Genomic DNA, 54,787 nt, shown 5'->3' with positions numbered 1-54,787 from the left:
GATAGAGCAACTCGACTTGTTCGCGCGCACTGAAGTCTGATCAGATCCCCCGGGGATGCGGGCGTCACGATGACAGCCCGGATGCACGTGCACGCCGTTCCGCGTGCCGCCGGGACGGGAATTGATGAAGGTACGGATCAGCAGCCCCCGAAACCCAGGCCCATTTGCGCTTACGGCAAGGGCCGATCCGCTCGCACGGCGCTGCCGCTGCGACTCCTCGCGTTCCCGACCGAGCGGTCCCGTGCGGCCTTTCAGCGGCGGGAGACGTCGTGTTGTTCTGACAAGAGCCAATGCTCCGCCTGCCAGCCGAAGTGTCTTGTAGTGGCATTTTGATCACGCGACGTATGGAACCATCCTCTCCACCGCGCATGGACGCGCTGGCAGTCCATGTCACCTATGCGGAAACAGGCAAGAAGCATACCATTATAGAATGTAACCGATGCCATCAGCGCATCCATCTCAAAGCATTTTTGACACTTATTGTCTCATGAGCACGAATACTTTACACTATTTCTATAATTATTAAACGCAAATTCTTACTTGCGTCCCATATTTTTCGAGATCTAATCTACTTCACTTCATATCGCTTAGCGCCGTTGGGCACGATCACCGATGACTCACTGCGGCGAACAACGGCGTTGTTTCTATTCTTGCGGAAAATCGAGCAGCTGAAAATGCGTAGACTTGCGTACGTCGATAGCAGTGCCTGTGGTGGATTTAATCGTCGGCGGTTGATCGCGACCGCACTGCGCCGCTCGACCCTCGGCCTCGCGGCATTGGGAGCCTCGGTCTCACACCACGCCCTCGCTCAGAGTCTGGCCACCAACGACCCCGCGAGTTGGCGTACGCCGGAGTACCGAGCGGACTGGGGACTGGAAGCGATGCACGCGGCCGATGCCTACGCGGCCGGCTATACCGGCCTAGGCGTCACCGTCGGGGTGGTCGATTCCGGTGTCTACCGCGCCCACCCGGAATTCGCCGATGGACGCGTCAAGCCACTCACGATCACCGGGACATTCGGTTCAGACGGATATTACTACGCGGACTGGGCTGGACGACCGAGCAATCTGTCTCCGCAGCCGAGCTTCTTTAAAATAGGCGATTCTTATGCCGTCCCTGGCATATACAATCCCGTCTTCAATGACCCGCACGGGACGCATGTGACAGGGACGATCGCGGCCTCCCGCGATGGCGTCGGCATGCATGGCGTGGCGTTCAACGCCAACGTCTACGTCACCAACACGCAGGCGACCGACGAGGCGCGCTACGGCGCGAACGCCGATTACGCTTACTTCAAGAATGCCTATGGCAGCCTAGCTGCGGCTGGCGCCCGCGTGATCAACTCCTCCTGGGGCAACCCGCCGTTCGGAGACAATTACAGCAGCCTTCCGAACCTTCGCAGCGCCTATGCGAAATTCGACGGCAAGCTCGGATATATCGATGCGCTCGCCGACGTAGCTAAGCAATATGATATCATTCAGGTCTTTGCTGCAGGAAATACAGGGTTCAGCAACCCAAACATTCGCTCGGATGTCCCCTATTTCAGGCCTGAAATCGAGAAGAACTGGGTTGCCGTTGGCGCAGCAACGAAAGGGGCGAACGGCAGCTTGAATCCTGCCGACCTTGGCCTTGCATACTATTCCAATCGGGCCGGCGCCGCAAAATACTGGTATATCGTTGCGCCCGGCAGCGCCATCAACAGTAGCGTTCCGCCTTATACGCCTGGCGCCCCCTGGAGTACGGGGCAGTGGCACGTCGATCCGAACCAGCAGACTGGTTACGCCTCCGTGGACGGCACGTCGATGGCGGCGCCGCACGCCACGGGCGCGCTCGCGGTGATCATGCAGCGCTACCCGTACATGACCAACGAGCAGGCCCGCGACGTCCTGCTCACAACCGCCTATCATCGCAACGCGGTCGACGGCGTCGCGGACGCCAACCCCAACGCCCCCAACGCCGTCTGGGGCTGGGGCGTCATCGACCTGAACAAGGCCATGAAGGGCCCCGGGCAGTTCCTCGGCCCCGTCGCCGCCAACCTCCCGGCCGGCACCAAGGACACCTGGTCCAACGACATCTCCGAGGACGCGCTGATCCAGCGCAAGCAGGAGAACGACGCCGAGGCCGCGGCCTGGCCGGCCCGCAAGGCCGCCATGGATCCGAAGCTCACGCTCCCCGCCCTGCAGGCCGCCATGCCGGGGACCCTGTCCACCCTCGACGGCGTCGTCCGGGCGTTCCGCAGCTTCGATCTGACGGCCATCCTCGACGCCCTCAAGGCGAACGACGCCAGCCCCGTCGGCAGCAAGGTCGTGGCCGCCTTCGTCGACACGAACAGAATTGGCTGGGCCTGGCCGCTCTCCGATCCGAGCTTGGCTTACGCGCGCGGCAACATCGGCAACCGCCTGGCCCGCTATCTCGCGGGCCTGAGCAGCGCCGACTACACCAAGATCGCCGCCGACATCGCCACAGATTGGCAGACCGAGATCCAGTTCGAAACCACGCGGGTCGCCTCGTTCGGATCGATCCCGACCCGGGGCAGCCTGATCAAGCTCGGCGCTGGCACCCTCACGCTCACCGGCACCAACACCTATTCCGGCGGCACCACCTTCGCCGGCGGCATCCTCTCGGTCGCGCGCGACGCCAGCCTCGGCGCGGCGGCCGCCCCGCTCACCTTCGACGGCGGCATCCTCCAGGTCACCGGCACCGGCTTCACCGCCACGACACGCCCGATCACCTGGGCGAACGGCGGCGGCGGGCTCGACATCGCCGACCCGGCCAATACCTTCACCCTCACCCAGTCGCTCGCCGGATCCGGCGGCCTGGCCAAGCTCGGCGCCGGCACGCTGGCGCTGTCCGGCACCAATACCTATGCCGGACCGACCCTGATCGCGGCCGGCACCCTCCGGGCGATCGGCGGCCAGGCCATCGGCGATCAAAGTGCGGTCCTGGTCGGCGCCGGCGCCACCCTGGCGCTCGCCGACAGCGAGACCGTCGGCTCGCTCGCCGGTCAGGGTCGCGTCGCGCTGGGATCCGCCCGCCTCACCGCCGGCGGCGACAACAGCTCCACCAGCTTCGGCGGCACCCTCGACGGCACCGGCGGCCTGACCAAGGCCGGGGCCGGCACCCTGACGCTCGCCGGCACCAATACCTATACCGGCGGCACCACCATCCAGGCCGGCACCCTCCAGGTCGGCGCAGGCGGTACTACCGGCAGCCTCATCGGCGACGTCGCCAATGCCGGCACCCTGGCGTTCAACCGCGCCGACGACACCACCTTCGCCGGCACCATCTCGGGCACCGGCGACCTGGTCCAGCGCGGCGCCGGCACCCTGACGCTGACCGCCACCCACAGCTTCACCGGGCTGACCACCCTGGCCGCCGGCGGCCTCAACCTCACAGCCTCCGCCAGCCTGGTGTCACCGGTCGTCACCCTGGCCGGCACCACGCTGACCAATGCCGGGACGCTCGCCGGCGGGCTGAGCAACGCCGGCACCACCCTCACCAGCGGCACGATCGCGGGCGGGATCACCAACACCGGCTCGCTCACCGCCACCGGCGGCGCCCTCAACGGCGCGATCCGCAACGCCGGGCAGATCGCCGTCACCGGGCCGGTCTCCTCGGACGCCGGCTTCGCCAACGCCGCCCAGGCCAGCCTGATCGTCTCCGGCCGCTACGATCTCGCCGGCGGCCTGAGCAACGCCGGCACCGTCGCCCTGGTCGACGGCGGCCGGCTGCGCGCCGGCAGCGTCGCCAATGCCGGCCTGCTCACCATCGCGGCGCAGGCCAGCGTGGTCGACGACCTCGTCAACACCGGCCGCCTGGTCAATGCCGGCGCCTACACCGCCGACGGCGTCAACGCCCCGGGCGGCACCCTGATCAACACCGGCACCTTCACCACCGTCTCGGCCCCGCTGGCCAACGCCGGCACCCTGGTCACCACCGGCAGCCTCACCGGCGGCCTGTCCAACACCGGGGCCGTCCAGGCCGCGGGCGTGCTCGCCGGGCCGGTGAGCAACGCCCCGGGCGGGGTGATCGCGCTCATTGGCACCACCACCGGCATCACCCGGCTGAGCAACGACGGCGCGTTCGACCTCGGCGGCACCGCGCTCACCGTCGGCTCGCTCACCGGCACCAGTGCCGGCGCGACGCTGGGCAACGGCCAGCTCACGGTCGGCACCGACGGCAGCTCGACCGACTATGCCGGGCAGATCGTCGACGGCGCCAGCCCGACCAGCCTGACCAAGGTCGGCGCCGGCACCCTGACGCTCTCCGGGTTCAACAGCTTCTCCGGGCCGATCAGCATCCAGGGCGGCGACCTCGCGGTCACCGGCGCCCTGCCCAACGCCGCGCTCACGTTCGGGGCCGGCAGCCGGCTCACCGGCGACGGCTGGTTCGGCAATCTCAGCCTCGGCGCCGGCAGCGTGCTCAGCCCCGGCGCCGCTCCGGGGGCCGGATCGAGCCCCCTCGGCCTGATCCGCGTCGCCGGCAACCTCACCCTGGCCCCGGGCTCGCTCTACCGGGTCGACGCCACCGCCGACGGCCGCTCCGACCTCGTCGCGGTCGGCGGCAGCGCCACGGTGGCGGGCGCCCGGGTCGAGGCGGTGGCCGGCGCCGGCACCTACGCGCCCCGCACCCGCTACACCATCCTGAGTGCCGCCGGCGGGATCCAGGGCCGGTTCGCCGGCGTCACCAGCACCTTCGCGTTCCTGACCCCGTTCCTCGGCTACGAGCCCGGCGCCGTGACCCTGACGCTCGCGCGCAACGACCTCGACTTCGCCGCGGTCGCCCGGAGCCGCAACCAGCACGCCGCCGCCACCGCGGTCCAGGCCGGGGCGGTGGGCTCGACGCTGTACGACGCGGTCGCGACCCTGTCGGCGGCCCAGGCCCGGGCGGCGTTCACGGGGCTCTCCGGCGACGCCCATGCCAGCCTGGCCTCGACCGCCTTCGCCACGGCCGGCCTCACCCGCGAGGCGGTGCTCGACCGGCTGCGCTGGGGCGGCGCTTCCGAGGCGCGCGACTACGGTTCCCTGCCGGCCACCTACACGGCCGACCGGCCCGGGGAGCCCGCGGAACCGGTGGCGATGCCGGCGCGGGTGTTCGACCCGCGGGTCGCGAGCCTGTGGGGCCAGGGGCTGGGCAGCCTCGGCCACGTCCGCGCCGACGGCAATGCCGCCGCCCTGTCGCGCCAGAGCGCCGGCTTCGTCATGGGTGTCGACGCCCGGCTGGACACGCTCGGGATCGGCGGCCTGCGGCTGGGCGTGGCCGGCGGCCATGTCGAGACCAATCTCGCCAGCCCCGGCCAGGTCCAGACCGGGACGCTGGAGAGCACCTTCGGCGGCGTCTACGGCAGCCTGGAGGCGGGGCCTGCGGTTCTGCGGTTCGGAGCGCTGGCGGCCGACGAGCCGGCGCGGCTGCGCCGGGTGGTGGCGTTCCCGGGCCTGACCGACACGCCGACCGCCCGCGCCGGCGGGCGCAGCGTCCAGGGCTTCGGCGAGGCCGGCTACCGGGTGGCGGCGGGGTCCGGGACAGTTCTGGAGCCGTTCGTGGGCGCGGGCGCGGTGGCGCTGGGCCGCGACCGCTTCGCCGAGCAGGGCGGGGCGGCGGCGCTGACCGGGTCGGCCCGCGCCAGCCTGCTGCCGACGGCCACCGCGGGTCTGCGGGCGGAGGCGCAGCTCGATCCGGATGCGGCGCTGCCGGTGTCGGTGCATGCGCTGGCCGGCTACCGGCGCAGCTTCGGCGACGTCGTGCCGAGCGCGGTTCTGGCGTTCCGGGGCACGGGCGCGCGGTTCGTGAGCGCGGGGCTGCCGATCGACCGGGACGCGCTGGTGGCCGAGGCCGGGCTGGCGGTGCTGCTCACCCCGGCGGCCACCTTGGGCGTGTCCTACACCGGCCAGATCGGCGCCCGCGCCCAGGACCACGCCGCCAAGGGCGCCTTCACCGTCAGGTTCTGAACTGACGGCGCTTGGCGGGGAGCGTCAGCTCCCCGCTAATCTCAGCCGCCTACGAGGTGCTCACGAGGTCCGCTCGGGGTCATACCGTATCGATCCTTGAACCGACGAGAAAAATGAGCCTGAGTGGCGAAGCCGCAACCGAAGGCGAGGATGCCGATCGGCTGGTGGGCGCAGCCCGGATCGGCCAAGCGATTGGTCGCGACTTCCAGCCGGCGCTGCCAGATCCAGTCGGAGATGTGCTGGCCGCGCTCGTGGAACAGCTCCTGAAGCGGGCGCAGCGACACGCCGACGGCCCCGGCGAGTTGCGGCGGACGAGGGTCGGGTCGCTGAGATTAGCTTCTACGAACGCCTTGGCGCGCTGGACCACGACAGTACCGTGGAGCAATCTCGGCACCTCCTTGGTCATGACCCCGACCAAGCCAACTGGTCCGCGCTGAGCGCAAGTTTTTCGGGCATCCTGAACCCTGAAGGAGGGTGGATGCCATGCCTCGCAAACGCTTCACGAACGAACAGATCGCCTTCGCCCTGCGGCAGGCGGAGAACGGCGCGACGGTGGATGAGGTCTGCCGGAAGATGGGCGTGTCCGAGCCGACGTTTTACCGTTGGAAGAAGCAGTTCGTCGGCATGGGGGTGCCGGAGATTCGGCGGCTCAAGCAGCTGGAGGACGAGAACAGCAAGCTCAAGCGTTTGGTCGCAGACCTGACGCTGGACCGCTCGAGGCCGTCCCGCGCCCGCCGGAACGAAGGAACCGATCGATAGGGCCGCGAGCCGGCATGCCCGATGACTTGAACGGTGTCCGGGTATAGAATCAGGATCGTCCCACGTCGGATTTGGTGGGGCTGCTCCCGGCGCACGGACTTCGAAGCCGTGTGACCATCGATCCCGATGCCACTCCGTTCCTTCGGCGGTTCCCCTTCCAGGAAACTCCGGTCGGCACTCGATCCATCGGACGCCGATCGTTCGAAGGAACGGAAGGATCGTGCTCGAGTCGCCCTGGACGCGTCCGAATCCAGCACAAACAAGCCAGCGGGCGCGTATCGATGTGTACGAAAGGCCACCGCGAAACGGCGGATTTCGGACTGCCGAATGCGCCTAACTTGCTGCGATTGCCGGTGAAATTAGTTGGAGCGGGCGATCGGGATCGAACCGACGACATTCAGCTTGGGAAGCTGACGTTCTACCACTGAACTACGCCCGCGGACACGGTCGGTGGTGTCGGCTCCGGCGAGGCCTTGGCTTCGCTGGGGCTTCGGCGCCCGTGCACGGAAGCGATCTAGCAGTCCCGTGGCGACGGCGTCAAACGGGGTTTTTGGGTTTCGACAGGATCGCGCGGCCCGCGGCGACGGGCGCACCCGTCCGCGCCGCGGGCGGGTAAGGCGGGCTTCACGCGATCCGGGACAAGTTGCCGGACGACGCGCCGTGCTGGCCGCGGGCGGTGTCGTAGGCCCGGTTGCGCAAGGCTGTCTCGCTCGGGAGCTGCTCGATCACATCGCCGGAATGCGGATCGACCACCTGGAACACGATCGAGCTGGTATCGGGGTCCTGGATGTAGCGCGCCTTGTCGCTGGTCGGGGCGATGTCGAGCTTCACTGCGGGCTCCAGCGGCGCGGTCGCTTCCTGTGCCGGCGTGGTCTCCTGCGTGACGGCCGCCGTGGCGGATGCCGCGAGAGCGTCGAGACCTTGCGGCCCCGGCGTCGTCGCGTTGAGCGGACGGATATCCATGGCTGATCTCCTGCGATCCTGTGATCGGGGGATTCAGCGGATCTGTCGCCTAAGCGTCCGTTAACGGACGCCCCCGGCGCAGGGGATGCTTGCGCTGAAGCCCGAGTCGCGATGAAGATCCCGTTACCGGAACGGCATCATTTTGCGATTCGTTCGGTCTTTGATCCCTCGTGCCGCGCGGGTGGGGCGATCCGTGTCGCTGTTGCGCCACGGGGCACGGCACGCGTCTGGAGGAATCCATGCGCTGGACCCGAATGGCTATGGCGCTTCTGGTTGCGGCGTTTGCCGAGGCACCAGCGGGCAGCGTGCAGGCGCGATCAGGATTATCACCCCGGGAGGCGTTCATCCGGCGGCATCGCTGCGAGGTCGTGGCGCGCCTCGACGCGATCCATCGGCGCGGACCCATCGAAACGTCGCGTGATCGCTTCATCGTCGTGGCGCTGCGCGATCGGCCGATGCACTACGTCCAGTGCATCTTCCAGCCCTTCGATACCGCGATGCTGTGCGAAGCCTCGTCGGGCGCCTACGGGAAACCGGGTTTTCGGCTCCAGGCGCAATCCCAGGCCGCCCTCCGGTCCCTTCAGTATGCGCAAGCCGACGGAGAAGCGAATTTCTCGCGCACCGTCATCCTCGGAGATCCTCCCGATGTCGGCATCGCCGCCGAACTGATGCTCGCGGCGCTCTACGATGCCTACGGGGCCGAGCCGGACTCGGCGATCACGATCACGGCGCCGCGCGGCGGTGACGCCGGATGCGGCACGCCCACGTCCTGAGCGGACGGGGCGTGCCAGCTCCTCACTCGGCGGCGTCGACGTAGAGCTTGCCGCCCTCGGCCAGGAACTCCTGCGACTTCGCTCGCATGCCGGCCTCGGCCTCAGCTTTGGACATCGCGGGCGCGGCGCCCACGACCTCGCCGGCCTCCTCCATCGCCAGAACCTCGGCGCGCAGATCCTGGGTGATCTTCATCGAGCAGAATTTCGGGCCGCACATCGAGCAGAAATGCGCGACCTTGTGGGCATCCTTGGGCAGGGTCTCGTCGTGGTAGCGGCGGGCCGTATCCGGATCGAGCCCCAGATTGAACTGGTCCTCCCACCGGAAGTCGAACCGGGCGCGGCTGAGCGCGTCGTCGCGCAGCTGTGCGGCCGGGTGGCCCTTGGCGAGGTCGGCGGCGTGGGCGGCGATCTTGTAGGTGATCACGCCGGTCTTCACGTCGTCGCGGTCGGGCAGGCCGAGATGCTCCTTCGGGGTGACGTAGCAGAGCATCGCGGTGCCGAACCAGCCGATCATGGCCGCGCCGATGCCCGAGGTGATGTGGTCGTAGCCCGGGGCGATGTCGGTGGTCAGCGGGCCGAGGGTGTAGAACGGCGCCTCGCCGCATTCCCGCAGCTGCTTCTCCATGTTGACCTTGATCTTGTGCATCGGCACGTGGCCGGGGCCCTCGATCATCACCTGGCAGCCCTTGTCCCAGGCGATTTTGGTCAACTCGCCAAGCGTCTCCAACTCGCCGAACTGAGCGGCGTCGTTGGCGTCGGCGATCGAGCCGGGGCGCAGGCCGTCGCCCAGCGAGAACGACACGTCGTAGGCCCGCATGATGTCGCAGATCTCGTCGAAATGCTCATACAGGAACGATTCCCGGTGCCCGGCCAGGCACCAGCGCGCCATGATCGAGCCGCCGCGCGACACGATGCCGGTGACCCGCCGGGCGGTCAGCGGCACGTAGGCCAGCCGCACGCCGGCATGGATGGTGAAGTAGTCGATGCCCTGCTCGGCCTGCTCGATCAGGGTGTCCTTGAACACCTCCCAGTCGAGCTTGAGCGGATCGCCGCCGACCTTCTCCAGCGCCTGGTAGATCGGCACGGTTCCGATCGGCACCGGGCTATTGCGGATGATCCACGAGCGGATGTTGTGGATGTTGCGGCCGGTGGACAGGTCCATGACCGTGTCGGCGCCCCATCGGATCGACCAGACCAGCTTCTCGACTTCTTCCGCCGCGGACGAGGTCACGGCCGAGTTGCCGATATTGGCGTTGATCTTGACCAAAAAGTTGCGGCCGATCGCCATCGGCTCCAGCTCGGTGTGGTTGATGTTGGCCGGGATGATCGCCCGGCCGCGGGCGATCTCGTCGCGCACGAATTCGGGGGTGATGAACGGCGGCACAGAGGCGCCAAAGCTCTCGCCGTCGGCGAGCGTCGCCTCGGCACCGGCCAGCATCGCGTCGCGGCAGGCATTCTCGCGATGGGCGACGTAGATCATCTCCTCGGTGATGATCCCGGCCCGGGCGAACTCGTACTGCGTCACCATCTGGCCCGGGGCCGCCTTGCGGATCGTCCGCTCGGCCGGGCAGGGGGCCACGAGCTTGTCGCCGGCGAAGCCGTTATCCTCGGGCTTGACCGCGCGGGGCTCGACGGCCGTGTAGCCGCGGGCCGCGATCCAGGGCTCGCGCACGCCGGGCAGGCCGGCGGTGAGATCGATGCGCGCGTCGGTCTCGGTATAGGGACCTGACGGATCGTAGACCCGCACCGGCTCCTCTTTCGGATCGGACAGGACGATCTCGCGATAGGGCACGCGGATATCCGACCGGCCGGCCGGGCTCGCATAGACCTTGCGCGATCCGGTGACCGGACCCGTGGTCACGGTCTCGGGGCTGCCTTTCACGTCCTTGGGAAGAACGGGTGCGTTCATGGGGGGCCTCTCCTGGCGTTGGAGCGCTCCGGACCACGCGATGGTTGAGATGAGATCCGGCCGCACGAACGCAGCCGCAGGTTCCCGTCCCTCCGCCGGTATGAGCCGGATCAGGTTCAAGGGTCAGGGCAGCGTGCCCAATCTCAGCCCTCTACAGGGCCCCCCTCGGAACGATTCAAGACTCGGCTCCGCCAAAGAGTTTGTCAATGCTGCGGCGCGGGGCGGGGCTGACAGGATCGAGGGGTCGGTATCGGGCTCGCTTCCTTCGAGGAGCGAAACGCAGCCATAATAAGCTGTCTGCCCATTCGCTAAAAAATGCGCTTCCTGGTTCTGCTGCTGGCCATCGTGGCCCTGGTCTATCTGGCGGCGCTGGTGGTTCTGGCCGTGTTCCAGCGGCGGCTGATCTATCCGGGAGCCGCCTGGGCGGGTGAGCCGGCTCGTGATCGGTTCGCGCCGCCCGGGACCGCGGCGATCACCCTGACCACCGAGGATGGCGAGCGGCTCTTCGCCCTGTGGCGGCCCCCGCGTCTGGGCTGTGGGGTGGTGGTCAGCTTCCACGGCAACGGCTCCCGGCCCGAGCCGCACGCCGCCCGCTTCGCCGCCGATCCCTGGCGGATGGCGGGGTGGGGCGTCCTGGCGCCGGCCTATCGCGGCTATCCCGGCTCGACGGGATCGCCGAGCGAGGACGGGCTGATCCGCGACGGGATGGCGGCGGTGGCTTTCACAATGGCGCGCGCCCCGGGGGCGCCGATCCTGCTGCACGGGCATTCCCTGGGGGGCGCGGTGGCGGTTGCGATGGCCGAGCGCGTGGCATCGGTCGGGCTCTACCTCGAAGCGCCGTTCGATTCGCTCACCCCCACCGTGCGGCTGCATGTCCCGCTGGCCCCGTCCTGGCTCCTGCGCGACACCTACCGCTCGGACCTGCGCATCCGCGGCGGGACCGAGCCGGTCCTGATCATTCAGGGCACTGAAGATCCTGTGGTGCCGGCCAAGCTCGCCCGGGCGCTGGCCGCGGCGGCGGGATCCCGGGCGCGGTTCGCGCTGGTCCCGGGCGATCACGTCTCGATCTTCGGGACCCGGGACCGCGAGGCCGAGGCGGCGTTTCGCGGGCGCGTGGAGCCGGCCTGTCTCGCGGCGGACAGCCCCGTGCCCTGATCGGGATGGAAGGAGGGATCGCTTGGTGGGACGCCGCTCCCGGCGCTGGAACGCCGACGATCCGGATATGCCGGGCGCCGTCCCCCGGGCGGATCCGGTCTGCCCGCTCTGCGGCCGGCCGATCCCGCCGCGCGCCCGCTCCAGCCTCCACCACCTCACCCCGAAGCTGAAGGGCGGGACCCACCAGGGCACGGTGCGCCTGCACCAGATCTGCCATTCGGCGATCCATGCCCGTTACAGCGAGGCCGAAATCGCCAGGCGGCTCGCCGATGTCGAGGCGTTGCGGGCCGATCCGGAGATCGCGCGTTTCCTGGTCTGGATCCGCGGCAAGCCCGACGACTTTTACGCCGCCACCCGCATGACCCGGGATCGCCGGGCGGGCAAGCGCCGGGATTGAGCCGTCCGTTTACCAGGCGCTCAGCAATTCCGCAGGTTCCGCGGCCGGGCAGGCAGCCCCGCTAACCTTGCCGCTGCACACTCGCCTCGGTCGCGGAGTTGCACGATGAGCGGGGCAGGGGACGGCCGGCTGGCCTGGGTCGATGTGGCCAAGGGGATCTGCATCCTCCTGGTGGTGATGATGCATTCCGTCATCGGCACCGGCGCCGCGATGGGCGGGGAGGGGTTCCTCCACCCGGTCGTGGCCTTCGCCAAGCCGTTCCGGATACCGGATTTCTTCCTCCTGTCCGGCCTGTTCCTGGGCCGGGTGATCGACCGGGACTGGCGCCTGTTCGCCGACCGCCGGGTGGTGCATTTCGCGTACTTCTACCTGCTCTGGCTCGTGATCCAGTCGGCCGCTCGCTACGGCAGCATCGTCGGCGATGCCGGGCCCGGGGCTTTCGCCGCCCATCTCGCCCACGCGTTGGTCGAGCCGTATTCCAGCCTGTGGTTCGTCTACCTGCTGGCGGTCTTCTCGGTAGTGACCAAGGCCCTGCGGCGGTGTCCGGGGGCGCTGCTGCTCGGTGGCGCCGCCCTGCTGCAGATCGCCGACATCCGCAGCGACGCGACCCTGATCGAGGAGTTTTGCGGCCGCTACGTCTACTTCGTGGCGGGCTACCTGTTCGCGGGCCGGATCTTCGCCCTGGCCGACGCGGCGCGCCGGCATGTCGGGCTCGCGCTCGGCGGCCTCGCCGCCTGGGCGCTCATCGAGGGGTGGCTCGCCCTGACACCCACCGGCAATCCGGTCTATCCGACACTTGCCAGCCTTCCGCTGGTCAGCCTCGCCCTCGGGGCGGCCGGTGCTCTGGCGATCGTGGTCGCGGCGGCTTTGATCGAACGGTCGGGCGGCGTCGTGGCCGAGACCCTGCGGAGCTGCGGCCGGCGCTCGATCGTGATCTATCTCGCTTTCGCGCTGCCGATGGCGGCGACCCGTGAAATCCTGGTCCGCACCGGCCTCGTCACGGATATCGGCCTCGCCGGCCTGATCGTGATGGTTGCCGCCCTGCTGCTGCCACTGGTTCTGGACCGGATGGTGCGGGACACACCGCTCAAGCTGCTGTTCCTGCGCCCGACGCTGTTCAGGCTGGCGGCCGGGCCGCGCCCGCGCTCCACCCTGGCGACGACGTGAGCGACCGGCGTCAGCCCTCGAAGGCGACGCCGATCCGGCGGCTCTTGCGCCACGCCACCGCGGCTTTGCGCGGATCGGCCCCATCCGTGAGGCGGATCGGGAAGCGGTCCGGCACCGCCTGATCGTTCTCGACCTCGATCTGGGCGCCCGTCTCGGTCGCGTCCCAGACCAGGCAGCCGACTTCACCGCAGGCGAGCAGCAGCGTGCCGAACGTGAAGGCATTCTTGCGGAATGCCCCGCGGCGATCCTCCGTCATCGCAATCTCCACCCGGCCCGCGAAGCCATGGCTCGCAGACCGGACGATGCCGGAGGACGGTTAACAGCCCGGATATGGCGGAGCGACTGTTTTGGGTCGCAAAACGATCAATACTCGTCCCGGTCGTCCCGGTAGCTGCGCCGCCGAGGGGCGTCGTAATCGTCGTCATAGGAGCGGCGCGGCCGTGGGCGGTCGTAGTCGCGATCGTAGCGGTCGTCGTCGCGCCGCCGGTACGCGTCGCGGCGGCGGTCGTCGTAATCGTCATCGCGGTCGCGGGGGGCGACGCCGCCGCCGCCGCGGGTCTCGCTCAGGCGCGGCGCGTACCAGCAGCTCTTCGGCTGGCCCGGGGCGGGATCGCCGAAGGTCTGGCTGTTGCACGGGACCATCCCGCCCTGTGGGAACGGCCGGCCGTTGGTCTTGCCCGGCACGCCGTAATAGACGTTGGTCGGGTAGGGCATCCGGCAGACCCCGCCATCCTGGGCGCAGGCGACCAGATTCACCGTGTCGAGCTGCTCGATCCGCGCCGAGGCCGGTCCCGCCAGCACCGAACCGAGCATGAGGCCCCCCAGGGCCACGGCAATCCTGCAACGCACGTCGTCGATCCCTTTTTCACCGATGAGCGCGGCCTCGATATCGCGGCCCGGTGGCTTCCGGCTAGAGCCCGGCACCGGTATGGCGAACCCATGACGGTCCGCACGCGGTCGCAGGCCGGGGCCGAAGCTTTTTGTGACAGGGATCGGGCGCGCGCCGGGTTGTCCACCGGGCGGCGTGCCGGGAGGACACCATGCGGGATGCGTCGGCGCAGGAGCTCATGATCCTCAGCGCGCTGCAAGAATGCCGGCTCCAGCTGGAATCCGCGCGGCAAGACGAGGCGACCCGCGCCGCCGTGCGCCTTGAGCTCGACGCCGCCCTGCAACGCGAGGCAACGCTGAAGGCCGCGATCGTGGAGGAGCGCGAGCGCACCGAGGCGGTGCGGACGGTCCTGCTGGCGCTCACCGCCAGCATCGGCCGGTTCGGCCTGCGCCGGCGCCTGTTCAAGGCGCGCATCGCCCGGCTCGGCCGCGAGACCCCGGATTCCGGCCCGCAATCGGTCCGGCATCCGGTGCTGCTCGCCGAGGCGCGGCGGGTGCTGGGCCAGGATTCGACAGCGGCTGGCTGAAGGCCGATCCTGTCCTGCCATCCCGGTTCGGGTGCGGATGGGATCGCTAACGACCCCTTAAACCGCCGCATTTAGCGTGCGGAAACCCGGTTGCGCCGCAACGCACACGCGCGCCGGTGTCGGATCGTTCGAAGACGGGATGCATGGCCAAGGGTCGGGGCAGGATAGAGCCGAATTTCGACGTGCCGGAAGGGCGCGTCCGGGATCGCGGCGAGCTCGACCTGCGCCTGTCCCGGGACGACCGGGCCGGGACAGGAGAACGCGTGGGCAAGCGAGCGGACGAGACGACGCGGGCCACGGCCAAGACGGCGGCCCGTCGGTCCCCGAAGAAATCCGGCCGGCGTCGGCGTTCGTGGCTCGGTCGGATCGTCTACGGCACCGTGGTGCTCGGCCTGTGGGCGGTGATCGGCATCGCCGGGCTCATCGCCTACCACGCCTCGCAATTGCCGCCGATCGATCAGCTGGCGGTGCCCAAGCGCCCGCCGAACATCGCCATCCTGGCGAGCGACGGCTCGCTGCTGGCCAACCGGGGTGAGACCGGCGGCCGCGTGGTCTCGATCAAGGAGCTGCCGCCCTATCTGCCGCGGGCCTTCGTGGCGATCGAGGATCGGCGCTTCTACCAGCATTTCGGCGTCGACCCGGTGGGTATCCTCCGGGCGATCGGCCAGAACCTGACCCGGCGCGGCGTCGCGCAGGGCGGCTCGACACTGACCCAGCAGCTCGCCAAGAATCTGTTCCTGACCCCTGAGCGCTCGGCCTCGCGAAAAATCCAGGAGGCGATCCTCGCCCTCTGGCTGGAGCACAAGTACAGCAAGGACGAGATCCTCGAACTGTACCTAAACCGGGTCTATTTCGGCGCCGGCGCCTACGGCGTCGAGGCTGCGGCGCAGCGCTACTTCGGCAAGCCCGCTAAGGAGGTGTCGCTGGCCCAGGCCGCGATGCTCGGCGGCCTCGTGCAAGCGCCCTCGCGGCTCGCCCCGAATCGCAACCTGCCCGCCGCCCAGGCGCGCGCTGCCCAGGTGCTGGCCGCGATGCAGGAGCTCGGCTTCGTGCCGGCGCAGGACGCCAAGGTGGCGCTGGCCCAGCCGGCCCGGCCCGCCAACGCCCGCGGCGGTGGCTCGGCCAACTACGTCGCCGACCTCGTGATGGACGTGCTCGACGATTACGTCGGCAAGTTCGACACCGACATCACGGTCCAGACCACTGTCGATACCGGCCTCCAGGGCTTGGCCGAGAAGGCGCTCACCGACGAGCTGAACGCCAGGGGCACGCGCTTCAATGTCGGCCAGGGCGCCCTGGTCTCGATGCGGCCCGACGGGGCGATCCGCGCGCTGATCGGCGGGCGTGACTACGCCCAGAGCCAGTTCAACCGGGCGACCACGGCCAAGCGCCAACCCGGCTCCTCGTTCAAGCCGTTCGTCTACCTTGCCGCCGTGGAGCACGGGGCCACCCCGGAAACCGTGAAGGACGACGCGCCGATCCGGATCGGCAATTGGGCGCCGGAGAACTACTCCCACCGCTACGACGGCCCGGTCACCCTGCGCACGGCGCTGGCGCATTCGCTCAACACGGTGGCGGTGCGACTCGGCCAGGAAGTCGGCCCGAAGACGGTGGTTCAGACGGCGCAACGCCTCGGCATCACCTCGCCGCTCCAGGCCAACGGCTCGATCGCGCTCGGCACCTCAGAGGTGACGCTGCTGGAGATGGTCGGCGCCTACGGGGCTTTCGCCAATGGTGGCACCGGGGTGATCCCCTACGTGGTCACCTCCGTGAAGAGCGCCGCCGGCAAGGTCCTGTACAAGCGCTCCGACAACGGCCTCGGTCGGGTCATCGATGCCAATGCCGACGGCATGATGAACGCCATGATGCACGAGACCTTCGTCTCGGGCACCGCCAAGAAGGCCGACATCCCGGGCTGGGAGCTCGCGGGCAAGACCGGCACCACCCAGGATTTCCGCGACGCCTGGTTCATCGGCTATTCGGCCACCCTCGTCACCGGGATCTGGCTCGGCAACGACGATGGCGAACTCACTAAGAAGGTCACCGGCGGCAACCTGCCGGCGGATATCTGGAAGACCTACATGACCCAGGCGCTGAAGGGTCAGAGCCCGGTGCCGCTGCCTGGCCTCAACCGCTGGCGCAAGCCGCCGCCCGAGACCACCGCCTCGGTGGCGAGCGCTGCGCCGAGCGCCCCGACGGACATCCTGGGCCAGATTTTTGGGGATCCGGCCGCCCAGACGCCCCGCCAGCAGGCCCCAGCGCGCCGGGCGCCGGCCAAGGATGACCGCAACTTCGTCGAGAAGCTGTTCGGGATCGGGGACTAGCTGGTCTCGGTCAGCGGCGGATCAGGATGACGCCGCCGACCAGCAGCGCGACTCCGAGCGCGCGCGGCAGGTCGATCGGCCGCTGGGTGAGGCCGAGCCAGCCGTAGTGATCGAAGACTACCGAGGCGAGCATCTGGCCGGTGACCAGAAGCGCCAGGAAGGTTCCGGCCCCGAGCTGCGGGACGAGGACGATCCCGAGGCCGATGAAGATCGCCCCGAACAGCCCGCCGCTCCACGCCCACCACGGGATCCGCGCCACCATGCCGGCGGACGGGATCGGGTCGCGGACTGCGAGGGCGAAGACGACCATGCAGGCGACCCCGACGGTGAAGCTCGCGACGCCCGACAGCGCGGCTGAATTGAGCGCCGTGCGCAGATTGGCGTTCAGCGCCTGCTGAATGACGATGCTGATACCGGCCATGAGTGCCAGGGCCGAAGGGAGGAGCAGGTTCAGCATGAGGAGCGGGTGCTATCGGGCGGCGCTGGCGTGAGCGCCGCGGGTCATGGGTGGTGTCTTGACAATCATCCGAAGCCCATGCCGTCAAATGCCTGATACGGTCGCGTCCATGCACACGAGGCATGATGAACCCTGCCCATCTCGATCTTTTCCGTGCCGTCCTGCGTCATGGCGGAATGACGAAGGCCGCTGCGGTGCTCGGGATCGGGCAGCCCCATATCAGCCGGGCGATCGCGCAGCTGGAAACGGATCTCGGTTTCGAGCTGTTCGTCCGCGGCCACGGCAGCGCGTCGCCCACCCTGGAGGGCGAAGCTTTCGCCCGCGAGGTCGAGCGGACCTATGCAGGGCTCGAACACCTGCGCGACACGGCGCGGCAGATCCGAGAGGTCGGAACCGGCAGACTTCGCATCGCGTGCCAACCGTCACTGGCGACGCGGCTGCTCCCCCGTGCCATCCGACGTTTGAACGCCGCACATCCGGAGGCGCGCGTCGCCGTCCACATGCCCGGTCCAGATACGATCTGGTCCTGGGCCGCGTCGGGCCAGTGCGAGATCGGTCTCGTCCGACGGCGTTCCGGCTATGCGGGTGTCGCCTGCGAAACCTTCCTCTCGGTCGATGCCATCTGCGCGTTACCGCGACACCATGCTTTGACCCGCAAGGCGGTGGTGACGATTCAGGACCTCGCAGGTGAGTCTCTGGTGGCAGGAACTCCGGGCGCTCTGCAGGAGGCGCTCGATGGACTCCTGGCACAAGCGGGAGTCGCGCCACGCGTCTCGTTCGTGGCCCAGTATACGGCAGCCCGCTGCGGTCTGGTGGCGGAAGGTCTGGGTCTTGCGATCGTCGATCCAGTGCCGGCACGCGCGCTTAAGGGTCTGCCGATCGTGCTGCGGCCGTTCCAGCCGCGCCTGCCCATCGAGACGGTGTTGATCCGGCCGGCTGGACGACCGCCGGACCAGATGGCCGGCCGCCTGATCGCGTTGCTGCACACGGAGCGCGACGCCCTGATCGCCGACCTGCCAATTGATCGGCGATGAAGCAGGTTCAGATCGGTCGCGATGATCGCCGTCCCGATCTCACAGCATTGGCAGCATCCGCGGTCGCGGGCCCCGCGGGAAATGCGCGTCGATCATGGCAAGCTCGGCCGGGCCGAGATGCAGGTCGGCGGCGCCGGCATTCTCCACCGCCCGGGCCGGGCGGCCGGTCTTGGGGATCGTGAAGGTCCCGGGCAGGCGGGTCAGGAAGGCCAGGGCAACCGCGTAGGGGGTGGTGCCGTGGGCGCGGGCGATGCCGTCGAGGACGCGGCCGCCGGCGCTGGCCGGGTCGGGAAACTCGCCGCTGCCGAAGGGCGAGTAGCCGACCATCGCGACCCCGTGCGTCTCGCACCAGGGCAACACCGCGTGCTCGATCGCCCGCTCGTTGAGGTGGTACAACACCTGATTGCAGGCGATCCGGTCCGGCCCGGCGATGGCCAGCACCCGGTCGAGATCGTCGACGTCGAAATTGCTCAGGCCCCAGGACAGGATCTTGCCGTCCCGACGCAGGTCCTCGAACCCCGCGATCGTCTCGGCCAGGGGATGCTGGCCAGGCCAGTGCAGCAGGTAGCTGTCGAGCCGGTCGGTCCTGAGCCGGCGCAGGGAAGCCTCGCAGGCGCGCGCGACGCCCCGGCGGGTGGCGTTGCCCGGGACCACCTTCGAGACGAGGAAGACCTCCTCGCGGCAATCCGCGATGGCCTCGGCCACGATCGCCTCGGCGTCGCCGTACATCTCGGCGGTGTCGATATGGGTCATGCCGGCATCGATGCCGGCCCGCAGGGCGCGCACGGCGTCGGCCCGGTCCGAGCCGTCGATGTGCCACGTGCCCTGGCCGATCACCGGCACCGCGACGCGCGTCGCCCCGAAGCTCCTGGCGTACATGGCAGCGCTTCCTTCCTCGCCGCGATGGCTCTTGGTCCGTATGCCGGCGCCGAGCCGGCCTCCGACGGGCCCGAACCCGCCCGCGCCTTACTCGCGCCATCTTGGGGGGATGAGCAATGGGTCACCGCCGCTCCGGTGCGAAACTTTAGTCCAGTGTCTCACGCCGCGCTCATCGAGGCCGCCAGGGGGCCTGCCAAGCCCGCGCTGCGGCGGCCCGCGCTGGCCCTGTGGGAGACGCGCTGATGCTGCCGGCCCACCGGGTGTTCTGGGGACTGATCCTGCTCACGGCCGCCGGCGCGGGGCTGCTCTACAACATCATCTTCGCGGACGGCGCCACGCCGCTCGCCGGCTTCACCTACGGCCTGTGCACGGGCGCGACGGTCCTCGCCTTCGACCGCGGCCTGATCCTGGCAGGGCTGCAGGCGCGGATCCGGCGCTTGCCGGCCTGGCTCTACGTCATCGCGGCGGAGCTCGCTTACGTGCTGATGATCGTGTCCGGCAACGCGCTGGGCGGCCTGATCGTCTGGACCTTCGGCCTCACGGGCGACGAACTCGCCGTGGCGACCCGCACGAACGCGCGCGTCCTCGCCTACGCGCTGGCGGTGGCCGGCCTGCTCGTCTTCGTGATCCGCATGCGCGACCTCGTCGGCGGCGAGATCTTCGTGAACTTCATGATCGGCCGCTACCACAAGCCGGTGGCCGAGGAGCGGATCTTCCTGTTCCTGGACGTGGTCGGCTCCACCGCCTTCGCGGAGACCCATGGCGACCTGCGCGCCCAGGAATATCTCAGCGCGGTGTTCGCGACCCTGGCCGAGCCGGTGCGGCGCAACGGCGGCTCGGTGGACGATTATATCGGCGACCTCGCCATGGTCACTTGGCCGATGAGCCGGGGCCTGAAGGATGCCCGCTGCGTCACCTGCGTGTTCGACGTAATCGACCGTATCGAGGCCGAGGAGGCCGCCTGGACCGCCCGGTTCGGCACGGTGCCGAAGCTGCGCGCCGCGCTCCATGGCGGCTCGGTGGTCACGGCGGAAGTGGGCGTCGACCGCCACAAGATCGCGTATTTCGGCGACGCCGTGAACGTCACCTCGCGGATCGAGGCCCTATGTCGCCCGCTGGGCGTCGGCATCCTGATCTCGCAGGACCTGCTGAGCCGTCTGCCGCGCCTGCCCCCGGGCGTGCGGGCGCGCTCGCTGGGGGCGCACGCCCTGCGCGGCCGCGGCGCGCCCCTCGCGGTGGCGACCCTGGAGCGGGGCGCCGCCTCCGAGACTGCCCTCGCCGAGCAGCCCCAGCGCCGGCTGGCGGCGGCGCGCTGATGGCCTCCACCGAAACCGGACCCTGGACCGCGTTGCTCGTCATCAAGCTAGTCCTGCGCTTCGGGCTGCCCCTGATCGGGCTGTTCGTGATCGGCCGCGCGATCGTTCACTCGATCGGCGGCGATATTCAGCACTGGCAGTTCGCCCTCGGGGCGCTCCTGATCCTGGCGGGCTTCGTCTCGAAGCTGGTGCCCCGGCGATGAGCGCGGCGGAGACAAAGCTGCCGATCTACCTCGACGCCGATGCCTGCCCGGTGAAGGACGAGACCTATCGGGTCGCGGCTCGCTACGGCCTCACCGTCTACGTCGTCGCCAACAGTGTCCTGAACCTGCCGCGCGAGCCCTGGATCGTGCGCGTCGTCGTCGGCTCGGCGCTGGACGCCGCCGACGACTGGATCGCCGAGCGCGCCGGCCGCGGCAGCATCGTGCTCACCGCCGACGTGCCGCTCGCCGCCCGCTGCGTGAAGACCGGCGCCACGGTGCTGGCCTTCACCGGCAAGCCGTTCAGCGAAGCCTCAATCGGCATGACGCTGGCAACCCGCGACCTGATGCAGTCCCTGCGGGAGGCCGGCACGATCACGGGCGGCCCGCCGCCCTTCTCCCGGACCGACCGTTCTTCGTTCTTGTCCGCCCTCGACCGGGCGGTGAACCGGATCCTGCGGGAGCGTCCGTAGGCTCGGTGCGCCTACGCCTTGCCGCCCTGCCAGGGCCGCAACGGCTCGGGGATGCGGAAATCGGCCGGCGGCTCGAAGTCGGAGGCCGCCCCCCGCATGGCCTGCGGGGGAAGCGGGAAGCCGCTGCGGTCGCCGTAATCGAAGGCCCCCGGGGGCGAGAGCCGCTTCTGGCCGATCAACCCCTGGGCGCAGATGACGTCCAGCACCGTCACGCCTGCCACCGCGGCGGTGGCAGCGGCGAGGTTGGTCTTTTTCGGATTGTCGTCCTCGAAGCCGGTGGCCAGCGTGGCGAGGTCGATCGCATCGCCGCCGACCCGGCCGAGGATCCAAGGCGTCGGGTCATGGCTCATCAGGATCGCCACGCCGGTCGCGACCTCGCGGACGCCGTAGGCCTGGATCAGCGTCTCGCGGCCGCGGAGGCCGAGCGCCCGGCACAGGCCGCGCGCCGCCGTCAGCTCCAGGAGCCCGAGGCCGATCGAGAACCAGCCGAGGCCCCGCGCCAGCTCGTCGTGACGGGTGTAAGCTCCGCCACCCGGGGCGCCGCGGGATGCGAGGGGGTGCCGTGTGTCGCTCATGGCCGGATCACCACCTTGATGCAGCCATCCTGCTTGTCCCGGAAGACCCGATACATCTCCGGACCGTCCGCCAGCCCGATCGTGTGGGTGATGACGAAGGACGGGTCGATCTGCCCGTCCTCGATCCGCTTGAGCAGGTCCAGCGTCCAGCGGTTGACGTGGGTCTGACCCGTGCGGACCGTCAGGCCCTTGTTCATCAGGGCGCCGATCGGGAACTTGTCGATCAGGCCGCCATACACGCCGGGCACCGAGAGCACGCCCGCCGGGCGGCAGACCATGATCATCTGGCGCAGCACGTGGGACCGGTCGGTCTCCAGCAGCATCGCCTGCTTGGCGCGATCGTAGACGGCGTCGACCGACCCCATGGCATGCGCTTCGAGCCCGACGGCGTCGATGCACTTCTCCGGGCCCTTGCCGTCGGTCATGTCGTTGAGGCGACCGACGATGTTCGATTCCGTATTGTAGTCGATCACCTCGGCCCCGCCGGCCTCGGCCATCTGCAGGCGCTCGGGAACCCGGTCGATGGCGATCACGCGCTTGGCGCCGAGCAGCAGCGCCGAACGGATCGCCATCTGGCCGACCGCGCCGCAGCCCCAGATCGCCACCGTGTCGGTCGGCTGGATGTCGCACTGGACGGCGCCCTGCCAGCCGGTCGGAAACACGTCCGACAGGAACAGCAGCTTCTCGTCGGAGATGCCGTCGGGCACCTTGATATGGGTCGAGTCCGCGAACGGCACGCGCAGGTACTCGGCCTGGCCGCCGGCATAGCCCCCGGTCAGGTGCGTGTAGCCGAACAGGCCCGCGGTGGTGTGCCCGAAGGCGGTGTCGCCCAGCGCCTTGTTGCGGTTCGAGCGCTCGCAGACCGAGAAATTGCCGCGCCGGCACTGCTCGCACTGGCCGCAGGTGATGGTGAACGGGACGACGATCCGGTCGCCGACCTTGAGCGACTTGTTGTCCTTGCCGACCTCCACAACCTCGCCCATGGCCTCGTGGCCGAGGATGTCGCCGGACTTCATGCCCGGCATGAAGTGATCGTAGAGGTGCAGGTCCGAGCCGCAGATCGCGCAGCTCGTGACCTTGATGATGGCGTCGCGGCCCTCCTCGATCTCAGGGTCCGGGACCGTGTCGCAGCGGACATCCCGAGTGCCGTGCCAGACCAGTGCCTTCATGGGAGCGATCTTCCGGCTGTCATTCCACGCGTGGTTGTCCTGAGACCAACCGGCGCTCGGGACGATTGTTCTGTCGCCACGGCAGGACAGCACTCCGGGGCCGGGTTCTGTGCCGGTCCCGGAGCGCCGTGGGCTCAGCCGATCTGCTCGGACTGGGCGGCGCTGTCCGGCCGGGCCGGGCCGAGAACGGGCTCCTGGCCCATCGGCTGGTTCTGGACGATGCTGTACCGGCCCTTGCCGTCGAGGGACGGACCTTCGGTCCAGCGGCCGGTGGGTGGCGGCGAACCGTCGGCCGAGGACGAGAAGTAGTTGTAGTTGAACTTCTGGTTCTCCTGCTCCTGCGGGAAGGAGTTCGGGATCGGCAGGGTGCCGGCGTGGCCGCCGAGCTCCTCGATCACCGCCAGCCATTGCTGCTGGTGCATCGTGTCCCGGGCGATGAGGAAGCTCCACATATCCCGCATGCCGGCATCGTTGGTGGCGTTGTACAGGCGCACCGCCAGCACCCGGCCGGTGCTCTCGGCGGCGACGTTGCAGTACATGTCGGCTGCGATGTTGCCGCTCGCGTAGATGTGGCTCATGTCGAAGGGCAGGCCATCGGCATTGCCCGGAAAGGCCGCCATGCCGGTCGACAGCAGCGTCTTGTGCAGCATGCCTTCGGCAACGTGGCGCGGGTTCTCACCGCCCATCACCGCGCCGACGAGCGCATCGGCGGCCCCGGTTTCCTGCACCTTGGTCGGGGCGGTCTCGAGGTTCATGGCCACCGCGGTGGCGAGCATCTCGATATGGCCCAGCTCCTCCGTGGCGGTGTTGAGCAGCATGTCGCGATACTTCGTGGTCGGCGCGCGATTGCCCCAAGCCTGGAAGAAGTACTGCATACACACGCGGATCTCGCCCTCGATCCCGCCGATCGCCTGCTGGAGCATGCGCGCGTAGATCGGGTCGGGCTTGTCGACCTTGACGGGGTACTGAAGGCGCTTGTCGAGGTAATACATGCGGTCCAGTCCTTGTGACAGGTACGGTGGGCGCGGCTCACCGCGCACGCTGGTGCGGGCTGCATGCCCCGAAGGGCGTCCCGCGTCGCTCTTCGTCCAACCGCGCTTCAGGCTACCGGTTCAGTCTGATCTTCAATGCGGACGGATTTTTTCGAACAAAGCCGCGCCTGTACGGCATCGAAAAACTAAATATGTTAGGTTTTAGGCTATAGATACGCTTCTATCACCGATCAAGACAAACATATGTTTCGATCGACGCTCCGACGATGGCGATAATCGGACCGGAACCCTCCGCTGGCCGTCCCCACGGCGTCGGCAGCTTTGCCGGGCAGCCGCGGCGCTCGAACTTGAGCGGAGCAACCCATCGGGTCGCGGGCAGCCGCCAGCGATCATCTGGTCTGCCAATCAGTCACGGATGACGGGCGAGCCTATGTCGCCCGGAGCGTTGTGGTAGAGGAGGCCGCCGACCGGGACGCAGCGGACCGCGCTGCCCGGAGCCGAGGCGCCTATCCAGCCGACACGTATGCGCACGGCCGCCTCGACCCACCGGTGCCGTACCCAAGGAGCCTACCGTTATGAGTGAACGCATCATCCTCCGCGCCGGTGAGGCCCTGGTGGCAGGCGGCCCGCCCAACACGGCGTCCGAGCCGGAGGTCATCATCGGCGAGCTCGACGGGCCGGTCGGCACCGCGATCGCGACTCTGACCGGCGACCAGGTGGTCGGGCACAGCCGCGTCTTCGCGCTGCTCAACACCGACATCATGGTCCGGCCGGTAACGCTCTGCGTCTCCAAGGTCAGCGTGACCGAGAGCAAGTACACCTCGATCCTGATGGGCACGGTGCAGTTCGCCATCGCCAACGGCGTGCTCGACGCCGTGCGGGCGGGCTACATCCCCAAGGAGAAGGCCAACGACCTCGGCATCATCTGCTCGGTCTGGCTGAGCCCGGGCGTGATCCAGGCTGAGACGGTCGATCACAAGGCGCTGTTCGAGATCCAGCGCAAGGGCATGACCGAGGCGATCCGGAAGGCCATGACCAACGAGCCGTCGATCGACTGGCTGTTGGAGAACCAGGACAAGATCGTCCACAAATATTACACGATGGGCCTCGAAGGTAAGATCTGATCCTGATCTTGCCATCCACGCAGAGAAACAGCCCGTGCCTCGGCGCGGGCCGTCCCGTTTCTCAGCGTTGAACCGAAGCTGTCGGACGCGTCAGCGGGTACCGGCTCGCCGAACGCAATCGACCCCGGTGGGCCGGTCTCACGCGTCCGAAGCGGGGACCAGCGCCTTCAGCGCTTCGTTGACGCGGTCCTGCCAGCCCGGACCGTCCTTCTGGAAATGGGCCAGAACGGCGCTGTCGAGGCGCAGCGTGACCATCTCCCGCGCGCCCGGAACAGCCGCGGGCCGCGGCGCCGAGGGCGGGGAAGGAGGGGCGGCGGGCTTGGCGGTCGTGGCGGCCTTGAAGGCCGCCTCGGCTGCGGTGCGCGGATCGGTAAATCGGCGGCGGTTGCGATCGTCGGCCATCGGCCCTCAGTCCTTCGCGGCAGCTTTCTTCGGCGCGGCCTTCTTGGCAGCCCCCTTGCCGGCACCTTTGGCGGCGATCTTGGCCGCCGCCTTGGCCGCCTTCTCGTCCGCCTTGGCCTGCGCGTCGGCCGCCTTGGACTGGGCCTCCGCGGCCTTGATCTCGGCCTCGGCGGCCTCCTTGGCCAGACGCAGGGAGCGCAGCTTCAGCGTCCGCTCGTCGATCGCCTTGATCGAGGCATGATGCTCGGCCATCGCCTGCGCGCCCTCGCGGGCCATGCGCTCGGCGCGTTCGGCCCGCTCGGCGCGGTTGTCGGCCCGGGTCTTGGCTTCAGCTTCCGCGTCGCGGATATCCTCGGCCTCGTCGAGGTCGGTCTCAGTCTCGTCGCTCATCCTGTGCCTTTCGCCCCGGCCCAGCGGCACCAGATCCTACGCGTCGGGCGCGGGATCGGCGTCTGGAGCGGGTCCGGCCTGTTCGAGGGGTGGAGGGGCAAGGCCGGAAGATCCGCCCCGCCACGCCGTCCTGCGACGACTGTTCGAGGCCGTGATCGCAAGACCACTAGCACGCCGGTAGGCCGGATGGCGAATCCGGCCCGCCGATCGAGCAGGACAGGACAGCGTATTCGTCTCAGAACGAGCCGTGCCTGATCAATCGAGACCGGCCCCTCTGCCTCGCCATACGCTCATTACTCGCGCTCAACGCACGCGATAGTTGAGTGGGATCGTGACCGAAAGGCTCGGTTGCGTCACGCCGGGGGGCGCCGGCGGCATCCCGCCGCGCACCGCCGCCAGGGCCGCGCTGTCGATCTGGCCGACGCCGCTGGACCGGGCGAGCCCTGCGCCGCTCACCGCTCCAGAACGCGATACGGTGAACCGGACCATCGCGGTGCCGCCGCTGGTGCCGGCTGCCGCCCCCGGATTCATCCGCCCGTGGATCGCCGCGCTGATCGCCCCGGTCCATTGCCGGAGCGCGCTCGGATCGCTGCCCGCGGCGGCCCGGCCGGCCGCGTTCTGGCGCGCGGCGGAGGCCGAGTTGCGCGCCTCGGCGCCCTGCTGGGCCTTAGCCTGCTTCGCCTTGGCTTCGCGGGCCGCCTTCAGCTTCGCTTCGCGGATCTCCTCGAGACGCTCCTCGCGCTTCTGCTCGCGCAGCTTCTCTTCGCGGATCTTGCGAAGCTTCGCCTCCCGCTCGGCCTTGATCTTCGCCGGATCCGGCGTCGGCTTCGGCGCCTCCTCGGTTTTGGCGACCTCGGTCGGTGGCGGCGCCAACGGCTCGGCGGCCTCGGAGGACGAGGTGATCACCTCGCTCTGGGCCTCCACCGGCACGGCTTCCTGAGGCGGCTCGACGACGGCCTGGGTCTCGTCGGGCTTGACCTCGGTCATCTCGGGCGGGGGCGGCTGCACGGCCTCGTCGGGGGGCAGCTCCACCGGCTTGGTCTCCGGCGGCGCCTCCTGGCTCATCTGCTGCTCGGCCGGGGCCTCGGTCGCCGCATCGGTCATCACCGGCGCCAGATCGATGGAGATCTGCTGCTCGCCGGGGGGCGCGGGCGGCGTGAGCCGGTAGAACATCACCGCCACGAGCACGAGGGCGTGCAGCGCGAACGCGACCAGGAAGGCCAGCAGCAGCCCTGAGGGGCCGCGCTCGCCGGGGCCTGCCGGCAGATCCGTCGAAGTCAGCGTGCTCATCGATTCAGCGGGCGGTCTCTGCGGGCGCGGCCGGGGCCGCCGCGGCGGGGCCGCCGGGCGATTGCGCGATCAGCGACACCTTGGTGAAGCCCGCCTGGCCGACGAGGCCCATCACCTGCATGATCTTGCCGTAGGGCACGTCCCGGTCGCCGCGCACCAGGATGACCTGGTCCTTGTCGGCGGCCGCCATCTCGCGCAGGCGCGGCACGAGGCTGTCCATGGTGAACACCTCCTTGGCGATCGACGGGTTGCCGTCCTTGTCGACCGTGACCTCCTGAGGCTTCTTCGACTGCGCGACCTTGGCCGCCGCGGTCTTGGGCAGCTGCACCGGGACGCCGGTGGTCATCAGCGGCGCGGCGACCATGAAGATGATCAGGAGCACGAGCATCACGTCCACCATCGGGGTGACGTTGATGTCCGACATCGGCATGTCGTCGAGGTCGTCATCGTCGCTTGCGCGGGGCGATGCCATCGCCATGGCGGCGTCTCCGGTTGGTTGCATTCGGCCCCGTTCGGGCCATGGTTTCAGACGCTCGCGGGCCGGATCGGCGTCGGCGAGCGTGCCGGATCAGGGCTTTGGTGCCGGTCCCGTCGCGACGCGAAGGGCCGCAGCGGGCGCCTACTCGGCCGCCGCGCGGTGATGCCCGGCCGCGGCCCGGTCTCTGGCGAGACGGTCGCCCAGCAATCCGATGTAGGAATTGAAGGAGCTCTGGATGCCGCTGATGTCGCCCGACAGCTTGTTGTAGGCCATCACTGCCGGGATCGCGACGACGAGGCCGATGGCGGTGGCGAACAGGGCCTCCGCGATGCCCGGCGCGACGACGGCGAGCGAGGTATCCTGGCTGCGCGCGATCGACGAGAACGAGTTCATGATGCCCCAGACCGTGCCGAACAGGCCGACGAACGGGGCGGTGGAACCGGAGGTCGCCAGCAGCGACAGGCCGGTGCGCAGGCGCTTCACCTCGAGGCCCAACGCGCCGCGCATGGCCCGCTCGATCCGCTCGCGCCGCTCGGCCCGGGTCTCGGTAGGATCCTGGTCGCGCCACGCGTCGATGGCGGCCTTCACGACGTGGCCGGTCAGGCCCTTGTGCTGGCCGTCGAGGCTTCCGCCCGAGCGCACCAGCGTCTCGAAGGCCTTCGCCTGGCGCCGGGCGGCCGAGAGCCGGATGATCTTCTCGAACACCACCGTCCAGCACGCGATCGACGCGATGACCAGCAGGATCATCACGCCTTTCACGATCGGATCGGCCTGAAGGAACAGGCCGAGGAACGAGAAGTCGTGGGCGACCTCGGTCGGGGCTTGTGTCGGGTCCATCGCGGGCTCCTGGCGTCGTGGTGTCATGCGGCCCACGGCCGCCGTCTCGTCGGGGTGCGGCGAAAGCCGCTGACCGCCCGGCTGCTCTCGCCGCCGGGCGGTATGGTCTCTGGGTCCTTCCGACCGCCCGTATCAGCGGTCGAAGGCGGGTCCGGCCTTCGACTCGGTCTCGGTCCGGTCCAGGCAGGCCTCGCGGGCGGCCTCGCCGCCGTCGCAGGCCAACACATCGTTCAGCAGGACCCGGCCGACCTTGGCGCAGGCGATGCCCGGGAAGTCGAAGATCTTCACGGTGGTCTTGCGGGGCGGCAGGGGGCCGAGTTCCACGGCCACACGCTTCTGGGCGACCCCCTCCGGATCGAAGGCGAACAGGTCGACCTTGTAGGACTTGAGGCCGGTCCCCTTGGCATTGTCGACCACCAGGGTGACCCGGCAGGCCTCGCCCGCGGTCTCGAGCTTGTTGAGCTGCAGCTTCAGCGGCGTCTTCTCGGCCGCGGCGTCCTGCGCCAAAGCCGAGACGACCAGAAGCGCCGAGAGCGCGAGGCAGACCGCCGTATCGAGGGCGATCCGCCCGATCCGGCGGCGGTACAACGGGACGCTCAAGGCAACCACCAAACCGATTTCCTCTTCTCTTGGACCCGGCCGGAGCCGGGGTAGGCCGCCGCAGCGGCCGACTCAGTGAAGCACGACCCTGTGCGGGCAGGTCGCGGGTGCCAGACGTTCGGCCGCCGCATCGAGGGTGGCGACCGCGGCCCGCACCGCCGCGACTAGACGGGGCGCCGCGTCGCGACCGGTGATCTCGGCCGCGGCCTCTTCCAAATCCGCCCAGAGCCGGCGCCGGCCCCGGCCGATCAGCGCCACCAGGGCGCATTCGTGGCCGGTGACCCGGCAGCAGCTCGCCGGCATGAACGACCAATCATCCTCGCGCTCCGCCCGGAGCGCCCGGACGATCGCGACCACGCTGGCGACGAATCGACAACCCTCCGCCGGTCCGAGCAATTGCTCGGCGCCGTCGAAGGCGGCATTCCAGCAGGCGACGTCGCTGGTCATGTAGCCGGCGGCCACGAATCGGGCGACCGACAACGCCAGGATATCGGCCTCGTCGCCGCACACGTCGACGACACGCTGCATCGCCGCATGACTTGCCGGACTCGAAGGCGCGCTCATCGGGGCTCCGCTGATCCCGTCAGGGTCGGGAATAGTTGGCGCGCGCCCGTCCAGGCCGGACAATCGCCAGCGGGGGCAGTAGCCACGCTGGCTGCCGGGATCAAGAGCCGGCGAGAAAATCAGAGTAGTTCCAAACTGTTAGACCCAAGCGTAGCTGTTTCGGCTCTTGCTGAAACATCCCGGCATGATATGCCGAAACATCCCGCATGCCGGGTCTCGCCAGGTGCGAATAGTGATCGTGGGACGAAATTAACCCGTTCCCTTGATGGGGTTGGCCCCCTCGGCCATATCTCCGTGTTACCGGCGGCGTTCCGACCGGTGGAGCGCTGTCTTGTGCGGGCTCCATGGTGTCGAGGTGCTCGGAGATCCGGGGCTGCGGCTAGTCCCAGGGTCGGAGGCCTCGCTGTGAGGATGACGGCCGCAATGACTCGACCCTCGCCCTTCGGGCATCCGTTCCTGCTCGGCTTCGACGAGATCGAGCAGGCCCTCGATCGGGTCGCCAAGGGCGCCAACGACGGCTATCCGCCCTACAATATCGAGCGGCTGCCCCGCACCGAGCGGGAGCCCGAGCGCCTGCGCATCACCCTGGCGGTGGCCGGGTTCACCCGCGATCAACTCGACGTGATGCTGGAGGACAGCCAACTGGTGGTCCGCGGCCGGCAGGTCGAGGAGCGCGAGCGGCACTTCCTGCACCGCGGCATTGCGGCGCGGCAGTTCCAGCGCACGTTCCTTCTGGCCGACGGCATGGAGGTTCTGGGCGCGGACCTCGCCAACGGTCTGCTCTCGATCGATCTCGTCCGGCCCGAGCCCGACCGGATCGTGCGCAAGATCGATATCGGCGCCCGAGGCTAGATCGGTCGCGATTGCAAGGTCAGTCTGGACCCTGCGCGACGATGCCATAGGTCGATTGATTGGGCGCCGGAGATCCCCACATCAGGATGGAACCGCCGGTGCCTCCGGGACCGGAGGTAGACGCTCTGCCACCCCAGGAGGGCAAGACATGACGAACTTGAACGCATCGCCCCTGACCCCCGCCGATCTCGACCCGACCGAGTTCAACCCGGCCGATCTCGCCGCCCTCGGCGAGGGCCACATCGCCTACGTCCGGCCGATCCGGTCCGACGAGGTGCGCCGCCTGTTCCCGCAGGCGCCGGACCTGATGCCCGGCCTCGACCTGTTCGCCCTGCTTTCGGCAAGCGGCGAGCCGATCATGCTGGCGGATTCCCGGGACGTGGTGCTGGCCAATGCGGTCGCCCAGGACCTCCACGCCGTCAGCCTGCACTGACCCCTGTGGGTCAGGCGATCCCCGCCACCGCCGCCACGAGCCGCGCGATATCCTGCGGCCGTGACAGGCGGTGGTCGCCATCCGCGATCAGCGTGAGCACGGTGCCCTCGGCTGGGAGCCGGCCGACCGTCTTCAGGGCGTGCGCGTAGGGCACATCCGGGTCGCGCATGCCTTGCAGGATGTGGACCGGGCAGGCCGGATCGAACGGGCGTTCCAGCAGCCTGTTCCGGCGGCCATCCTCGATCAGCGCTAAGGTGATCGGATCGGGCTCGGGCGCGTAATCGCTCGGCCTGCGCAGGACTCCATCGCGCGTCAGAGCGGCGCGCGCCGGCTCATCGAGCTGCGACCAGATCAGGTCCTCGGTGAAATCAAGCGCCGGGGCGATCAGGACAAGCCCCGCGGTCTTATGACCGCGTGCCGCGCGATCCCGCGCGACCAGGGAGGCGATCCATCCGCCCATCGACGAGCCGACCAGGATCGGCGGCTCGATGACGTAGTGCGCCAGGACCGCCTGCGCGTCTTCGAGCCAGGACGAGATTGTGCAATCGGCGAAGTTTCCGCCGGATGCGCCGTGGCCGGCATAATCGAACCGGACCAAAGCGCGCTTCTGCTCGGCGGCCCAGGTGTCGAGGGCCGTCGCCTTGGTGGCGGTCATGTCGGAGCGGAATCCCCCGAGCCAGATGACGGGCGGCCCGGCGCCCTCGCGCACCCGTACGGCAATCTGCCGCGCGGCGGCTCCTTCGCCGACGCTGATGAAATTCGGCCCTGTATCGGTCATCGATCGCTCCGTTAGGCCACTATCGAACTTGGAGAAGTCCTTCCCTGACCGGGTCGGCTTCAACCTCCGTTTACCGGACCGTAAAGCGCGACCGCGATGCTGGGGCAATGGGTACGAGCACGGTGCAGATGCCGGCGGGAGGCTTGCGCTTCCTCGCCGATCGCGGGCGGATGGGTGATGTGACGCACGGCCTGTCGAGCTTCCCCGCCGAAATCAATGTTCTCGCGGGCGCCCGGGTGCTGCAGATCATCCCGGAGCTCGATGCCGGCGGTGCCGAGCGGACCACGGTGGACGTGGCCGCCGCCCTTGCGGCGGTGGGCGCCCGGGCGCTGGTCGCCACCGAGGGCGGGCGCCTGATCGGCGAGCTTCAGGCCAAGGGCGGCCACTGGCTGCGCTTCCCGGCCGCCTCAAAGAACCCGGCCCGCATGGCCTTGAACGTCGTGCGGCTCATGGCCCTGTGCCGGCGCGAGGGCGTGCAGATCATCCACGCCCGGTCGCGGGCCCCGGCCTGGGTGGCACTCGGCGCCGCCCGGCGCCTCGGGCTTCCCTTCGTGACCACCTATCACGGCAGCTATTCCGGCCGCACCGGCGTGAAGGTGCTGTACAATTCGGTGATGGCCCGGGGCGACGTGGTGATCGCCAATTCGCGCTACACCGCGGACCTGATCCACCGGCTCCATGCCGAGCAGGCCGGCGACCGGGTGCGGGTGATCCACCGGGGCACGGATCTCGCCGTCTTCAATCCGGTGTCGGTCGGCGCCGGCCGGGTCGAGGCCCTGCGCCGGGCCTGGAACGTGGCGCCGCACGAGCGGGTGATCCTGCTGGCGGCTCGGCTCACCGCCTGGAAGGGGCACCGGGTCCTGATCGACGCCGCCGCGCAGATGCGCGACCGGGGCGTTCCGGACCTTGCCGTGGTGCTCGCCGGCGATCCGCAGGGCCGGGCCTCCTACGAGCGCGAGCTCGATGCGCTGATCGCCGCCCGCGGCCTCGGCGGCATCGTCCGCCGTGTCGGCCATTGCACCGATATGCCGGCGGCATTCCGGGCGGCCTCCGTGGTCGCCGTGCCCTCCGTGGAGCCCGAGGCGTTCGGCCGCTCGGCCGTGGAGGCGCAGGCGCTCGGCACGCCCGTGGTCGTCTCCGATCTCGGGGCCGTCCCCGAGACGGTCCTGGCGCCGCCGGATGTCTCGGCCAGCCAGCGCACCGGCTGGCGCGTGCCGCCCGGCGATGCCGGCGCGCTCGCCGCGGCCCTGACCGAGGCCCTATCGCTCGGCGCCAGCGCCCGGGACGCGCTCGTGCGGCGCGGCCGCGCCCATGTCGAGGCGAACTTTTCGTTGGAGCGCATGACCGGCGATACGCTGGCTGTCTACGCGCACCTGCTCGGACGCCGCCCCTGATGGGGACGAATGCCGCGGTGGCCGGCGCCGGGAAAGTAAGCCGGCGTTTCAACGCGATGCCGATTCTTTCGCGCCGCGCGCCGACACCCCGTTGACTCTGGCCGGGCTTCCTCCAACGTAGTATGTCCGGGAGAGACCGGAGCGGCTGGCGGTCAGGAGATCCACGGAACGGGTCGTCCGATCCGCCGTTTCGTCGTTGCAGCAGGAGACCGAAGCCATTCGTAGACCGATGAGAGCCATGCCGGCCCCGCAGAAGGACGGGCCGCGCGCCAACCGCGACATCCGCGGGGTGCGGGAAGTGCAGCTGATCGACGATACCGGGCAGAACCGCGGCGTCGTCCCCTTCTTCGACGCGCTGACCCTCGCTGAGGAAGCCGGCCTCGATCTCGTGGAGATCGCGCCGAACTCGGTGCCGCCCGTCTGCAAGCTGCTCGATTACGGGCGCTTCCGCTTCAACGAGCAGAAGAAGCAGAACGAGGCGCGCAAGCGGCAGAAGACCGTCGAGGTCAAGGAGATCAAGCTCCGCCCCGGCATCGACAAGCACGATTACGACACCAAGATGAAGTCGGTGCACCGCTTCTTCGAGGAAGGCGACAAGGTCAAGGTGACCCTGCGCTTCCGCGGTCGTGAGATGGCTCACCAGGATATCGGCCTGCGCCTCCTGGAGCGCGTGAAGACCGAGACCGCCGAGATCGCCAAGGTGGAAAGCGAGCCGATGCTCGAAGGCCGCCAGATGATCATGATCCTGGCTCCGCGCTGATCCGGTTCCGAATCGCCGTTCACGCCGCCTCCTGACCGGGGCGGCGTTTGCGTGTCCGGCGCTTCCGTCGCGACGTTCGGGCGACTATCTCCTCCCCATGGCCCTGGCTCCCGACGAGATCGAACGCTACGCACGCCACCTCGTCCTGGCCGAGGTCGGCGGCCCCGGGCAGGCGCGCCTCAAGGCGGCCCGGGTGTTGGTCATCGGGGCAGGGGGGCTCGGCGCGCCGCTGATCCAGTATCTCGCGGCGGCCGGCATCGGCACGATCGGCATCGTGGACGACGACACCGTCTCGCTCTCGAACCTCCAGCGTCAGGTGATCCACGGCACGCCGGATCTCGGCCGACCCAAGGTCGAGAGCGCGGCCGAGGCGGTGGCGCGGCTCAATCCGCATGTGGAAGTAGTCCCGCACCCGTTCCGCATCACGCCGGACAACGCCGTCGACCTGATCGCGGGCTATGACCTCGTCGCCGACGGCTCCGACAATTTCGCGACACGCTACGCGGTCTCGGATGCCTGCTTCCACGCAAGGCGTCCGCTGGTGACGGCGGCGCTCGGCCGGTTCGACGGAACGCTCACCACCATCCGGGCGCACGAGACCGGTCCCGACGGCAAGCCGAACCCGACCTATCGCTGCCTGTTTCCGAACCCGCCGCCGCCGGGCAGCGTGCCCGCCTGCGCCGAGGCCGGGGTGCTGGGCGCGCTGGCTGGGGTGATGGGCTCGCTGATGGCTATGGAGGTGATCCGCGCCGTCGCCGCGTTCGGCGAACCGCTGGTCGGCCGCCTGCTGATGGTCGATGCCCGCTCGATGCGGTTCGAGACCTTGAGCTACGGCTGGGATCCGGACAACCCGCTGAGCGGCGCCTCAGCCGAGTAGGGCGCCAGGCGGCATCCAGGGACCCTCCGCCTCCTCCTTGCCGAGGCAGCACTTCTTGAATTTTTTCCCTGAGCCGCAGGGGCAGGGATCGTTGCGCCCGACATCCTTGAACGGGTTGCGCACCGGCTCGCCCGCGCCCTCCGCGGTCCAGTCGAGGGCTTCCACCGGGTCGTCGAGATAACCGTACTGGTAGGGGCCGAGCCGGTCCCGGTCGTCCGGCTTCGTCTCGGCTTTGCGCAGGGCCTCCTTGAACCAGTCGGCGTCGCTGATCTCGTCGGTGATCCGCCCGTCGGCCCGGGCAGCCGCGGCGCGGGGTGCGAGATCGCGGAAGCCCAGATGCGCGATCGCCTCCTCCCAGCCGACCCAGGCCGGCCCTTCCTCGACGGCCGCCTTCGCCTCGTCGAACCGGACCAGCAGGGCGTGCATCGCGTCGCGGTCGATCCGGCCCTCCAGGGTCAGGAAGGTGCAGGCCGACAGCAGCGCCATGCGGGTGAGGTCATCGACGGTGCTGTCGAGGATCAGCCGGAACAGGGGCTGGTGATCGCCGTCGAACAGGCTGGTCACGACCTTGGACAGGGTCGCCGTCACGGCGTCGCCCAGCACCGCGTCGAGCGTCTCCTCGTCCTGCCGGAGCAGCTTGAGGAGGGGCGCCAGGGCGCGCGTGTCCCGGGCCTGAGCCATGAGGTGCAGACCCCAGAACAGCAGGTTCTCCTGCTCCGGAGTCAGCTCGTCCCCCTTGGCCGCGGCCTCCAGCAGCGGCAGGGTCGCCTCGGCGATCTCGGCCGGGTGCGCCAGCGCCTCGCGCAGGGCCTTGGTCGGCCGATGCTCGGAGGCCGCCAGGTCTTCGATCAGCGCTGCGATTCGGCTCATGCGATCCTCCTCAGGCCCGCAGGGTCGCGCCGGTCCGGCGCGAGACCTCGGCCACGATCTTGGCGCTCACCGCCTCGATCTCGGCATCGGTCAGGGTGCGGTCCACCGGCTGCAGACGCACCGCGATCGCCACCGATTTCGAACCCTCCGGCACGCCGGTGCCCTCGTAGAGGTCGAACACCTCGACGCCGGTGACGAGCTTGCGCTCCGCCCCCTGGGCTGCCTTGACGATGTCGCCCGCCGGCACGTCGCGCCCGACCACGAAGGCGAAATCCCGGGACAGGGGCTGGAACTCGGACAAAGCCAGGGTGGGCTTGGCCTTGGTCGGCTTGTGCTTGGGCAGCGGCAGCGCGTCGAGCACGATCTCGAACGCCACGAGGCTGCCCTTGAGGTCGAGGGCCTGAAGGGTCCGCGGATGCACCTCGCCGAACCAGCCGATCTCGGATTTCGGGCCGAAGCGCAGGGTGCCCGAGCGGCCCGGATGGAGCCAGGACGGCCCGCCCGCGGTCACCTGAAGGCCGCCGGTCGGCACGCCGAGGCTGCCCAGCAGCGCCAGCGCATCGGCCTTGGCGTCGAAGACATCGACGGTCTTGGCCGATCCGTCCCAGTGGCGCCCGGCGCCCGCCAGAGTGGCGCTGTTCCGGCGCACCGCGGCGGCGCGGATGCTCTGGCCCTCCGGCTCGTCCGTGGCGAAGCACTGGCCCACCTCGAACAGGGCCGCGTCCGGGTAGCCCCGGTCGGCATTGCGCTGCGCCGCCCGCAGGAGTCCCGGCACGAGGCTCGGGCGCATGTCCGACAGTTCCGAGGCGATCGGGTTGGCCAGCACCAGATCGGCACCGCCGCCGCCGAACAACTCGGCGTCCACGTGCGGGACGAAGGACCAGGTCACCGCCTCCATCAGCCCGCGGCTCGCCAGGGCGCGTTTGGCGATGCGGGTGCGCTTCTGCATCACGGTGAGCAGCGGCCGGCCGATCCCGGCGAGCCGCGGCAGGGGCTTCGGCTCGATCCGGTCGAGGCCGGCGATACGCACGACCTCCTCGACGAGGTCAGCCTTGCCTTCCACGTCCGGCCGCCAGGACGGCGTCAGCACCTTCACCCGGTCGCCGGTGCCGGAGATGTGGAAGCCCAGCGTCTCCAGAATCAGCTTAATCTCGATCCGAGGCAACTCGATGCCGGCCAGCCGCCGCACCTCGGTCCACGGGAAGTCGATGATCCGCTCGGATTCCGGTGGCTCGCCGGCGATCTTCGCTTCGGACGGCGTGCCGCCGCAGAGATCCATCACAAGGCGGGTCGCCAAGTCGAGCCCAGGCAGCGTGAAGGCCGGATCGACGCCGCGCTCGAACCGGTAGCGCGCATCGGTGATGATGCCGAGGCGCCGGCCCGACTGGGCGATATTCGCCGGATCCCAGAGGGCTGATTCGATCAGCACGTCCGTGGTGGTCTCGTCGCAGCCGGAAGCCTGGCCGCCCATGATGCCGGCGATCGATTCGACGCCGGCCTCATCGGCGATCACCACCGTGTCGTCGGTGAGCGCGTGGGTGCGCCCGTCGAGCGCCAGCAGGCTCTCGCCGTCCCGCGCGCGCCGCACCGTCAGCTTGCCCGACACCTTGGCGGCATCGAACACGTGCAGCGGCCGGCCGCGGTCGAAGGTGACGTAGTTGGTGATGTCCACCAGCGCGTTGATCGGGCGCAGGCCGATCGCCCGCAGCCGGGCCTGCATCCAGGCCGGCGACGGGCTGTTCCTGACGCCACGTACCAGCCGCAGGGCGAAGAGCGGGCAGAGATGCCGGTCGGCCTGTTCGAAGGCCAGCTCGATCTCGACGGGGCAGGGGCCTTCGCCCCGCACGCCCGGCACGGCTTCGTGCTTGAGCGTGCCGATCCCGGCCGCCGCGAGGTCGCGGGCGATGCCGTGCACCGAGGTGCAGTCCGGGCGGTTCGGCGTCAGGTTGATCTCGATGACCGGATCATCGAGCCCGGCATAAAGCGCGTAGCCCTGGCCGACCGGCGCGTCCGCGGAGAGTTCGAGGATGCCGTCATGGTCCTCGCCGAGGCCGAGCTCCGCGCCCGAACACAGCATGCCATGGCTCTCGACGCCGCGGATCGTGCCCACCGACAGCGTGATGTTCTTGCCGGGCACATAGGTGCCGGGCGGCGCGAAGACCGAGACGAGGCCGGCCCGAGCGTTCGGCGCACCGCATACCACCTGCACCGGCGCGCCGGCGCCGGTCTCGACGGTGCAGACTCGGAGCCGGTCGGCGTTGGGATGCTGCTCGGCCGTCAGGATCCGGGCGACCACGTAAGGCTTGAGCGCCGCCGCCTTGTCCTCGACGCCTTCGACCTCAAGGCCGATCCGCGTCAGCGTCTCGGCGATGGTGTCGAGGGAAGCCTCGGTGTCGAGGTGTTCCTTAAGCCAGGAGAGGGTGAATTTCATCGATCGGAACCTTGCGGCTCAGGACAGCCGCGCTTTCGTTATGAGGAGGACGGCCAGCTTGCGCCGCTGGTCATCGCCAAGGGATTCGAGAGCCTCCACGGCCTCGCGGGCGCGAGCCAGGATCGCAAGGGTTTCGTTCCGGCTCACCGGGAGAGCCGGCGAGCTGTAATCGGCCAGATGCCGGCGCTCCTGAAGAACCGTGAAGGTGGCACCGATCCTGGCCACGTCCGGTGCGATCTGCGCAGCTTCCGGGGATGTCAGACGCTTCCTGATTTGGCCGTGGTCGAGCATGCGGTAGACGGATTCTAGTTCGGCGCTCCGCTTCCAGCCGACGATGACGCTCGCGCATACAAAACAGAAGGCGTGGAACACCGCATAATAGGCGCTGCTCACCGCCCGCCGCATCGCAGCCTTACGCAAGTTTATCCGGCCGCTCTGGCGCGCCAAGCTCTCTGCCACGTCGAGAAGATCGTAGACGAGGGGATTGCCGAGACGCGACATTACGGCTTCTCAAGCTCCTCGTCGTCGGCCAGCACCTCGTCGTCGGGATATTCGACGTTCAGGTAGGGGAAGCGGTCCTCGCCGCGTTCCAACAACTTCATCCGCAGATCGGCATTGGCGCCGTTCAGACGCCTGCCGTCGGTGACACCAGATCCTGGCTTGAACACCGCCTTGAGGAACCATGAGGGTTCACCGGCATGATCGAAGCCGGGCCGCACTTCGACCCGCTCATAGCCGGAACTTCCCAGCGTCCGAGACAGGATCTCGTTGGCAATCGTGCGGATCTCGCCCTCGGTCATCGTGGCCGCCTCCCGCTCGCGCCTTACCCTGTCAAACCACCGATCAAACTCGGCACGTCCAGCGGCCGGAAGCCGTAATGGTCGAGCCAGCGGACATCCGCCTCGAAGAACGGCCGCAGGTCCGGCATGCCGTATTTGAGCATCGCGATGCGGTCGATTCCGACCCCGAAGGCGAAGCCCTGGACCGCGTCCGGATCGAGGCCGCAATTGCGCAGGACGTTCGGGTGCACCATCCCGCAACCGAGGATCTCCAGCCAGTCAGTGCCCTCGCCGAAGCGGATCTCGCCGCCCTTGCGGGAGCACTGGATATCGACCTCGGCCGACGGTTCGGTGAAGGGGAAGAACGATGGGCGGAAGCGCATCTTCACGCCGTCCACCTCGAAGAACGCCTTGCAGAATTCCTCCAGCACCCATTTCAGGTTGGCGATGTTGGCCGCGGTGTCGATCACCAGCCCCTCGACCTGATGGAACATGGGCGTGTGGGTCTGGTCGGAATCGTGCCGGTAGGTCCGGCCCGGGATGATCACCCGGATCGGCGGCGTCTGCGACCGCATCGTGCGGATCTGGACCGGCGACGTGTGGGTGCGCAGCACCTTGCGTTTGCCGGTATGGTCCGGCGCCAGGAAGAACGTGTCGTGCATCTCCCGGGCCGGGTGGCCGGGCGGGAAGTTGAGCGCGGTGAAGTTCAGCTCGTCGGTCTCGATATCCGGGCCCTCGGCCACGGCGAAGCCCATATCGGCGAAGATCGCGGTGATCTCGTCGATCACCTGCGTGATCGGGTGGATTCGGCCGCGCACCTCCGGCGCCTCGCGCAGGGGCAGCGTGACGTCGACCCGCTCGGAGGCGAGGCGGGCCTCCAGGGCAGCCTCGACCAGGGCGCTCTTGCGGACCGTGACGGCCTCCTGGACCCGGTCGCGCAGGCCGTTGATCAGGGGGCCGCGTTCCTTGCGCTCCTCGGGCGTCATCGAGCCCAGGGTCTTGAGCAGGTCCGAGACGCTGCCCTTCTTGCCGAGCGCGGCCACGCGTACCGCGTCGAGGGCGGCTTCGTCGGACGCCGCCGTCACCTGGGCCAGGAGATCGCGTTCGAGGGTGTCGAGATCGGTCATCGTTTTTTTCGAACTGGGTTGGCGGTCCGCGATCGCGGCATGCTTTTGCGCGCCGTTTGCATTCGCGCAAGTCAGGGCATCCGCGCAAACGGCGATACGCACCGCGGCAGCTCGGAAACGACGAAGGCGCAGCTCCCTGAGGAGAGCCGCGCCTTCCGTCCGCTTGCGCGGGAGATTGAGCCTCAGGCGGCCTTGGCGGTGGTCTCGGGGAGGGCGGCCTTGGCCTTCTCGACCACGGCGGCGAAGCTCGCCGGCTCGTGGATCGCCAGCTCCGACAGCGCCTTGCGGTCGACGACGATGCCGGACTTCGCCAGACCGTTGATGAAGCGCGAGTAGGTCAGGCCGTGCTCGCGCACTGCCGCGTTGAGGCGCTGGATCCACAGGGCGCGGAACGTGCGCTTCTTATTCTTGCGGTCGCGATAGGCATACTGCATGCCCTTCTCGACCGCCTGCTTGGCGATGCGGATCGTATTCTTGCGCCGGCCGTAATAGCCCTTGGCGGCCTTCAGAACTTTTTTGTGCTTCGCGTGACTGGTCACGCCGCGCTTGACGCGGGCCATCGGTTATCTCCTGGTTTCGACGAAAGACAGTGGCAACGGGTGTCGAAGGCTTACCGCGCGTTCGGCAGGAAGTACTTCTTCACGTTGGCGGCATCGCCCTCGAACAGGGTCGTGGTGCCGCGCAGGTTGCGGATCTGCTTGGTCGTCCGCTTGATCATCCCGTGGCGCTTGCCGGCCTGGGCGTACATCACCTTGCCGGTGCCGGTGATCTTGAAGCGCTTCTTGGCGCCCGATTTGGTCTTCAGCTTGGGCATTTGGCTCTCCGTTGCGCGAAAATCCCTCCGGACCGACCCGTGAGGGTCGGATGAGGTGTGCGCGATGATGCTTCTGGTGGAGCAGCACGAGCCGCCACGGCAGCCCTATCGGCCGGGCGGTTCGACGCGGGGCGGCTTATGACAGAAACCCGCAGCGACGGCAACGGCTTCCGCCTCGGCTCGGCACGGCTGCCGCGAGACCGATCCTAGTCCACGAGGGGGGCGGGGTTCGGGGAATGCGGGGATAGGTCCCGCGCCGCACAAAACGCGCAGCGACACTGTCTGGCGGAGGAACCATAACCTTGGCCGTCGGTTTCATTCATGTCCCGCTCAGGCCGGCAGGGTTAGACCCCCCGTCAAATACGGCCAACCAGGAGACACTTCGTGCGCATTGCCCAGATCGCTCCGTTGTCGGAGGCCGTCCCTCCGAAGTTCTACGGCGGCACCGAGCGCGTCGTCAGCTGGATCACAGAAGAACTGGTCCGTCAGGGCCACGACGTCACCCTGTTCGCCAGCGGCGATTCGGAGACGTCGGCGAAGCTCGCCGCCTGCACGCCCGAGGGCCTGCGCCTGCTCGGCTACCGGGATCACACCGCCAGCCATTTGGCCATGCTGCACCAGGTGCATCGCCGGGCGCACGAATTCGACATCCTCCACTTCCACATCGACCTGCTTCAGTATCCGATGTTCGAGGATCTGAACCACAAGTGCATCACCACGATGCACGGCCGCCTCGACGTGCCGGACTTCATGCCGGTTTACCGCACCTTCACCGGCATGCCGCTCGTGTCGATTTCCGACAACCAGCGCGAGCCGATGCCGCCGAACGTCAATTGGCTGTCGACGATCCATCACGGCCTGCCGTCGCAGAACTGCCCGTATCACCCGGAAGCCAAGGGCGGCTACCTGGCGTTCCTCGGCCGCATCTCCCCGGAGAAGCGCCCCGACCGCGCCATCGAGATGGCGATCCGCTCGGGCACGCCCCTCAAGATCGCCGCCAAGGTCGACAAGGCGGACCAGGATTACTGGGACGAGGTCATCGAGCCGATGACCCACCATCCGCTGGTCGAGTATATCGGCGAGATCAACGAGGAGCAGAAGAAGGACTTCCTCGGCAACGCCCTGGCGCTCGCCTTCCCGATCGACTGGCCGGAGCCCTTCGGCCTGGTCATGATCGAGGCGATGTCGGCCGGCACGCCGGTGATCGCCTTCCGCAACGGCTCCGTGCCGGAAGTCATCAAGGACGGCGTGAGCGGCGTGCTCTGCCAGACCATGGACGACGCCGTCGAGGCGGTGGCCAAGGTCAAGGTCATGAGCCGCGAGGGGGTGCGCAAGCACTTCGAGAGCCAGTTCACCGCCGAGTGCATGGTCAAGAAATACGTCGCCGCCTACGAGGAGCTGCTCGCCCGCGGCGCCGACGTGATCCAGCTGCCGAAATCCGGCTTCACGCCCCATTACGGCGACGTGAACGGCTCGGCGCGGCCGTCGATCTCGGTTGCGGCGATGCCGGCGTAATCTCCGGCATCGGGCTTGCGAGACACGGCCGGCCCGGCCTAGCGTCGTAAAGGCGCCTCATCCGAATGGTCACGAGGGCCGCCGCATCAGAGCCGATGCGGCGGCCCTCTCGATTCGTACCCCTCACACGCACTCGGAGACGTTCTGCATGGCGGCGGAGAATACGGCGGCCCACAACGCGACCGCTCGGACACAGGCCAGCACCGTCAAGGTTGCGCCAGGCTTCCAGGACGCCGACGATGTGCTGCCGACCTATCACATCGAGGCGCACACCTCGCTGGTGGAGCGGCCCCTAAGGGCGCTGAAATTCGGCGAGGCTTTCGGGGTCCTCGATTCCTACGGCGATATCGGCGTCCAGCCGGGGCCGGAGGGCCTGTATTTCCAGGACACCCGCTACCTCTCCCGGCTCGAAGTGACCGTGGAGGGACAGCGACCGCTGATGCTGTCCTCGGTGATGCAGGACGACAACGGCGCGCTCAGCGTCGACATGACGACGCCCGACATCCGCCTCGACGCCCATGACGAGACCTCGATCCCGCGTGAGACGATCGCGATCGAGCGCACCAAGTTCCTGTTCCGGGGCGCCTGCTACGACCGGATCGGCCTGCGCTCCTTCGATTCGAAGCACCGCCGCCTGCGCATCGCCGTCACCTTCGACGCGGATTACCGCGACCTGTTCGAGGTGCGCGGCACCGACCGCAAGGAGCGGGGCAAGCGCGGCGTGCTGGTGGCGAGCGATCGGGAGGTACAGTTCCGCTACGTCGGCCTCGACGAGATCGTGCGGACCACCTCGCTGCATTTCGGCCCGAAGCCGGACCAGATCGAGCCCGGCCGCGCGGTGTTCGACGTATCGCTGCCGCCGGAGGGGCGCGCCTCGCTGTTTATTCGCGTGGCCTTCGAAGCCCACCGGGCCTTCACCAAGCCGCCGAGCGACGAGATGGTCGGCGAGGATGCTGCCGCCAAGCTGACGCTCGCGGCCAATGTCGGCGGCGCCCGGCGTGAGCCGAAGGACCTCGCCGAGGGCATGATCTTCGCGCGCGCCTACCGCGATTCGCGCCGGGACCTGCGCGCGCTGACGGCTGGGATCACCACGATCATCTCGTCGAACGACCAGTTCAACGAGGGCCTGTGCCGGGCCACCGCCGACCTCTACATGCTAGCGAGCCGGACGCCCGAGGGGATCTACCCCTTCGCCGGCATCCCCTGGTATTCGACGGTCTTCGGCCGCGACGGCATCATCACAGCCCTGATGGCTTTGTGGATCGATCCGAAATTCGGCCGCGGCGTCCTGCGCTACCTCGCCTCGACCCAGGCCCAGGCGGTCGATCCCGCCGCCGACGCCCAGCCCGGCAAGGTGCTGCACGAGACCCGGCGGGGCGAGATGGCGATGCTCGGCGAGGTGCCGTTCCGCCACTATTACGGGACCATCGACGGCACGCCGCTCTTCGTGATGCTGGCCTGGGAATACTACGCCGTCACGGGCGATCTGGAGACGATCCGGGCGATCTGGCCGTCCCTCGAGCTCGCCCTCGACTGGATGGACCGCTACGGCGACCGGGACGGCGACGGCTTCGTCGAATACGCCCGCGACACCGACAAGGGCCTTGAGAATCAGGGCTGGAAAGACAGCCACGATTCGATCTTCCACACGGACGGCCAGCTCGCCAAGGGCCCGATCGCGCTCTGCGAAGTCCAGGGCTACGTCTATGCCGCCAAAACCGGCATGGCCAAGCTCGCGGCGCTCCTCGGGCACGACCCGATGGCCGAGCGGCTCTCGCTCGAAGCCACCGCCCTGCGCGAGCGCTTCGACGCGGCCTTCTGGAACGAGGAGATCGGCACCTACGCGCTGGCGCTCGACGGCGCCAAGAAGCAATGCGCCGTGCGCTCGTCGAATGCCGGGCACGCCCTGTTCACCGGCATCGCCAAGCCGGAGCGGGCGGCGCGGGTCGCCGAGACCCTGCTGTGCAAGGACGGTTTCAACGGCTGGGGCGTGCGCACCATCGCCAAGGGCGAGGCGCGCTACAACCCGATGTCCTACCACAATGGCTCGATCTGGCCGCACGACAACGCCCTCGTTGCCATGGGTCTCGCCCGCTACGACCGCAAGCACGAGGCCGCGCGCATCTTCCAGGGGATGTTCGACACCTCGCTCTACCAGGACCAGAAGCGCCTGCCGGAGCTGTTCTGCGGCTTCATGCGCCGCAAGCAGCGCGGTCCCGTGGCCTATCCGGTGGCCTGCAGCCCGCAGGCTTGGGCGGCGGCGGCGCCGTTCGCGTTCCTGGCCGCTTGCCTCGGCCTGGAGCTCGATCACGACCGCAACAGCGTCCGGCTCAAGAACCCGATCCTGCCGGGCTTCCTCGACGGCGTGACGCTCTACAACGTCAAGCTGGGGTCCTCGCGCCTGGACATCCGGTTCCAACGCTACGACGACGACGTCACGGTCTCGGTGCTCCGCCGCCAGGGCGACGTGCACGTGGTGGTGACGAAGTAGGTCTCCGATCCCGCCGCAGCCTCTAGATCGGGCTGCGGCGGCGCGCGGCCGGATCTCAGGACTCGCCGGCTTTCGGCAGATCGAGGACGATTCCGGCGGCGTCGGCGCGCTGCCAGACCCGGCGGACGGGATAAGTGGTGTCGTGGCCGGGCACCGAGAGGGTGAAGGTCTGCGGCAGGCGATGCCGGCGGGAGACCGACAGTTTGGCACCGCCCGGCGACATGTCCCGCAGGATGCAGCTGAAAGACTCACCATCGGGACATCGGATCGTCGCCGGGATCAGGACCTCCCGCCGCTGGCCGTCGCGCCTGTTGGCCGCGGTATCGACTGGAAAGCCGGTCTTGTTGCCCCTCATGGCGCCATCCCATTGCGCTCTATTCAATTGCGCAAACAATGCCGCCGCAACGACTGACAAAGTCTGACTGCGCCGCCCGTCAGGTCTGACTTCACGCACTCGTGTAAGATGCGCCCGGGCAAAGGCGCCGCGAGACCGACGACGCTCTGCGGTAGCAGGTTCCTTTGTGGCCTCGAGTCCGGATACGAATCTCCGGACCGCCCGACTTGGTGTAAGGGGCATCGCCAGACCCTCCCTCCCGGGACTCGCCCCATGCCGGCCGACCATTCCGCCCTGTCGCTCGCCCAAGAGCTGATTCGCTGTCCCTCGGTGACGCCGGAGGATCGCGGCGCCCTCGACGTGGTGGCGCAGGCGCTGGAAGCGGTCGGTTTCGCGATCGAGCGGCCGGTCTTCTCCGAGCCCGGCTATCCCGACACCCCGAACCTCTACGCCCGGCTCGGCGCGCGCGGCCCCTGTCTGGTCTTCGCCGGCCATACCGACGTGGTGCCGGCTGGCGAGGGGGCCTGGCGCCACGGCCCGTTCGAGGCGGCAGTGGCGGACGGTCTGCTCTACGGACGCGGGGCCGCCGACATGAAGGGCGGCATCGCCTGCATGCTGGCCGCGACCCTGGCCTTCGTCCAGCGCTGGGGCGGCGCGTTTCCGGGCTCCATCGCCTTCCTGATCACCGGCGACGAGGAGGGGCCGGCGGTTAATGGAACGGTCAAGCTTCTGGACTGGGCCCGCGCCCGGGGCGAGCGCTTCGACCATTGCCTGCTGGGCGAGCCGACCAATCCGGGGCGGCTGGGCGAGATGATCAAGATCGGCCGCCGCGGCTCGCTCACCGGCAAGCTCACGGTGCTGGGGCGCCAGGGCCACGTCGCCTATCCGCACAAGGCCGAGAACCCGATCCCCGGGCTGCTGCGGCTCGCCTCGGCGCTGGTGGCCGAGCCTCTCGACGGCGGCACGGCCCATTTCGACGCCTCGAACCTCGAATTCACGACGATCGACGTCGGCAACCCCGCCACCAACGTGATCCCAGCCACCGCCCGGGCGACCTTCAACGTCCGCTTCAACGACGACTGGACCGCCGCCAGCCTCGGCGCCGAACTCCACAAGCGGCTGGAGCAGGCGGCCGGCAACGCGGTACGCTTCACCCTCGATCTGCAGCCCTCGAACGCCCCGGCCTTCCTGACTCAACCGGACGCCTTCGTGGATCTCGTCTCCCGAGCGATCGAAGCCGAGACCGGCCTCACGCCGACGTTGTCCACCACCGGCGGCACCTCCGATGCCAGATTCATCAAGGATGCCTGTCCGGTGATCGAATTCGGCCTCGTCGGCGAGACCATGCATCAGGTCGATGAATGCGTGGCGGTGGCGGATCTCAACCGGCTGACGGCGATTTATGAGCGGGTGTTGGAGACGTACTTTTATGCTGGAGCAGAACTAGTATCGCTCGATGCTGGGTTAGATCCTTGACTGTACCGTCCCGTATTCGGGAACCTCCGGCTATCGGAGCCGATCCGATTTCCGATGCGAATGTATATTTGTCGCAGTCTATGAACGTGCGGATCGTCTAGTCTAACTACTATATTAGCTATAATTTCACTCGTAATTTCAGGTGATTGCTTCGTATTTGCATTATAATCGATGTTTTGTTCGGGGCACGCCTGAATAGGGAGCAGGATTGCCCCAATCTTACGCAGTAATTGATCGTCTCGACAATTATCATCGAGTGCTGCACGTTCCAGGTCGAAAAGAGTTCGAATTCCGATCCGCCAAAGCTTAACAAGGGCCTCTGGACCAACCGAGCAGCATAGTTGTGCCTGAGCAACCCAGTCCATAATCTGGTAAACCCCGAATGGAGTCTCAACAAATAACATCAATGGATTTGCGGTTGCAAGATTTTGGGTTGAGCGGATATGATAGTCTGCCAAGCGATCCCGAGTTTCCGTATCAATTCCGTCGATAATTTCGACCGGAGTTGTTAAAGACGATTTGTAGATGTCGCGGTTCTCGCGCTTGAAATTTCCAAGATCACTTCGCCACAGGATCGTCCGAGTGGCGCTATCAGGCAAATAACCAATAGCAAATGAGAATAAAAGCACGGCGGAAATAACGCTTTCGTGAAGCATTGTTGCATTTGCTAACGGATTTAGGACGACGCAGGTGAGTATTTGCGCGCCAATAATTCCAACCAAAAGATTGTTGCAGGCGCCAACTAATGACATTGGGCTGAAGTCAAAATTATTGATAGCCCTATAAAAACTTCGGATCATAAAAACATAGCCTCCGCTTAATGATGCGCAAAGACTCCACACCCACATCGGCGTAGGTTCCATATCCAGGGAGGGCTTCTGATTTGTTGATGCACCAAGGGATTTTCCGACAAAATCAAAAACGTATGGTTCGATCGACATAACTGCAAGATATGATAATAAAAATAGCAGAAGTATAAGTGGAACTGCACCAATCAGCCAGGATGACAACGAATGATCTCGGGGTTCTTCATCGTTATCTTCGCCGACACGATGAAAGAAGTATTTGTACTTCACGAATTCAAAAGATGGAATTGGCCCCTCATTACGGGAGTCTGGCAGTGTGAACACTGCTGCTAAATCACGAACAACTTCTTGACGATTGATTTTAACAGCTTGCCTAATGCCAACAAATACAATTGGCGGAAGCGCGCTAAGTAGGATTGAAATAACTAATAATGTGACGTTATTTATCATATCAGAGGTCGCCATTTGAGTTGCGGCTCAACATGGGCGGTTAGAAATCGTCAGTCAACTATAGATTGACTAATTCACTGATTTTAGCGCCATACCAAACTTGAGGTATGTCTACGCGTAATCCACACCCACAAACGTCAGCCCACTCGCGGGCGCCAGCGGTCCGCACCGGCGCTTCTCGCCCGAGGCCAGGATGTCGGCCACGTCGTCGGCCGTGAGCCGTCCGCAGCCGGCGAGCATCAGCGTGCCGACCATGGCCCGAACCTGATGGTGCAGGAACGAACGCGCGCAGGTCGTCACCACGATCTCCTCGTGCAGCGCCATCGTGGCGCGCGCCACGTCGAGTTGCTCCAGCGTCCGCACGGGGCTGTTGGCCTGGCACTCGGCCGCCCGGAAGGCGGAAAAATCGTGGCGGCCGACGAGGCGTTGGGCGGCGTGATGCATCGCCTCCGGGTCGAGCGGCCAGGGCACGTGCCAGACATGGGCGCGGGTGAGTGCGGCGGGGCTGCGGCGGTTGAGGATGCGGTAGCGGTAGTGCCTGCGGATCGCCGAGTGGCGCGCGTCAAAACTCGGCGGGACGATTGCGGCGGAGAGCACGGCCACGGGTTGCGGCCGCAGATGGGCGTTGATGGCATCCCGCACCGTGTCGGTCCGCCAGTCCTTGGCGAGGTCGAGATGCGCGACTTGATGGATGGCGTGGACCCCGGCATCGGTCCGGCCGGCGCAGGTGAGCCGGCCATCCTCGCCGGAGAAGCGCGTTACCGCCGCTTCGATCGCGCCCTGGACGGTGGGTTCGTCGGCCTGACGCTGCCAGCCGCAGAACGGCGTGCCGTCGTACTCGATGACGAGCTTGTAGCGGGGCATCAGCCGAGGCTTGCGCCGGGCGCGATGCGCGCGCCGCGCACGAACTCGGCGCCGCTGGCGCTGCCGCCCTTGCCGGCCCGGCGCAGCTCCAGCAGCCGGACCGCGCCCTCGCCGCAGGCGACGAGGCCGTCGGCATCGAGGAGGGTTCCGGGCGCGCCCGCGCCGTCGCCGGGCGAGGCGCGAAGGACTTTCACCCGCTCGACTCCCTTGCCGAGATCGACCTCGAAGAAAGCCCCCGGGAACGGCGACAGGCCGTTGATCCGGTTCGCCGCCTGCGCGGCCGGCAGCGACCAGTCGATCCGCGCCTCGTCGTTGCCGATCTTGTGCGCGTAGACGACGCCCTCGGCAGATTGCGGCGTGAAGGTGAGATCGCCGGTTTCCAGGCGTTCGAGGGCCTGGGACATCAGCTCGGCCCCGAGCGGCATCAGCGCGTCGTGAAGCTCGCCGGCGGTCATGCCCGGCGCGATCGGGATGCGGCCTTCCAGGGCCACCGGCCCGGTATCGAGGCCGGCCTCCATGCGCATGATCCCGACGCCGCTCTCGGCATCCCCTGCCATCACGGCGCGCTGGATCGGCGCCGCGCCCCGCCAGCGCGGCAGCAGCGACCCGTGCAGGTTGAGGCAGCCGTGCTTGGACGCATCGAGGATCGCCTGCGGCAGCAGCATCCCGTAGGCCACCACGACGCCGATATCGGCCCCATGCGCCGCGAAGATCTCGGCCGCCTCGGGGGTGCGCAGGCTTGCCGGCGTCAGCACCGGGATCCCGAGGCTGTCGGCCAGCGCGTGGACCGGCGAGGGCCGCAGGCTCATGCCGCGGCCGGCCTTGGCGGGCGCGCGGGTGTAGACGGCCGCGATCGTGTGGCCGTCCTGCGCGAGCCGGGCGAGGGTCGGCACCGCGAAATCCGGCGTGCCCATGAAGACGACGCGCATCGGCGTCAGGCCGCGTCGCGCTTGGCCGCCTTGGTGAAGCGCTTGATCACCCGGTCCCGCTTCAGCTTCGAGATGTGATCGATGAACAGCACGCCGTTGAGGTGGTCGATCTCGTGCTGGATGCAGGTCGCCAGCAGGCCGTCCGCCTCGATCTCCTGCTCGTTGCCGTCGAGATCGCGGAACTTCACCCGGACCCGGTCCGGCCGCTCGACCTCGGCATAGTATTCCGGGATCGACAGGCAGCCCTCGTCGTAGACCCGCTTCTCCTCCGAGGACCAGACGATCTCGGGATCGATGAAGACCCGCGGATCGCGCACGCCCTCTTCCTTCGAGGTGTCGATGGTCACGACCCGCTTGGCGACGCCGACCTGGATCGCCGCCAGCCCGACGCCCGGGGCGTCGTACATCGTCTCGAACATGTCGGCCACGAGGGTACGGATCTCGGGCGTGATCGGCCCGACCGGATCGGAATTGCGGCGCAGGACGGCGTCGGGGAGGATGACGAGCGGACGAATGGTCATGGCGGAAACCGGCGAGGGGAGCACCACAGTCGCGGACTCCGGGGATTCCGAGGCAATATGGCGTGGGTCGGGGCCGGTCAAATACCGTCGCTGCGCGTCGCGCCGACGCCGTGACGACAAGACGCTCAGAAGGCGGTGCGGCTGCGGATCGCCGCTGTGAGCGTCCCCTCGTCGAGATAGTCCAGCTCGCCGCCGACCGGGACGCCGTGGGCGAGGCGCGTCACCTTGCGGTCGAGGTGCCGAATCGATTCGGTGAGGTAATGGGCGGTGGTCTGGCCGTCGACGGTGGCGTTCAGCGCCAGGATGATTTCCTTCACCGCGGGATCGGCCGCGCGCTCCACGAGGCTCGCGAGGTTCAGGTGCTCGGGCCGCACGCCGTCGAGCGCCGACAGGACGCCGCCCAGCACGTGGTAGCGCGCCTTGACGGCCCCGGACCGCTCCAGGGCCCAGAGGTCCGACACGTCCTCCACCACCACGAGGGTTGAGGGGTCGCGCTCGGTATCCCGGCAGATCGTGCAGGGGTCGGAGGTGTCGACGTTGCCGCAACTTGAGCACACCACGATGCGCTCGGCCGCCACCCGCATGGCATCGGCCAGGGGCGCGAGCAGGGTCTCGCGCTTCTTGATGAGCTGGAGCGCGGCCCGCCGCGCCGAGCGCGGTCCCAGACCCGGCATCCGGGACAGAAGCTGGATCAGGCGCTCGATCTCGGGGCCGGCGACGGCTTGGGGCATCGTGCCTCTGTGTGCCTTTTGGCGGGGATCTACGGAACGTTCGGCAGGGCATAGCGGCCGGGGGGCGCCGCGCAAGGGCGCATCTGCGCCCACCGTCGATATGGGTATTTCCAGCCCACTTTGCCGCCGCCGGAATTAAGAATACCCAGATCCAACTGGTTACAGCAGGGGCTTGCTGCGATCATCACTGTGGTCAAAGCCGCTCATCCACGTTGCAGGCCCCCGCCAACACCCAGTAAGACGGCAACGCTTGGCCGCCTATCCAGTATGGGACCGGCCGGCGACCGGGGAACGGAGATCCAGCGTGCGGCGGTCCTGTCCGACTGCACGGACGTCCCCCGGTGCAATCCCGGATGCCGATGGCGTCCGGTCATGTCGCGTCGACGGCACGAACAGGGGCCCCGGGAGATACGCTCTTGACCAACATCGGTGATCACAACGCGGCCCACGATGCCGAGGCCGCTGGCTTCCGCGGGCTGAAGGCCGTCCATTGGAATTTCGAGGCGCCGCGCCTCTACGAGGAGGCGCTCGCCCGCAAGGAGGGCCAGCTCGCCCGCGGCGGCGCCTTCGTGGCGACCACCGGCAGCCATACCGGCCGCTCCCCCAAGGACAAGTTCGTGGTGCGCGATGCCGCCACCGAGAACGAGGTCTGGTGGGAGAACAACGGCGCGATCACGCCCGAGCAGTTCGCGACCCTGCATCAGGATTTCCTGAAGCATGCCGAGGGCAAGGAGCTGTTCGCCCAGGACCTCTTTGGCGGCGCCGACCCGGCCCACCGGGTGAAGGCCCGGGTCTTCACCGAGTTCGCCTGGCACTCGCTGTTCATCCGCAACCTGTTGATCCGGCCGGACCGTTCCGAGCTCGCCGCCTACGTGCCGGACCTGACGATCATCGACCTGCCGAGCTTCCAGGCGGATCCCGCCCGGCACGGCTGCCGGTCCAAGACCGTGATCGCCATCGATTTCTCCAAGAAGCTCGTGCTGATCGGCGGCTCGGCCTACGCGGGCGAGATGAAGAAGTCGGTCTTCACCTACCTGAACTACATCCTGCCCGGCCAGAACGTCATGCCGATGCACTGCTCCGCCAACGCGGCGCTCGACGCCGAGGGCGGCTCGGCGATTTTCTTCGGCCTGTCGGGCACCGGCAAGACGACGCTGTCGAACGATTCCTCGCGCCAGCTTCTGGGCGACGACGAGCACGGCTGGTCGGACGAAGGCATCTTCAACTTCGAGGGCGGCTGCTACGCCAAGACGATCCGCCTCTCGCGCAACGCCGAGCCCGAGATCTACGCCACCACCGAGCGCTTCGGCACAGTGATGGAGAACGTGGTGATCGACCCGGTGACCCGGGTGCCGGATTTCGATGACGGCTCGCTCACCGAGAACACCCGCTGCGCCTACCCGCTGGACTTCATCGCCAATGCCAGCGCCACCGGCCGGGCCGGGCATCCGAAGAACATCGTGATGCTGACCTGCGACGCCTTCGGGGTGATGCCGCCGATCGCCAAGCTCACCGGCGCCGAGGCGATGTACCACTTCCTCTCGGGCTACACCGCCAAGGTGGCCGGCACCGAGCGCGGCCTGACCGGGCCGGAGGCGACGTTCTCGACCTGCTTCGGCGCGCCGTTCATGCCCCGGCACCCGAGCGCCTACGGCAACCTGCTCCGCGACCTGATCGCCAAGCACAGTGTCGATTGCTGGCTGGTCAACACCGGCTGGACCGGCGGCGGCGTCGGCACCGGCCGGCGCATGCCGATCCGCGTCACCCGCCGGCTGCTGAGTGCGGCGCTCGACGGTTCGCTGGCCCAGGCCGAGTTCCGCCGCGACCCGTATTTCGGCTTCGCGGTGCCGGTCTCGGTCCCGGGCGTCGAGCCGCACATCCTCACCCCGGTCAAGACCTGGGGCAACAAGGGCGCCTTCGTCGAGACGGCGGCCCGGCTGGTGAAGATGTTCGACGACAACTTCAAGCGCTTCGAGGCCCATGTCGATGCCGACGTGCGCGCCGCCGGCCCGACCGCGCAGGCGATCGCCGCGTAAGCACGACACAGGGGCGGCGGCCGGAGCGGCTGCCGCCCGCTTACCCGAGTCCGGCAAGCAGTTTCGCGAGCAGCGCATTCAACATGCGCTGCTCGTCGTTTGTCAGGGCCGCCAGGATGCCGCGCTCGGTTTCGACATGGGCGGGCAGCACGGCGTCGATCAGTTCTTTGCCCGAATCGGTCAGCGCGACGAGGGTGCCCCGCCGGTCGGTCGGGTGTTTCTGCCGCTCGATCAGGCTGGCCTTTTCCAGGCGATCGATCCGCGCGGTCATCCCGCCCGATGAGATCATCGTCGCGTCGCAGAGCGCGGTCGGCGTCAGCGCGTAGGGCGCGCCCGACCGCCGCAAGGTCGCGAGCACGTCGAACTCGCCCTGCTGGAGGCCGAAGCCCGCGAAGGCCGGGTTGAGCCGGTCGCGGAGGATGACCTGCGCCAGCTCGGTCAGGCGGCCCAGAACCTCCATGGGAAACGGATCGAGATCGGGCCGCTCGCGGCACCATTGCACGACGGCACGGGAAGCTCGGTCCTGGAGGGGCGCCATCTCACGTTCCCTGATATCTTGACGTCGAGATACTTTGCGTCGAGATTTTAGGCGCGGAGGGTCCGGCAGGCAATCGCCCCGGCCTCTGAGCCGGACGTGGAGAAACGCGATGGATGCGACGGGCCGAACCATCATGCCTGCGGTCGCGCCGACGGCATACGGTCTGCTGCTGTCGACCGGAGCGCTGCTGGGGCTGACCACCGTCATGGCCGGCCTGGCCAGCAGTCTCGGCTGGCATCCGATCGGCTTCCTGTTCTGGTCGGCGCTGGGTGGCGGGCTCGTTCTTACGGCCGCCGCGGGCTTGGCGGGCGAGAGATTGAGGCCGTCCTCGGCCCTCCTGCGCTACGGGCTGTGGGCCGGGCTGCTGAGCTTCGCCCTGCCGAACATCCTGTCCTTCGCGGCGATCCTGCATGTCGGGGCCGGCTTCGTCGCGCTCTGCCTCGCCTTCCCGCCGCTGTTGACCTACGGCCTGGCGTTGGTTCTCGGGATGGATCGCGTCTCGGTTCCAGGCGTGGTCGGCATGGCGCTCGGGCTCGGCGGCGCGGTTCTGTTCGCGGCCTCGCGACTCACCGGTGCCGAGGGTGGAGGGATTTGGGCGGGGCTCGCGCTCGCGGCGCCGGTCAGCGTGGCCGCCGGCAACATCTATCGCACGGTGGCGTGGCCTACTGGTACGTCGCCGCGCCTGCTGGCGCCGGTGATGGTGCTGGTGGCCGCCGTGATGATCGGTGCCTACGCCATCCTGGCTGCCGTGCCGCTCTTCGCGGTGCCCGCGACCGGGACCTTAGCGCTGCTGCCGGTTCAGGCCGCGATCATCGCCGCCACCTACGGCCTGTTCTTCGTCCTTCAGAAGGTGAGCGGCCCGGTCGGGCTCAGCCAGATCGGCTGGATCGGCGCGATCACTGGCAAGGGCTTGGCGGTAACGTTGCTGGGCGAGAGCTTCCCGCCTGTCTTGGCTCTCGCGATCCCGCTGATCCTCGCAGGCATCGTCCTGGTCAGCCGGCGACCGCGTTGACGAAGGCGTGGCACGCGATGGCTGGAGCCACCTGTCCAATCCTCGCCCTCATCCTTGTAAGTCAGTCGGCGTCCGATCTGGTAAGGTCGGATCCGCGGCGACGGGCAGGACCCCGGCTCATCCTGGGGCTTTGAAGCCCGCACCTCAGCTTGGGAGCCTGCCCGTTCCTTCCACGACCCCGGACAGTCGCTCGGGCCGCAAGAGCCCGGTTGCGCAAGGGTGGGGCGGGATGGGACCGGTGTGTGTCGGGATCGACGTGTGCAAGGCGCGGCTGGACGTGCATGTCCTGCCGCAGGGTCAGGCGTTCGCGGTCGCCCGCGACGGCGCCGGCCTGAGCGATCTGGTGGCGCGCCTGCAGGCGCTGGGGCCGGATCTGGTG

The 54,787-nt window shown here is 68.3% G+C and carries 54 protein-coding genes, 1 tRNA gene, 3 pseudogenes and 1 riboswitch (1 of these 59 cut by a window edge); of the genes and pseudogenes, 25 read left to right on the top strand and 33 right to left on the bottom strand.

The window, feature by feature from the left end; translation table 11 throughout:
• Both BM228_RS34880 and BM228_RS27050 read left to right on the top strand, forming a co-directional pair.
• Window positions 1-40 carry the end of a hypothetical protein gene (locus BM228_RS34880; protein ID WP_244537323.1) on the top strand. The gene continues 377 nt to the left of window position 1, outside the view, so only the last 40 of its 417 coding nucleotides appear in the window; the start codon falls outside the window, past its left edge; its stop codon occupies window positions 38-40.
• Window positions 41-731: 691 nt separating this feature from the next.
• Window positions 732-5,948: a S8 family serine peptidase gene (locus BM228_RS27050; RefSeq protein WP_167367840.1), complete on the top strand. Its 5,217-nt coding sequence runs from the start codon at window positions 732-734 to the stop codon at window positions 5,946-5,948.
• A gap of 41 nt (window positions 5,949-5,989) precedes the next feature.
• Here the strand turns inward: BM228_RS27050 and BM228_RS27045 are convergent.
• Window positions 5,990-6,345 (bottom strand): annotated as a pseudogene (locus BM228_RS27045) (helix-turn-helix domain-containing protein); the annotation flags it as partial.
• Window positions 6,346-6,431: 86 nt separating this feature from the next.
• Here BM228_RS27045 and BM228_RS27040 point away from each other — a divergent pair.
• A pseudogene (locus BM228_RS27040) lies at window positions 6,432-6,662 on the top strand (transposase); the annotation flags it as partial.
• A gap of 409 nt (window positions 6,663-7,071) precedes the next feature.
• Here the strand turns inward: BM228_RS27040 and BM228_RS27035 are convergent.
• Together BM228_RS27035 and BM228_RS27030 are read right to left on the bottom strand one after the other, a co-directional pair.
• A tRNA-Gly gene (locus BM228_RS27035) sits at window positions 7,072-7,146 on the bottom strand.
• A 185-nt stretch (window positions 7,147-7,331) separates the two neighbouring features.
• A complete protein-coding gene (locus tag BM228_RS27030) occupies window positions 7,332-7,670 on the bottom strand; it encodes a flagellar protein FlaG (RefSeq protein WP_092045469.1) in 339 nt (112 codons plus the stop codon).
• A 368-nt stretch (window positions 7,671-8,038) separates the two neighbouring features.
• Here BM228_RS27030 and BM228_RS27025 point away from each other — a divergent pair, with 368 nt between their 5' ends.
• Window positions 8,039-8,443, top strand: a complete 405-nt coding sequence (locus BM228_RS27025; RefSeq protein ID WP_092045467.1) for a TY-Chap domain-containing protein — start codon at window positions 8,039-8,041, stop codon at window positions 8,441-8,443.
• Window positions 8,444-8,465: 22 nt separating this feature from the next.
• Here BM228_RS27025 and thiC read toward each other — a convergent pair whose 3' ends face one another.
• Entirely contained in the window at window positions 8,466-10,352 is a 1,887-nt protein-coding gene (gene thiC / locus BM228_RS27020) for a phosphomethylpyrimidine synthase ThiC (protein ID WP_092045465.1), read from the bottom strand.
• A gap of 70 nt (window positions 10,353-10,422) precedes the next feature.
• A riboswitch (TPP riboswitch) is annotated at window positions 10,423-10,528 on the bottom strand.
• Between the two features lie 139 nt (window positions 10,529-10,667).
• On the opposite strand from thiC, the gene BM228_RS27015 reads away from it, so the two are divergent.
• The 3 genes from BM228_RS27015 (at window position 10,668) to BM228_RS27005 (ending at window position 13,071) form a co-directional block, all read left to right on the top strand.
• Entirely contained in the window at window positions 10,668-11,507 is an 840-nt protein-coding gene (locus tag BM228_RS27015) for an alpha/beta hydrolase (RefSeq protein ID WP_092045463.1), read from the top strand.
• Between the two features lie 22 nt (window positions 11,508-11,529).
• A complete protein-coding gene (locus tag BM228_RS27010) occupies window positions 11,530-11,904 on the top strand; it encodes an HNH endonuclease family protein (protein ID WP_092045461.1) in 375 nt (124 codons plus the stop codon).
• 105 nt (window positions 11,905-12,009) lie between these two features.
• Window positions 12,010-13,071 carry an acyltransferase family protein gene (locus tag BM228_RS27005; protein WP_092045459.1) on the top strand — a complete coding sequence of 354 codons (1,062 nt, stop codon included), beginning with the start codon at window positions 12,010-12,012 and terminating at the stop codon, window positions 13,069-13,071.
• A 10-nt stretch (window positions 13,072-13,081) separates the two neighbouring features.
• Here BM228_RS27005 and BM228_RS27000 read toward each other — a convergent pair whose 3' ends face one another.
• Window positions 13,082-13,327, bottom strand: a complete 246-nt coding sequence (locus BM228_RS27000) for a pilus assembly protein PilZ (RefSeq protein WP_092045457.1) — start codon at window positions 13,325-13,327, stop codon at window positions 13,082-13,084.
• A gap of 107 nt (window positions 13,328-13,434) precedes the next feature.
• The gene (locus BM228_RS26995) at window positions 13,435-13,920 is read right to left on the bottom strand and encodes a hypothetical protein (protein ID WP_167367839.1); all 486 of its coding nucleotides are present in this window, start codon (window positions 13,918-13,920) and stop codon (window positions 13,435-13,437) included.
• A gap of 191 nt (window positions 13,921-14,111) precedes the next feature.
• Between BM228_RS26995 and BM228_RS26990 the strand changes: the two genes are divergently transcribed.
• Together BM228_RS26990 and BM228_RS26985 are read left to right on the top strand one after the other, a co-directional pair.
• Window positions 14,112-14,486: an ATP-dependent helicase gene (locus BM228_RS26990; protein ID WP_092045453.1), complete on the top strand. Its 375-nt coding sequence runs from the start codon at window positions 14,112-14,114 to the stop codon at window positions 14,484-14,486.
• A 143-nt stretch (window positions 14,487-14,629) separates the two neighbouring features.
• The gene (locus tag BM228_RS26985) at window positions 14,630-16,810 is read left to right on the top strand and encodes a transglycosylase domain-containing protein (protein ID WP_092045451.1); all 2,181 of its coding nucleotides are present in this window, start codon (window positions 14,630-14,632) and stop codon (window positions 16,808-16,810) included.
• Between the two features lie 10 nt (window positions 16,811-16,820).
• On the opposite strand, the gene BM228_RS26980 is transcribed toward BM228_RS26985, so the two are convergent.
• Complete coding sequence (locus BM228_RS26980) at window positions 16,821-17,267, bottom strand: DMT family transporter (protein ID WP_092045449.1); 447 nt, start codon at window positions 17,265-17,267, stop codon at window positions 16,821-16,823.
• A 122-nt stretch (window positions 17,268-17,389) separates the two neighbouring features.
• Here BM228_RS26980 and BM228_RS26975 point away from each other — a divergent pair, with 122 nt between their 5' ends.
• A complete protein-coding gene (locus BM228_RS26975) occupies window positions 17,390-18,301 on the top strand; it encodes a LysR family transcriptional regulator (RefSeq protein ID WP_092045446.1) in 912 nt (303 codons plus the stop codon).
• A gap of 39 nt (window positions 18,302-18,340) precedes the next feature.
• Here the strand turns inward: BM228_RS26975 and BM228_RS26970 are convergent, their stop codons facing one another.
• Window positions 18,341-19,180: an aldo/keto reductase gene (locus tag BM228_RS26970; RefSeq protein WP_092045444.1), complete on the bottom strand. Its 840-nt coding sequence runs from the start codon at window positions 19,178-19,180 to the stop codon at window positions 18,341-18,343.
• A 242-nt stretch (window positions 19,181-19,422) separates the two neighbouring features.
• On the opposite strand from BM228_RS26970, the gene BM228_RS26965 reads away from it, so the two are divergent.
• Genes BM228_RS26965 through BM228_RS26955 form a run of 3 tightly spaced genes read left to right on the top strand, consistent with a single transcriptional unit; the run spans window position 19,423 to window position 21,169 of the window.
• Window positions 19,423-20,496, top strand: a complete 1,074-nt coding sequence (locus tag BM228_RS26965) for an adenylate/guanylate cyclase domain-containing protein (RefSeq protein ID WP_092045442.1) — start codon at window positions 19,423-19,425, stop codon at window positions 20,494-20,496.
• Window positions 20,496-20,699, top strand: coding sequence for a hypothetical protein (locus tag BM228_RS26960; RefSeq protein WP_092045440.1), 204 nt, complete (start codon window positions 20,496-20,498; stop codon window positions 20,697-20,699). Before BM228_RS26965 ends, BM228_RS26960 begins: the two co-directional genes overlap by 1 nt.
• A complete protein-coding gene (locus BM228_RS26955; RefSeq protein ID WP_092045438.1) occupies window positions 20,696-21,169 on the top strand; it encodes a YaiI/YqxD family protein in 474 nt (157 codons plus the stop codon). The genes BM228_RS26960 and BM228_RS26955 overlap by 4 nt, the downstream gene beginning before the upstream one ends.
• Before the next feature lie 11 nt (window positions 21,170-21,180).
• Here the strand turns inward: BM228_RS26955 and BM228_RS26950 are convergent, their stop codons facing one another.
• The 3 genes from BM228_RS26950 to BM228_RS26940 all read right to left on the bottom strand — a co-directional run bounded on the left by BM228_RS26950 (window position 21,181) and on the right by BM228_RS26940 (window position 23,905).
• The gene (locus BM228_RS26950; protein ID WP_092045436.1) at window positions 21,181-21,744 is read right to left on the bottom strand and encodes a cyclase dehydrase; all 564 of its coding nucleotides are present in this window, start codon (window positions 21,742-21,744) and stop codon (window positions 21,181-21,183) included.
• Window positions 21,741-22,913, bottom strand: coding sequence for a zinc-dependent alcohol dehydrogenase (locus BM228_RS26945; RefSeq protein WP_092045434.1), 1,173 nt, complete (start codon window positions 22,911-22,913; stop codon window positions 21,741-21,743). The genes BM228_RS26950 and BM228_RS26945 overlap by 4 nt, the downstream gene beginning before the upstream one ends.
• A 134-nt stretch (window positions 22,914-23,047) precedes the next feature.
• Complete coding sequence (locus BM228_RS26940; protein ID WP_092045432.1) at window positions 23,048-23,905, bottom strand: manganese catalase family protein; 858 nt, start codon at window positions 23,903-23,905, stop codon at window positions 23,048-23,050.
• A 575-nt stretch (window positions 23,906-24,480) separates the two neighbouring features.
• Here BM228_RS26940 and BM228_RS26935 point away from each other — a divergent pair.
• Complete coding sequence (locus tag BM228_RS26935; protein ID WP_058192649.1) at window positions 24,481-25,029, top strand: formaldehyde-activating enzyme; 549 nt, start codon at window positions 24,481-24,483, stop codon at window positions 25,027-25,029.
• Window positions 25,030-25,167: 138 nt separating this feature from the next.
• Here the strand turns inward: BM228_RS26935 and BM228_RS26930 are convergent, their stop codons facing one another.
• The 7 genes from BM228_RS26930 to BM228_RS26900 all read right to left on the bottom strand — a co-directional run bounded on the left by BM228_RS26930 (window position 25,168) and on the right by BM228_RS26900 (window position 29,590).
• Complete coding sequence (locus BM228_RS26930) at window positions 25,168-25,431, bottom strand: BrnA antitoxin family protein (RefSeq protein WP_092045430.1); 264 nt, start codon at window positions 25,429-25,431, stop codon at window positions 25,168-25,170.
• A 6-nt stretch (window positions 25,432-25,437) separates the two neighbouring features.
• Window positions 25,438-25,821, bottom strand: coding sequence for a hypothetical protein (locus BM228_RS26925; protein WP_092045428.1), 384 nt, complete (start codon window positions 25,819-25,821; stop codon window positions 25,438-25,440).
• 303 nt (window positions 25,822-26,124) lie between these two features.
• On the bottom strand, window positions 26,125-27,111 hold the full coding sequence (locus BM228_RS26920; RefSeq protein ID WP_092045426.1) for an energy transducer TonB family protein: 987 nt from the start codon (window positions 27,109-27,111) through the stop codon (window positions 26,125-26,127).
• 4 nt (window positions 27,112-27,115) lie between these two features.
• Window positions 27,116-27,589: an ExbD/TolR family protein gene (locus BM228_RS26915; protein WP_092045424.1), complete on the bottom strand. Its 474-nt coding sequence runs from the start codon at window positions 27,587-27,589 to the stop codon at window positions 27,116-27,118.
• Window positions 27,590-27,730: 141 nt separating this feature from the next.
• On the bottom strand, window positions 27,731-28,426 hold the full coding sequence (locus BM228_RS26910) for a MotA/TolQ/ExbB proton channel family protein (RefSeq protein ID WP_092045422.1): 696 nt from the start codon (window positions 28,424-28,426) through the stop codon (window positions 27,731-27,733).
• Between the two features lie 132 nt (window positions 28,427-28,558).
• Window positions 28,559-29,035 carry a Tat pathway signal protein gene (locus BM228_RS26905; RefSeq protein ID WP_092045477.1) on the bottom strand — a complete coding sequence of 159 codons (477 nt, stop codon included), beginning with the start codon at window positions 29,033-29,035 and terminating at the stop codon, window positions 28,559-28,561.
• 63 nt (window positions 29,036-29,098) lie between these two features.
• Entirely contained in the window at window positions 29,099-29,590 is a 492-nt protein-coding gene (locus BM228_RS26900; protein ID WP_092045420.1) for a hypothetical protein, read from the bottom strand.
• Window positions 29,591-30,013: 423 nt separating this feature from the next.
• On the opposite strand from BM228_RS26900, the gene BM228_RS26895 reads away from it, so the two are divergent.
• Window positions 30,014-30,442: an Hsp20 family protein gene (locus BM228_RS26895; protein ID WP_039902549.1), complete on the top strand. Its 429-nt coding sequence runs from the start codon at window positions 30,014-30,016 to the stop codon at window positions 30,440-30,442.
• Window positions 30,443-30,590: 148 nt separating this feature from the next.
• Window positions 30,591-30,875 (top strand): BQ00720 family protein, encoded by a 285-nt coding sequence (locus tag BM228_RS26890; RefSeq protein ID WP_092045418.1) that lies wholly within the window; start codon window positions 30,591-30,593, stop codon window positions 30,873-30,875.
• 10 nt (window positions 30,876-30,885) lie between these two features.
• Here the strand turns inward: BM228_RS26890 and BM228_RS26885 are convergent, their stop codons facing one another.
• The gene (locus BM228_RS26885) at window positions 30,886-31,653 is read right to left on the bottom strand and encodes an alpha/beta fold hydrolase (protein WP_092045416.1); all 768 of its coding nucleotides are present in this window, start codon (window positions 31,651-31,653) and stop codon (window positions 30,886-30,888) included.
• 170 nt (window positions 31,654-31,823) lie between these two features.
• Between BM228_RS26885 and BM228_RS26880 the strand changes: the two genes are divergently transcribed.
• The 3 genes from BM228_RS26880 to BM228_RS26870 all read left to right on the top strand — a co-directional run bounded on the left by BM228_RS26880 (window position 31,824) and on the right by BM228_RS26870 (window position 34,684).
• Window positions 31,824-33,047 (top strand): glycosyltransferase family 4 protein, encoded by a 1,224-nt coding sequence (locus tag BM228_RS26880; RefSeq protein WP_092045475.1) that lies wholly within the window; start codon window positions 31,824-31,826, stop codon window positions 33,045-33,047.
• Between the two features lie 238 nt (window positions 33,048-33,285).
• Window positions 33,286-33,807 carry a translation initiation factor IF-3 gene (gene infC, locus BM228_RS26875; RefSeq protein ID WP_243944922.1) on the top strand — a complete coding sequence of 174 codons (522 nt, stop codon included), beginning with the start codon at window positions 33,286-33,288 and terminating at the stop codon, window positions 33,805-33,807.
• Between the two features lie 97 nt (window positions 33,808-33,904).
• On the top strand, window positions 33,905-34,684 hold the full coding sequence (locus tag BM228_RS26870) for a HesA/MoeB/ThiF family protein (protein ID WP_092045415.1): 780 nt from the start codon (window positions 33,905-33,907) through the stop codon (window positions 34,682-34,684).
• Here the strand turns inward: BM228_RS26870 and BM228_RS26865 are convergent.
• The 7 genes from BM228_RS26865 to rpmI form a co-directional block, all read right to left on the bottom strand.
• Complete coding sequence (locus tag BM228_RS26865) at window positions 34,673-35,554, bottom strand: DUF1186 domain-containing protein (RefSeq protein ID WP_092045413.1); 882 nt, start codon at window positions 35,552-35,554, stop codon at window positions 34,673-34,675. The genes BM228_RS26870 and BM228_RS26865 overlap by 12 nt on opposite strands.
• Before the next feature lie 10 nt (window positions 35,555-35,564).
• Complete coding sequence (gene pheT, locus BM228_RS26860) at window positions 35,565-37,985, bottom strand: phenylalanine--tRNA ligase subunit beta (protein WP_092045411.1); 2,421 nt, start codon at window positions 37,983-37,985, stop codon at window positions 35,565-35,567.
• A gap of 18 nt (window positions 37,986-38,003) precedes the next feature.
• Window positions 38,004-38,486, bottom strand: a complete 483-nt coding sequence (locus BM228_RS26855) for a hypothetical protein (RefSeq protein WP_092045409.1) — start codon at window positions 38,484-38,486, stop codon at window positions 38,004-38,006.
• A complete protein-coding gene (locus BM228_RS26850) occupies window positions 38,486-38,785 on the bottom strand; it encodes a hypothetical protein (protein ID WP_092045407.1) in 300 nt (99 codons plus the stop codon). Before BM228_RS26850 ends, BM228_RS26855 begins: the two co-directional genes overlap by 1 nt.
• Before the next feature lie 23 nt (window positions 38,786-38,808).
• Window positions 38,809-39,891 carry a phenylalanine--tRNA ligase subunit alpha gene (gene pheS, locus BM228_RS26845; RefSeq protein ID WP_092045405.1) on the bottom strand — a complete coding sequence of 361 codons (1,083 nt, stop codon included), beginning with the start codon at window positions 39,889-39,891 and terminating at the stop codon, window positions 38,809-38,811.
• A 182-nt stretch (window positions 39,892-40,073) separates the two neighbouring features.
• The gene (rplT, locus tag BM228_RS26840; protein WP_007561402.1) at window positions 40,074-40,451 is read right to left on the bottom strand and encodes a 50S ribosomal protein L20; all 378 of its coding nucleotides are present in this window, start codon (window positions 40,449-40,451) and stop codon (window positions 40,074-40,076) included.
• 50 nt (window positions 40,452-40,501) lie between these two features.
• Entirely contained in the window at window positions 40,502-40,705 is a 204-nt protein-coding gene (gene rpmI / locus BM228_RS26835) for a 50S ribosomal protein L35 (RefSeq protein ID WP_007561407.1), read from the bottom strand.
• A gap of 384 nt (window positions 40,706-41,089) precedes the next feature.
• Between rpmI and BM228_RS26830 the strand changes: the two genes are divergently transcribed.
• On the top strand, window positions 41,090-42,220 hold the full coding sequence (locus BM228_RS26830; RefSeq protein WP_092045403.1) for a glycosyltransferase family 4 protein: 1,131 nt from the start codon (window positions 41,090-41,092) through the stop codon (window positions 42,218-42,220).
• Window positions 42,221-42,368: 148 nt separating this feature from the next.
• The gene (locus BM228_RS26825) at window positions 42,369-44,711 is read left to right on the top strand and encodes an amylo-alpha-1,6-glucosidase (protein WP_092045401.1); all 2,343 of its coding nucleotides are present in this window, start codon (window positions 42,369-42,371) and stop codon (window positions 44,709-44,711) included.
• Window positions 44,712-44,766: 55 nt separating this feature from the next.
• Here BM228_RS26825 and BM228_RS34875 read toward each other — a convergent pair whose 3' ends face one another.
• Window positions 44,767-45,066: a PilZ domain-containing protein gene (locus BM228_RS34875; RefSeq protein WP_167367838.1), complete on the bottom strand. Its 300-nt coding sequence runs from the start codon at window positions 45,064-45,066 to the stop codon at window positions 44,767-44,769.
• A gap of 252 nt (window positions 45,067-45,318) precedes the next feature.
• Between BM228_RS34875 and dapE the strand changes: the two genes are divergently transcribed.
• On the top strand, window positions 45,319-46,521 hold the full coding sequence (gene dapE / locus BM228_RS26815; RefSeq protein ID WP_092045397.1) for a succinyl-diaminopimelate desuccinylase: 1,203 nt from the start codon (window positions 45,319-45,321) through the stop codon (window positions 46,519-46,521).
• On the opposite strand, the gene BM228_RS34110 is transcribed toward dapE, so the two are convergent.
• The 5 genes from BM228_RS34110 to recR form a co-directional block, all read right to left on the bottom strand.
• Window positions 46,473-47,792, bottom strand: coding sequence for a hypothetical protein (locus tag BM228_RS34110; protein ID WP_139234217.1), 1,320 nt, complete (start codon window positions 47,790-47,792; stop codon window positions 46,473-46,475). The genes dapE and BM228_RS34110 overlap by 49 nt on opposite strands.
• Window positions 47,793-47,888: 96 nt before the next feature.
• On the bottom strand, window positions 47,889-48,641 hold the full coding sequence (gene truA / locus BM228_RS26810) for a tRNA pseudouridine(38-40) synthase TruA (RefSeq protein ID WP_092045395.1): 753 nt from the start codon (window positions 48,639-48,641) through the stop codon (window positions 47,889-47,891).
• Window positions 48,641-49,570, bottom strand: coding sequence for a methionyl-tRNA formyltransferase (fmt, locus tag BM228_RS26805; RefSeq protein ID WP_092045393.1), 930 nt, complete (start codon window positions 49,568-49,570; stop codon window positions 48,641-48,643). The genes truA and fmt overlap by 1 nt, the downstream gene beginning before the upstream one ends.
• 5 nt (window positions 49,571-49,575) lie before the next feature.
• Complete coding sequence (gene def, locus BM228_RS26800) at window positions 49,576-50,091, bottom strand: peptide deformylase (protein WP_092045473.1); 516 nt, start codon at window positions 50,089-50,091, stop codon at window positions 49,576-49,578.
• Between the two features lie 125 nt (window positions 50,092-50,216).
• The gene (gene recR / locus BM228_RS26795) at window positions 50,217-50,822 is read right to left on the bottom strand and encodes a recombination mediator RecR (protein WP_092045391.1); all 606 of its coding nucleotides are present in this window, start codon (window positions 50,820-50,822) and stop codon (window positions 50,217-50,219) included.
• Window positions 50,823-51,238: 416 nt separating this feature from the next.
• Between recR and BM228_RS26790 the strand changes: the two genes are divergently transcribed.
• On the top strand, window positions 51,239-52,858 hold the full coding sequence (locus tag BM228_RS26790) for a phosphoenolpyruvate carboxykinase (protein ID WP_092045389.1): 1,620 nt from the start codon (window positions 51,239-51,241) through the stop codon (window positions 52,856-52,858).
• Between the two features lie 40 nt (window positions 52,859-52,898).
• On the opposite strand, the gene BM228_RS26785 is transcribed toward BM228_RS26790, so the two are convergent.
• Window positions 52,899-53,396 (bottom strand): MarR family winged helix-turn-helix transcriptional regulator, encoded by a 498-nt coding sequence (locus BM228_RS26785; protein ID WP_092045387.1) that lies wholly within the window; start codon window positions 53,394-53,396, stop codon window positions 52,899-52,901.
• Between the two features lie 133 nt (window positions 53,397-53,529).
• On the opposite strand from BM228_RS26785, the gene BM228_RS26780 reads away from it, so the two are divergent.
• Together BM228_RS26780 and BM228_RS35565 are read left to right on the top strand one after the other, a co-directional pair.
• Complete coding sequence (locus BM228_RS26780) at window positions 53,530-54,408, top strand: DMT family transporter (protein ID WP_244537322.1); 879 nt, start codon at window positions 53,530-53,532, stop codon at window positions 54,406-54,408.
• 229 nt (window positions 54,409-54,637) lie between these two features.
• Window positions 54,638-54,787: pseudogene (locus BM228_RS35565) on the top strand (IS110 family transposase); the annotation flags it as partial.

The sequence above is a fragment of the Methylobacterium pseudosasicola genome (genome assembly GCF_900114535.1).
Classification (GTDB): domain Bacteria; phylum Pseudomonadota; class Alphaproteobacteria; order Rhizobiales; family Beijerinckiaceae; genus Methylobacterium; species Methylobacterium pseudosasicola.
The sequence above is the reverse complement of the archived record's forward strand: the minus strand, read 5'-3'. Positions and strand labels throughout refer to the sequence as shown.

What these genes read in the sequence shown, in the direction of transcription:
- BM228_RS26900 (WP_092045420.1), bottom strand. Translation starts at nt 29,590, where the DNA reads ATGAGCGCGCCTTCGAGTCCGGCAAGTCATGCGGCGATGCAGCGTGTC.
- BM228_RS26880 (WP_092045475.1), top strand. Translation starts at nt 31,824, where the DNA reads ATGGGTGATGTGACGCACGGCCTGTCGAGCTTCCCCGCCGAAATCAAT.
- BM228_RS27005 (WP_092045459.1), top strand. Translation starts at nt 12,010, where the DNA reads ATGAGCGGGGCAGGGGACGGCCGGCTGGCCTGGGTCGATGTGGCCAAG.
- BM228_RS26945 (WP_092045434.1), bottom strand. Translation starts at nt 22,913, where the DNA reads ATGAAGGCACTGGTCTGGCACGGCACTCGGGATGTCCGCTGCGACACG.
- fmt (WP_092045393.1), bottom strand. Translation starts at nt 49,570, where the DNA reads ATGCGCGTCGTCTTCATGGGCACGCCGGATTTCGCGGTGCCGACCCTC.
- BM228_RS26940 (WP_092045432.1), bottom strand. Translation starts at nt 23,905, where the DNA reads ATGTATTACCTCGACAAGCGCCTTCAGTACCCCGTCAAGGTCGACAAG.
- BM228_RS26985 (WP_092045451.1), top strand. Translation starts at nt 14,630, where the DNA reads ATGGCCAAGGGTCGGGGCAGGATAGAGCCGAATTTCGACGTGCCGGAA.
- BM228_RS26975 (WP_092045446.1), top strand. Translation starts at nt 17,390, where the DNA reads ATGATGAACCCTGCCCATCTCGATCTTTTCCGTGCCGTCCTGCGTCAT.
- thiC (WP_092045465.1), bottom strand. Translation starts at nt 10,352, where the DNA reads ATGAACGCACCCGTTCTTCCCAAGGACGTGAAAGGCAGCCCCGAGACC.
- BM228_RS26960 (WP_092045440.1), top strand. Translation starts at nt 20,496, where the DNA reads ATGGCCTCCACCGAAACCGGACCCTGGACCGCGTTGCTCGTCATCAAG.
- BM228_RS26855 (WP_092045409.1), bottom strand. Translation starts at nt 38,486, where the DNA reads ATGTCGCGTCTCGGCAATCCCCTCGTCTACGATCTTCTCGACGTGGCA.
- BM228_RS26890 (WP_092045418.1), top strand. Translation starts at nt 30,591, where the DNA reads ATGACGAACTTGAACGCATCGCCCCTGACCCCCGCCGATCTCGACCCG.
- recR (WP_092045391.1), bottom strand. Translation starts at nt 50,822, where the DNA reads ATGCCCCAAGCCGTCGCCGGCCCCGAGATCGAGCGCCTGATCCAGCTT.
- BM228_RS26895 (WP_039902549.1), top strand. Translation starts at nt 30,014, where the DNA reads ATGACTCGACCCTCGCCCTTCGGGCATCCGTTCCTGCTCGGCTTCGAC.
- BM228_RS34875 (WP_167367838.1), bottom strand. Translation starts at nt 45,066, where the DNA reads ATGAGGGGCAACAAGACCGGCTTTCCAGTCGATACCGCGGCCAACAGG.
- BM228_RS26825 (WP_092045401.1), top strand. Translation starts at nt 42,369, where the DNA reads ATGGCGGCGGAGAATACGGCGGCCCACAACGCGACCGCTCGGACACAG.
- BM228_RS26955 (WP_092045438.1), top strand. Translation starts at nt 20,696, where the DNA reads ATGAGCGCGGCGGAGACAAAGCTGCCGATCTACCTCGACGCCGATGCC.
- BM228_RS26915 (WP_092045424.1), bottom strand. Translation starts at nt 27,589, where the DNA reads ATGGCGATGGCATCGCCCCGCGCAAGCGACGATGACGACCTCGACGAC.
- BM228_RS26885 (WP_092045416.1), bottom strand. Translation starts at nt 31,653, where the DNA reads ATGACCGATACAGGGCCGAATTTCATCAGCGTCGGCGAAGGAGCCGCC.
- BM228_RS26925 (WP_092045428.1), bottom strand. Translation starts at nt 25,821, where the DNA reads ATGAGCGACGAGACTGAGACCGACCTCGACGAGGCCGAGGATATCCGC.
- BM228_RS26970 (WP_092045444.1), bottom strand. Translation starts at nt 19,180, where the DNA reads ATGTACGCCAGGAGCTTCGGGGCGACGCGCGTCGCGGTGCCGGTGATC.
- BM228_RS26950 (WP_092045436.1), bottom strand. Translation starts at nt 21,744, where the DNA reads ATGAGCGACACACGGCACCCCCTCGCATCCCGCGGCGCCCCGGGTGGC.
- BM228_RS27030 (WP_092045469.1), bottom strand. Translation starts at nt 7,670, where the DNA reads ATGGATATCCGTCCGCTCAACGCGACGACGCCGGGGCCGCAAGGTCTC.
- pheT (WP_092045411.1), bottom strand. Translation starts at nt 37,985, where the DNA reads ATGAAATTCACCCTCTCCTGGCTTAAGGAACACCTCGACACCGAGGCT.
- BM228_RS26980 (WP_092045449.1), bottom strand. Translation starts at nt 17,267, where the DNA reads ATGCTGAACCTGCTCCTCCCTTCGGCCCTGGCACTCATGGCCGGTATC.
- BM228_RS26930 (WP_092045430.1), bottom strand. Translation starts at nt 25,431, where the DNA reads ATGGCCGACGATCGCAACCGCCGCCGATTTACCGATCCGCGCACCGCA.
- BM228_RS27015 (WP_092045463.1), top strand. Translation starts at nt 10,668, where the DNA reads ATGCGCTTCCTGGTTCTGCTGCTGGCCATCGTGGCCCTGGTCTATCTG.
- rplT (WP_007561402.1), bottom strand. Translation starts at nt 40,451, where the DNA reads ATGGCCCGCGTCAAGCGCGGCGTGACCAGTCACGCGAAGCACAAAAAA.
- BM228_RS26780 (WP_244537322.1), top strand. Translation starts at nt 53,530, where the DNA reads ATGCCTGCGGTCGCGCCGACGGCATACGGTCTGCTGCTGTCGACCGGA.
- truA (WP_092045395.1), bottom strand. Translation starts at nt 48,641, where the DNA reads ATGCCCCGCTACAAGCTCGTCATCGAGTACGACGGCACGCCGTTCTGC.
- BM228_RS26935 (WP_058192649.1), top strand. Translation starts at nt 24,481, where the DNA reads ATGAGTGAACGCATCATCCTCCGCGCCGGTGAGGCCCTGGTGGCAGGC.
- infC (WP_243944922.1), top strand. Translation starts at nt 33,286, where the DNA reads ATGCCGGCCCCGCAGAAGGACGGGCCGCGCGCCAACCGCGACATCCGC.
- BM228_RS26910 (WP_092045422.1), bottom strand. Translation starts at nt 28,426, where the DNA reads ATGGACCCGACACAAGCCCCGACCGAGGTCGCCCACGACTTCTCGTTC.
- BM228_RS26865 (WP_092045413.1), bottom strand. Translation starts at nt 35,554, where the DNA reads ATGAGCCGAATCGCAGCGCTGATCGAAGACCTGGCGGCCTCCGAGCAT.
- def (WP_092045473.1), bottom strand. Translation starts at nt 50,091, where the DNA reads ATGACCATTCGTCCGCTCGTCATCCTCCCCGACGCCGTCCTGCGCCGC.
- dapE (WP_092045397.1), top strand. Translation starts at nt 45,319, where the DNA reads ATGCCGGCCGACCATTCCGCCCTGTCGCTCGCCCAAGAGCTGATTCGC.
- BM228_RS34110 (WP_139234217.1), bottom strand. Translation starts at nt 47,792, where the DNA reads ATGGCGACCTCTGATATGATAAATAACGTCACATTATTAGTTATTTCA.
- rpmI (WP_007561407.1), bottom strand. Translation starts at nt 40,705, where the DNA reads ATGCCCAAGCTGAAGACCAAATCGGGCGCCAAGAAGCGCTTCAAGATC.
- BM228_RS26990 (WP_092045453.1), top strand. Translation starts at nt 14,112, where the DNA reads ATGCGGGATGCGTCGGCGCAGGAGCTCATGATCCTCAGCGCGCTGCAA.
- BM228_RS26920 (WP_092045426.1), bottom strand. Translation starts at nt 27,111, where the DNA reads ATGAGCACGCTGACTTCGACGGATCTGCCGGCAGGCCCCGGCGAGCGC.
- BM228_RS26850 (WP_092045407.1), bottom strand. Translation starts at nt 38,785, where the DNA reads ATGACCGAGGGCGAGATCCGCACGATTGCCAACGAGATCCTGTCTCGG.
- pheS (WP_092045405.1), bottom strand. Translation starts at nt 39,891, where the DNA reads ATGACCGATCTCGACACCCTCGAACGCGATCTCCTGGCCCAGGTGACG.
- BM228_RS27000 (WP_092045457.1), bottom strand. Translation starts at nt 13,327, where the DNA reads ATGACGGAGGATCGCCGCGGGGCATTCCGCAAGAATGCCTTCACGTTC.
- BM228_RS26965 (WP_092045442.1), top strand. Translation starts at nt 19,423, where the DNA reads ATGCTGCCGGCCCACCGGGTGTTCTGGGGACTGATCCTGCTCACGGCC.
- BM228_RS26870 (WP_092045415.1), top strand. Translation starts at nt 33,905, where the DNA reads ATGGCCCTGGCTCCCGACGAGATCGAACGCTACGCACGCCACCTCGTC.
- BM228_RS26785 (WP_092045387.1), bottom strand. Translation starts at nt 53,396, where the DNA reads ATGGCGCCCCTCCAGGACCGAGCTTCCCGTGCCGTCGTGCAATGGTGC.